Below are 56,149 nucleotides of genomic sequence, written 5' to 3' on the forward strand. Positions count from 1 at the left end.
GTTCCGCCGGCTGCGCGGGGGTGATCTTTCTCACAGCGTCGTTCATGGTTTGCGCGATCTCCCTTTGCCTTTGTCCTTAAACCTCGGGTTTGGCTTTCTGGGGCATGGCAGTCAATGATATTGTTGCAACACTCTATGGCAGGCTGACGTCCGCTCTACGAAGCTTGATCACATCTTCAGTTGTCCCCAGCAATCCACAGGCGGGTGGGGGACAAGGCGCCGGGTTCTTCCGGCAAGGTGATTCGCTGCCATGAGTTTATCGCATGGCAGACCCGGCGTGAAAGAAACTTGAAAATCGTCAGTCTTACGAATAAATAGGCAGAAAATAAGTAGTGTGCTAATTATAAGGCTTGCTGACATGTCTCGCGAGACCGACAAGGAACAGCTTCTCGATGAAGTCTCCGCTTTCACCCGGAAACTGCGCGCGTTTTTCGACGCGCGGGTGGGGGAGAGCGGGCTGACGCTTGCGCGGGCGCGAGCGCTTTTTGCGCTCTCGCGGCGTGGACCGCTGACGCAGACCGAGCTTGCCGAGGAAATGGAAATCGAAACGCCGACGCTGGTGCGGGTGCTTGACGGCATGGAGAAACAGAACCTCATCGAGCGCCGTTCCGACGAAAACGACCGTCGCGCCAAACGCATACACATGACGCTGGAGGGCGAGAAGACCTCCGAAACGGTGCAGGCGATGGCAAAGTCGCTGCGCTCCGAGATTGCCGCCGACATTTCCTCGCAGGAACTGGCAATGGCGCTTGATGTCATGCGCCGGCTTTCCGCCAACCTGCAAAATCTTGCGGCCGGGAGGGTGCAATCGTGAGCACCCTCGTACCGCAAACCGCTGACAAGGCCGCGTCCCAGGATACCGAAGGAACCGCCAAATCCGCTGACCTTCCGGAAGAGGCCGTGACGCCGATGAGCGCTTCGGCTACGGGCGAAACCGTGCAGGAGCCTGCCGCTGCCGCCGCGCCGCAGCCGGTTGAGCGGCCGCTCTGGCTGCGGCTGTGCTTCATCTTCGCCGGCCTGTCGTTCTTTATCACTCAAGGCCTGGGCATGAACCTCGTCATGGCCAATATCTACCAGCTGCAGGGCGAGTTTTCCGCCACGGTGGCTGAGGTCGCGTGGCTTTCCGCGGCCTATATGGCGCCTTACGCCACGTTTTCCATCGCGCTGTTCAAGGTCCGGGCGCAATATGGCCTGCGACCCTTTGCCGAAGTCTCGATTATCGTGTTTGTCGTTGCTTCCTGCCTCAACCTGTTCGTGACCGACCTGCATTCGGCAATCGTCATCCGTTTTGTGAGCGGCATGGCCGCCGCGCCGATCTCGTCGCTCGGCTTTCTCTATATTCTGGAGGCCTTCCCGCCTGCGCGGAAATTCTCGCTCGGTTTCAGCATAGCGCTGACCGGCACGTTGCTGTCGGCGCCGCTCGCGCGCATCGTCTCGCCATCCCTCTTGGAAATCGACGGTTGGAATGCGCTCTATTCCATGGAAGTGGGATTCGCGCTGATCGCTTTCGCCATGATCTATGTGCTGAAAGTCACGCCGCCGCCGCGCGCGAAAGTCATCGAGCGCATGGATATTCTGAGCTATCTTCTGTTTGCGGGCGGTCTCGGTTGCCTTGCGGTCATGCTGACCCTCGGCCGGTTCTACTGGTGGTTCGAAACATGGTGGCTGGGCGTCCTTCTGGCGACGTCGATCGCACTTCTGACGCTGATGGCCTTCATCGAATTGCCACGCAAGAATCCGCTGCTCGACCTGCGCTGGATTTTCTCGAAAACCAACCTGCACATCATTGCGGTCCTGCTTGTCTACCGTGCGGTTTCCTCCGAGCAATCCTCAACGGCGGTCAGCTTTTACCAGCAGCTTGGCCTGTTAAACGAACAGACGACGACGCTTTATGCGCTGGTGCTTTTGGCGACCGTTCTCGGTGGTGCGGCCTGCGCCTGGCTGATGCTGACGAAATACGTCGATACCGCCCATGTGATTGCGCTGGCGCTGATCGCCGCCGGTTCGTTCATGGATAGCCAGTCCAACAATCTGACACGGCCGGGTGAGATGTATCTCAGCCAGATGATGATCGCCTTTGGTGCGGCCATGTTCCTGCCACCCGTCATGGCCAAGGGTTTCGCCGCAGCCCTTGCCCGGGGTGCGCCCTATCTGGTGAATTTCATTACCATCTTCCTGTTCACGCAGATCACGGGTTCGATGCTGATGACCGGCCTGCTCGGCAGTTTCGTGACGCTGCGGGAGAAATTCCACTCCAATATTCTGGTGGAAAATATCCTGCTCACCAATCCCGTGGTCGCCCAGCGTGTCTCGCAGCTTTCCGGTGCCTACAGCCATGTCATCACTGATCCGGCATTGCTGAAGGCAGAGGGGCTGTCGCTGCTTGGCCAGCAGGTCAGCAGGGAAGCCTATGTGCTTGCTTATAATGACACGTTCCTGCTGATTTCAGTCGTTTCCGCGCTGGCGCTGGCCGCGCTTTTGATCCACCTTGCATGGCTGCGCATCCGTCCTTTCCTTTTCCGGGAAGACATCGATGCCGCACCGGCACCACAGTCTTGACCATTCCAAGAGTGACAAAATGCTGAAGAAGTTTTTTACCCCCGTTTCCATTCTCGTGCTGCTCGGCGGTCTCGCCGGCGTGGCGCTGGTGCTTTACGCCTGGCGGCTGCCGCCGTTCCTTTCCACCGTCGAAATGACCGACAACGCCTTCGTGCGGGGTTATGTCACGACGATGAGCCCGCAGGTGAGCGGTTATGTCGTGGACGTGCCGGTGAAGGATTATCAGGAAGTCAGCCAGGGCGCGCTGCTCGCGAAGATCGATGACCGCATCTACCGCCAGAAGCAGGCGCAGGCGGAAGCAACGCTCGATACCCACAAGGCCGCACTCGACAATTCCCGCCAGCAGGAAAATGCCGCCAACGCCAATATCCGTTCCAGTGAAGCGGCGGTCGACAGCGCCGAGGCGTCGCTCAAACAGGCTCAACTCGCCTCCGACCGACAGGATAATCTGATCAAGAGCGGCGTCGGAACCTCCAGCCTGCAGGAGGAAGCCCATGCCGCGCTTGAAAAGGCGCGGGCCTCGCTCTCGCAGGCCAAGGCGGCGCTTGAGGTTTCCCGGCAGGATCTGCAGACCATCATCGTCAACCGTAGCTCGCTGCAGGCGGCCGTCGCCAATGCTGAGGCCGCCGTCGAGCTCGCCCGGATCGATCTCGCCAATACCGAAATCCACGCTCCCGTGGATGGCAGGCTCGGCGAAGTCGGCGTGCGCACCGGCCAATATGTCACCGCCGGAACACAATTGATGGCCGTCGTGCCGCACGATGTCTGGGTCATCGCCAATTTCAAGGAAACCCAGCTTGCCGGCATGCAGGTGGGCCAGCCCGTAACGATCTCCGTGGATGCCCTGCATCGCCGCAAGCTGACCGGCCATGTGGAGCGGTTTTCGCCCGCAACGGGTTCGGAATTCGCCGTCATCAAGCCTGACAATGCGACGGGTAATTTCGTGAAGATCGCCCAGCGCCTCGGCGTACGGATCGCGATCGATGCTGATCAGCCGCTGGCGGCGGAGCTTTCGCCGGGCATGTCGGTGGTGGTGCATGTGGATAAGAGCAAAGCGCCTGAGGGGGCGGAGACGGCGGCGAAGTAGTTGGGCACGGTTGGAGTGCGTGGTTCACCCCCTCTGTCCTGCCGGGCATCTCCCCCTCAAGGGGGGAGATTGGCAAGAAGCTCTACCACCACTTCATTCTCAAACGTTGAGGTGATCGAGGGCTAGCGGCGATTCGATCTCCCCCTTGAGGGGGAGATGCCCGGCAGGGCAGAGGGGGGTATTCCTCCGCGAATTCAACCCAACAAAAAACCCCGGATGTCGCCATCCGGGGTTTTCTTATGGCCGCAAGGCCAAACTATTATTCGTCGTCGCCGTCGCGGTCAGCTTCCGGATCGAAGAAGTCTTCCGGACGCAGTGCGTCTTCGTCAACGCCATAGATGGCGTCAGCGGAGGTGAGGCTTTCGCCCTTGGCCTGACGCTCTGCTTCTTCAGCCGAACGGGCAACGTTCAGCTCAACCTGCAGCTCGACTTCTGCATGCAGGTGCAGGGTGACGTTGTGCAGACCGATGGTCTTGATCGGCGTGTTCAGTTCAACCTGGTTGCGGCCGATGTTGAAGCCTTCGGCAGCCAGGATTTCAACGACGTCGCGAGCAGCAACAGAGCCGTAGAGCTGGCCGGTTTCGCCAGCCGAACGGACGACGATGAAGGACTTGCCTTCGAGTGCTTCGGCAACCTTCTGGGCTTCCGACTTGCGCTCGAGGTTACGGGCTTCGAGCGTTGCGCGCTCGGTTTCGAAACGTGCCTTGTTGGTGGCGTTGGCGCGCAGCGCCTTGCCCTGCGGCAGCAGGAAGTTACGGGCATAGCCGTCGCGAACCTTGACGGTTTCGCCCATCTGGCCGAGCTTGTTGATGCGTTCGAGAAGAATGACGTCCATCTTCTTGATCCTTTCTATGGTTTGGTTTCGTTCGAATTGTCGGTTTTCCGCGCCGGTGTAAGAGAGATCGTGCTGCGCACGTCGCTCAGGCCGAACACGAGAATGATGAACAGCGGAAAGACAAAGACCGCCGAGAGATATGCGAGAATGAGAACCGGCAGCCGCCAGTCCTTGCCGCGGGCGCGCTTGTGCAACGAGGCGTAACCCGCCATCAGGAAGCCCGCACCGAAGGTGCCGCAGATAACTGCGCCGACCATGGCCGCAACGCCGCCGAGGAAGATGGCGACGATGCCGGCGAGGAAGATGAAGATGGCGTTGCGGTGCATGCGCAGCGCCGAAGCGATGTCCTCGCGCGGGCGCAGACCCTTGCCGAAGGTGCCGACCACTCGCGTCGCGAAATAATAGGCGGCAAACAGCAGGATGACCCAGAGACCGCCCTGAACGATCGGCAGCATCAGCACCAACAGGGTCTTTGTCTGCGCCAGCGCCTCGACATTGGGCTCGAACAGGGGTTCGCGGCTCTGAACCGAGGTCATCATCACATCGACCATGCGCGCGACGAGATCGGGACCGTAACCGATCATCCAGCCGAGAATGACGACGGCGACGGAAACCAGAATGCACAGATGCAGGACGATGCCGGAAAGCGGATACCAGGCAAGCAGATCATCCGGGCCGCCGAGTTCGGAGGCCGGGCGCGCCAGATTGGCGAGATGCGAAAGCCAGCCGGCTGGGATCAGCGTGAAGATTGCGATGGTCAGCGCAAAAAGCGGCGACATGACCAGCGCGCCGATGAGCGCCGTGGTGATGATCGCGATAATGGCGGCGCGGTTGCCCCAGCCCATGCCGGCGATGAAGATCGGCATGGCGGAACCGGCATAAAGCAGGAAGGACAGAGACGACTGCGCCGTTGCGCCAAGCGTCAGAAACGCGGCGCATATGCCGGCGAGAACGCCGGAGATCAGCACTGTCTGGTTCAACTTCTGCACTTCGCTGTCCTGCTGAAACTTAAGCAGTTAGAGGATCGCTCCTGAGAGCCTCATCCCCAACATGGGTTTTTTAGAGTATCGATCCGCGCCCAACGCGGAAGGACTATAATTTTCGACCCGCTGATCAAGAGTCAGCTGATCGAGAAAAGCGAGGCCGCGATAAACCGCAGCCTCGCTTCAATTCATTACGCTACAACGTAGGGCAGCAGGCCGAGGAAGCGGGCGCGCTTGATCGCCTGGGCGAGTTCGCGCTGCTTCTTCTGGGAAACGGCCGTGATGCGGGACGGAACGATCTTGCCGCGCTCGGAAATGTAGCGCTGCAGCAAACGAACGTCCTTGTAGTCGATCTTCGGAGCGTTGGCGCCGGAGAAGGGGCACGTCTTGCGACGGCGGTGGAACGGGCGGCGTGCCTGGGAAGAGGATGCGTCAGCCATTGGTCAAAACTCCTTCTTATGCACGGTCTTCGCGCGGACGGCGCGGACGGTCTTCACGGGGACCACGATCTTCACGCGGGCCACGGTCCGGACGGTCGCCATCGCGGCGCGGACGGTCGTCACGGTCGCGCTTCTGCATCATCGCGGACGGGCCTTCTTCGTGGGCTTCGACGGCGATGGTCATGTAGCGAAGAACGTCTTCGTTGATGCGCATCTGGCGCTCTACTTCATGGATGGCAGCCGCCGGAGCGTCGATGTCCATGAGAGCGTAGTGAGCCTTGCGGTTCTTCTTGATGCGGTAGGTGAGGGACTTCAGACCCCAGTTCTCGATGCGTCCGACTTTGCCGCCGAACGATTCGATAACGCCCTTGTACTGCTCGACAAGTGCGTCGACCTGCTGGGCAGAAATATCCTGCCGGGCAAGGAAGATGTGTTCGTAAAGAGCCATTTAAGCTTTGCCTTTCTTGCGTTTCGTCCTTCACCCGGCAACGGCGCTAAGCCTCAACGACTGCTCCTGAAAAGGCTTGAAGGCCTTAAAGCAAGAAAAGCGTTGTTCGAGACGGTCGAGAGCGGAGACACGGGAGGCCGGAAAAACCTTATGGTTCCTGCTGTTCCGTTGCCGGAACCAGCCCTCCGTTCAGCCACCAGCCAATTGGACCGGGTGTTGTGAACAGCGCGCTTATACGGATTTTTCGCATTTTGGCAATGGTTTTGTCAGTGAAGCGCGTTTTTCTTCAAAACGACGAACCATTTATGCGTGGTATCGGCGATATGGCCGCTTTCGGTGAGCGGTATCGTTTTCTTCGTGACCGAGTCGAGAACGTTGAAACCAATGACGTCGATTTCTCCCGGTCGTCTGGCGACGACAATATCGGTATGCGACTTGTAAGTCCCGACTTTGTCATAGTAGCCCTGGGCCTGCTGGAAGCTCACTTTTTCGTAAGTATAGCCGACGATATCGCCCACATCCGGTGTCGCGCCGGGCTCTTTAAGGCGATACCCGTGATAAAGGGTGTTTGTCGCATTTTGCTGGCGCGCCTTTATGAAATGGCGGATCCACACGGAATGCGCTTGCGCGAAGGGGAACTCTTTCTTGCTGAACTGCGCGGCATGGAAGACATATGAAATTCCGACGGCAGACCAGAAATACTCGTCATTCATGATCTCGTCTTCAGTCGGCGCTCCGCCGCCTACAGCATTGTAGTTCTTGATGACGTGTTTCGCAAATACGGGGTCGTCATCCTTGTGCTGGATGTTCTTGGCGCCAGTAGAAAGGTTCCATGTGGACTTGCCCCAATGGTTCCACTCATTGCCAGCTATATTGAGAATGTCTGCGACCGTCTTCGCCATCCAATTCTCCCAAATTATAATATGTTTTTGTCGTTGAAAAATATCTATTTAATTCTAAATATTCATCTGAAGTTCACCGGCGTATATGAAAATATAAGCCGGTGAAAACAATAATACAGAATTTAATCAGTATTGAAAGACGGTTTGTTTGATTTTTGTTTGACGATAGTTCAGATCGCCATCGGATATTGCCGATGGATCGCGGCAATACCCGTCAGCACCTCTTCCGACAGCGCCACATCCGCCGCTGCAATATCCACCTTCAATTGCTCCATCGTCGTCGCGCCGATGATGACCGAGGCCATGAAGGGGCGTGTCAGGCAGAAGGCGATGGCGAGCTGGGCCGGGTCGATCCCATGCTCGGCGGCAAGCTCCAGATAGGCCTTGACCGGCGCTTCCTGCAGCGGCTGCAACCGGCCGCCGAGATCCCTGTTGATGGAAGCGCGTGATCCCGCCGGGCGCGCGCCGTTCTGGTATTTGCCGGTCAGCAGACCAGCCGCCAGCGGTGAATAGGCGAGCAGGCCGACATCTTCGTGATGGGCGACTTCCGCCATGTCGAGATCGAAGCTCCGGTACAGCAGATTATATTCGTTCTGAATGGTGGCGACGCGCGGCAGGCCGTTTGCTTCCGCAATGTCGATATATTTCTGCGTACCCCAGGCGCTTTCGTTGGAGAGGCCAATGGCGCGGATCTTGCCGGCCTTCACCAGTTCACCGAGCGTCTCCAGCTTTTCGGTGATTTCGGCAAGCGTGCGCTTCTTGTCCTGACCGGAGGCGTCGAAGCCCCAGGCGCCACGGAAATGATAGGTGCCGCGATTCGGCCAGTGAACCTGGTAGAGGTCGATATAGTCGGTCTTCAGCCGCTTGAGGCTGGTATCCACCGCCTCGCGGATGGCGGCGGCGTCGATATCACGGCCGCCGCGAATGTAATCGCGCCCGGAGCCGGCGACTTTAGTGGCGAGCACGACCTGATCGCGCCTGCCGGTCTTTTCGAACCAGCTGCCGATATACTCCTCGGTCCGGCCCTGTGTTTCGGCGGAAACGGGGGTGGTGGGATAAAGCTCGGCCGTATCGAAGAAATTGACGCCGTTTTCGATGGCGTAGTCCATCTGCTGATGGGCTTCTGCTTCGGTGTTCTGCGTGCCCCATGTCATGGTGCCGAGGCAGATTTCGGACACGGAGATACCCGTGCGTCCCAGTAGATTCTGTTTCATGGAGAGGTCCCGGTGCTTTGGCGAGTTTTGGAAGGTGGGGTGAAAGTAATGGGGATTTGCCGCAGTGCAAGAAAAAATATGATGAAAAGAAAGGGGAAAACAGGTCGGCAAAACCCCTGACAAAGGCCTGCCATAGGGCTTCAAGCCTTGACTTCGCTGGCGGGAATGTGAATGGAAGTCCGAAAGAATAAAGGCAAGGCCAGACAAGAAGGACGACATCCCATGGGTATTGCATTCACATTTCCCGGTCAGGGAAGCCAGGCCGTCGGCATGGGCAAGGAGCTGGCGGATACCTATCCGGAAGCACGCGCCGTGTTTCAGGAGGTCGATGAGGCGCTCGACCAGAAGCTCTCCGACATCATGTGGAATGGCCCGGAAGAGACGCTGACGCTGACGGCCAATGCCCAGCCGGCGCTGATGGCCGTGTCCATGGCGGTCATGCGTATTCTCGAAGCGCGCGGCTTCAAACTGTCCGATACGGTTTCTTATGTAGCCGGCCATTCGCTCGGCGAATATTCGGCGCTCTGTGCGGCCGGCACCTTCTCGATTGCCGATACCGCCCGTCTTCTGCGCATCCGCGGCAATGCCATGCAGGCCGCCGTGCCGGTCGGCGAGGGTGCGATGGCTGCGATCATCGGGCTGGAGCACGATGCGGTGTCCGCCATCTGCGAGGAAGCCGGAATCCTCGGCGTCTGCCAGATCGCCAATGACAATGGCGGCGGCCAGCTGGTTATCTCAGGCGGTAAGGCTGCCGTGGAAAAGGCGGCGGCGATCGCTTCCGAAAAAGGCGCAAAGCGCGCCATCATGCTGCCGGTCTCGGCCCCCTTCCATTCCGCGCTGATGGCGCCGGCGGCGGAAGCCATGCGCGAGGCGCTGGCCAAGGTCGAAAAACACAACCCGGTCGTGCCCGTTGTCGCCAATGTGCGCGCCGCACCCGTTTCCGACGCCAATGAGATCGCGGCTTTGCTGGTCGAGCAGGTGACCGGGCAGGTGCGCTGGCGCGAGACGGTTGAGTGGTTCGCCGCCAACAATGTCACGCAGCTGTACGAGATCGGTTCCGGCAAGGTGCTGACGGGCCTTGCCCGCCGCATCGACAAGACGGTGAACGGCGTTACCGTCAACGGCGCGGCCGATATCGACCAGCTTCTTGCCACTCTTATCGGCTGAGAACGGGCTGCGCCCCGCAACGGCTTTTATTTTACGACAATTCCGGATGCAAAACCGCTAAAAGGCTTTGCGGAATTGCTCTAAAGAAGGAACGGAACATGTTAGATCTGACAGGCCGCAAGGCTCTCGTAACCGGCGCGACCGGCGGCATCGGCGAAGAAATCGCCCGCCTTCTCCACAGCCAGGGCGCAACCGTCGGCCTGCACGGCACCCGCGTTGAAAAGCTTGAAGCGCTGGCGGCGGAACTTGGCGACCGCGTCAAGATTTTCCCGGCCAACCTTGCCGACCGCGCCGAGGTAAAGGCGCTCGGCGAAAAGGCCGAAGCTGAGCTCGAAGGCGTGGATATTCTCGTCAACAATGCCGGCATCACCAAGGACGGCCTGTTCGTGCGCATGAGCGACGAGGACTGGGACAACGTTATCGAGGTGAACCTGACGGCGATGTTCCGCCTGACGCGTGAGCTGACACATCCGATGATGCGCCGCCGTTTCGGCCGCATCATCAACATCACCTCCATCGTCGGCGTCACCGGCAATCCCGGCCAGGCCAACTACTGCGCCTCCAAGGCCGGCATGATCGGTTTTTCGAAGTCGCTGGCGCAGGAAATCGCGACCCGCAACGTCACCGTCAACTGCGTGGCGCCGGGCTTCATCGAAAGCGCCATGACCGGCAAGCTCAACGACAAGCAGAAAGACGCCATCATGGGCGCCATTCCCATGAAGCGCATGGGAACCGGTGCGGAAGTCGCTTCGGCCGTTCTTTACCTGGCTTCCAATGAGGCAGGTTACATGACCGGCCAGACCCTGCACGTCAACGGCGGCATGGCGATGATCTGACGGCGCATGAGGCCGTCATGAAAAGGATTGCGGCGCTGTTTAAGCACCTTCTTGGGTAGCTGGCGCCGCAAGGCCCCGCCGACTGGTTTTCGGCGAAATAGCCTGTCACACGCTGTGCTTAGCGCGTTTTCAGGCTTTTCGACCGATTGAAACCATGTTAAGCGGGCCAAGACTGTGAACAGTCGTCCCGGAGAGACAGGAAGCCGTTGCGATTTTGCGTGACGATGTCTAGCTTGGACCGGGTTGAACGGGTTTGCCAGCAGTGCCGGATTTGAACGGCGCATGAGGGCTTCTAACAGGGCAGGGTGCCGTAAGGCATTCCCTTCAAAATAAAGGTCGAGGAAACCGACATGAGCGATATCGCAGAACGCGTAAAGAAAATTGTAATTGATCATCTTGGCGTTGACGCCGACAAGGTTGTTGAAGGCGCCAGCTTCATTGACGATCTGGGCGCTGATTCGCTCGATACCGTTGAACTGGTCATGGCTTTCGAAGAAGAATTCGGCGTCGAAATTCCCGACGACGCAGCTGACTCGATCCTGACTGTCGGCGACGCCGTAAAGTTCATCGAGAAGGCCCAGGCCTGATCGACCTTCATGGGGAGGTGCAATATCCTCCCGTCCTTGGCCCGGCTCGTCCGGGCCAATGTTTTATAGGCGGACGGTACATGCCCCCGGGCGGGGCGTGTTCCGGGCGATGCATGAGATCACGGGCCGGAAACAGCGCCCGCAGCCATCATGCGGACATTTGAAATACTGCAACATCGAATGGACATCCCTGATGTCCGGCGTTGCATGAAGACCGATGATTTGGATAAGGGCGGAGCGTTGGCGATGAGGCGTGTCGTTATCACCGGTACCGGCATGGTATCTCCTCTTGGATGTGGGACGGAAGTGACCTGGGAGCGGCTTTTGGCCGGCCAGAACGGCGCCCGTCTCGTGACTGAATTCGAAGTCGAAGACTTGCCCGCAAAGATCGCCTGCCGCATTCCCGTCGGCGATGGTTCCAACGGCACCTTCAATGCCGATGACTGGATGGAACCCAAGGAACAGCGCAAGATCGATCCTTTCATCCTGTACGGCATGGCTGCCGCCGACATGGCGCTTGCCGACGCGGACTGGCACCCGGAAACGGACGAGGACCAGATCGCCACCGGCGTCATGATCGGCTCCGGCATCGGCGGCCTGGAAGGTATTGTCGAGGCGGGCTATACCCTGCGAGACAAGGGTCCGCGGCGCATTTCTCCATTCTTCATTCCCGGCCGTCTGATCAACCTCGTATCCGGCCAGGTTTCCATTCGCCACAAGCTGCGCGGACCGAACCATGCGGTGGTCACGGCCTGCTCGACCGGCGCGCACGCCATTGGCGATGCCGCCCGTCTGATCGCGTTCGGTGACGCCGATGTCATGGTTGCCGGTGGCGCTGAATCGCCGGTCTGCCGCATCGCGCTTGCCGGCTTCGCCGCCTGCAAGGCGCTTTCGACCCAGCATAATGACGATCCGCAGAAGGCCTCTCGCCCCTATGACCGTGACCGCGATGGTTTCGTCATGGGTGAAGGTGCGGGCATCGTCGTTCTGGAAGAGCTGGAGCACGCCAAGGCGCGCGGCGCGAAGATTTATGCCGAAGTCGTCGGTTACGGCCTTTCCGGTGATGCCTATCACATCACCGCTCCGTCCGAGGATGGTGAAGGCGCCTATCGCTGCATGTCGATGGCGCTGAAGCGCGCCGGCCTGACGCCGGATGATATCGATTACATCAACGCCCATGGTACTTCCACCATGGCGGATACGATCGAGCTTGGCGCGGTCGAGCGCCTGGTCGGCGAATCGGCCGCGAAGATTTCGATGTCTTCCACCAAGTCGGCCACCGGCCATCTTCTTGGTGCGGCGGGCGCTATCGAGGCGATCTTCGCCACGCTTGCGATCCGCGACAACATCGTTCCGCCGACGCTGAACCTCGACAATCCCGATGTCGAGACGAAGATCGACCTGGTGCCGCACAAGGCGCGCAAGCGGCAGGTCAACGTGGCGCTTTCGAACTCCTTCGGTTTCGGCGGCACCAACGCCTCCCTCGTGCTGCGTCGTTACGAGGCATAATTGCGGCGGCGGCTCTGCCGCCGCGCTGGCGCCCTCCCACCGGGTGCTGACAAAGGCCGTTCTTTCCTTTGAAGAACGCATTGCGGCTTGCGAAAGCCATTCCGGTTTTCGCGCCGATATTGTAGTCGTTTATGAAGCGTTTGCCGGTTCGGGGTGATTTCCGGCCGCAGGCTGCTTCCTCCATCGGCTTTGTCCGAAACGATGTTCGTGAAGCGGAAAGATATGCTTCACGATATCTCCATGTGGTGCAGGAAGACATTCCGAACCTGTTTTTGCCGCATTACCTGCGCAAAAAGCGCTGACAACGCCGAACTGAAAAGGACCGACGGTGAGCGACACGAACCAGAACAGCCAGGGACCATACGGACAGAACGGCGCGGGCGAAGGCAATCGCGGCCCGATCATTCCGAAATCCCCGACGGAAGCCTTGCGGCCGGAAAAAGTACCCGCGCCGCCCAAGCGCTCCCGCAAGGCCCATGGCCAGCTTGTAATCTTTCTGAATTTTCTGATGACGCTTGCAGTCGCTGTCTGTGTGCTGGCCATTGCCGCTTTCTATTACATGATCAATGCGTTCCAGGAGCCCGGTCCGCTTCAGACGAACACCCATTTCACCGTGCGTAATGGCGCCGGCATCATCGAGATCGCCAATAATCTCGAGCGTAACGACGTCGTCTCCAACGCCCGTGTCTTCCGCCTGATGACCGGCAGCTACCTGCAAAAGGACCAGACGCTGAAGGCTGGCGAATACGAGATCAAGGCCGGCGCTTCGATGAAGGACATCATGATGTTGCTGGAGTCCGGCAAGTCGATCCTTTATTCCGTGTCGCTGCCGGAAGGCCTGACCGTGAAGCAGATGTTCGCGCGCCTTGGAGCAGACGAAGTGCTGGACGGCGAATTGCCCTCGGCCCTGCCGCCGGAAGGCAGCCTGCGCCCCGATACCTATCGCTTTACCCGCGGCACCAAGCGCGAAGAAATCATCAACCAGATGAGTGCGGCGCAGGACAAGCTGATCGACATGATCTGGGAACGGCGCGATCCCGACCTGCCGATCAAGACCATCGAGGAATTTGTGACGCTTGCCTCGATCGTCGAGAAGGAAACCGGTAAGGATGACGAGCGCGCCCATGTCGCTTCCGTTTTCTACAACCGTCTGAAGAAGGGCATGCGTCTGCAATCCGACCCGACGATCATCTACGGTCTGTTCGGCGGCGATGGCAAACCGTCCGATCGCCCGATCTACCAGTCGGACCTGCAGAAGCAGACGCCGTTCAACACCTATGTCATCAAGGGCCTGCCGCCGTCTCCGATCGCCAATCCGGGCCGGGCGGCGCTTGAGGCCGTTGCCAATCCCTGGCGCACGGATGACCTTTATTTCGTTGCCGATGGCACCGGCGGCCACGTCTTTGCCAAGACGCTGGAAGAGCATAACGCCAATGTGCGCCGCTGGCGCAAGATCGAGGCTGAGAAGGCTGCTTCCGGCGCCAATCCCGATGTTGTCGTGGATGGCCAGCCGGGCGGGGCCGAGGCGGAAAAACCCGCCAACAACTGATAATCTCGACCGGGCCCTGTGATCCACTGGGCCCGGTTTTGTAAGGCATGACGGGGGGGCCTCCAAATATGACATTGCAATCGATGACCGGCTTTGCGCGCAGCGAAGGAACCTCCGGCCGTTACCGCTGGGCGTGGGAATTGCGGTCCGTGAACGGCAAGGGACTCGATGTGCGCCTGCGTCTGCCGACCGGTCTTGAAGCGCTGGAAACCGCCTTGCGGGAAGTCGCGGGCGAGCATCTTTCCCGCGGCAATATTCAGGTTGGCCTGACGCTCGCCATTGCGGAAAACCGGCTTGAGGCCGTGATCAACCGCGATGCGCTCGCGGCGGTTCTGGCGCTTAAGAAGGAGCTTGGTAATGTCGTTGAAGACAAGCCGCTGAGCTTCGATACGTTGCTTACACTGCGAGGTCTCGTCGATTTTCGCGAGGCGGAAGACGATGCGGAAGCGCAGGCCGCACGTAATAGCGATGTGCTGGCCGGTTTTGCGATTGCAGTCGAGAAACTGAAGGACATGCGTGAGCGGGAAGGGGCGTCGCTGTTCGCCATCCTGTCCGGCCATATCGACCGCATAGAGCAGCTTGTGGACATCATCGAGAATGATCCGTCCCGTCAGCCAGAACAGATCGCGGCAAGACTTGCCCAGCAGATCGCGCTTATCGGCGATGGCCTGCACGGGCTCGACCGCGACCGTCTACATGCCGAGGCGGCGCTGATTGCCACCAAGGCGGATCTGCGCGAAGAGATCGACCGGTTGCACGCCCATGTCCAGGCTTCCCGGGAACTGCTGGCCAATGGCGGCCCTGTGGGCCGCAAGCTCGATTTTCTTGCACAGGAATTTAACCGCGAGTCGAATACAATCTGTTCCAAATCGAATGCGAGTGCGGTAACCGCAGCAGGCATAGAGCTGAAAGTGGTGATCGACCAGTTTCGCGAACAGGTCCAAAATCTGGAGTAGACCCCATGGTCCCGGTGAATAATTCTCCCGTCACGATTGCCCGTCGAGGGCTGATGCTGGTGATTTCTTCGCCATCAGGCGCGGGCAAATCCACGATTGCCCGCAACCTGCTCGACAAGGATAAGAATATCGGCCTGTCCGTCAGCGTCACGACCCGCCCGCGCCGCCAGAGCGAGATTGACGGCATCCACTACCATTTCATTTCCAAGCGCGATTTCGAGCGTCTGCGGGACAGCGACGCGCTGCTGGAATGGGCCGAAGTTCACGGCAATTTCTACGGCACGCCGCGCGGGCCGGTGGAAGATGCCATGGCTGCCGGTCGCGACATGCTGTTCGACATCGACTGGCAGGGCGCCGAACAGCTGCAGGACAAGATGAAGGCGGACGTCGTCTCGATCTTCATCCTGCCGCCGACCATGACCGAACTTCAATCGCGCCTGCACCGCCGCGCCGAAGACACCGAAGAGGTGATCAAGACCCGGCTCCTCAATTCCCGTGCCGAAATCGAGCACTGGCGCGATTATGACTATGTGATCCTCAATGACGACCTGCAGGCCGCCTTCGAGGCCGTCGAAGCAATCGTGAAGGCCGAACGCGTCCGCCGCGACCGCCGCCACGGCATGTTCGATTTCGTGCGGGCGTTGCTTGAGGAAGAGCCGGAACTCTGATCTACGCGATAAATCCGCGCGCAAGCCATTGGCGGGACAGTCGCTCATCATCGGCGTCTTCAGCCCAGCCATGACCAGTGTCGACCATCTCCAGAACGACCTCCGCTCCGGCTGACGCTAATTGGCTGGCCAAATGTGGCGCATCGGAGGGGTGACGCCGGTCGTCGCGGGCGCCGGCCAGTAGCAGTGCCGGATATCCTGCAAGGCTCGGAAGAGGCTGGTCCTTTCTTGGAGATAACGGGCGAAGCAGGATGGCGGCTTTCGACAGACGCCTGTCCTGGCATACCGTTTCAGCCGCCATGATCGCGCCGTTCGAATATCCGACGAGAATGGGCTTTTGCCCCGTTTGCAGAGCCACAAAGGTGAGGAACCCGCAAAGCTTGGCAGCCTGATGTCTCAGATCATCGATATCGAGTTGTCTGTCGGGTTTCCTGCGAAAAAATGCGAAGCCATTCTCCCAGGAAACAGCGCCCCTCAGCGCGTATAAGACACCCTTGGGAAAGACGGTGCGGCCAAACGAAATGAGGTCATCTTCCGTTCGTCCCGATCCATGCAGCAGGACAATTGTGCAGTCGGGCGTTCCGGCGGGAATGTCGATCTTGTAGTGAAAACCGGCACTCTCCACGCACTTGTTCCTCTATTCGCAGATGTCCACGATTCCGTGCCCTAACGTTTGGAGCGGCGCATTAGATGGCGAATTTACAGGCAGTTCGCCAACGTCACGAACTCTTCCACCGACAGCGTTTCTGCTCGCCGCGTGGGGTCGATACCGGCTTTTTCCAACAGCGTTTCGCCGCCGAGGCTTTTCACGCTCTGTCGCAGCATCTTGCGGCGCTGGCCGAAAGCGGCTTCGGTGACCTTTTCAAGCTTGGCAACATCGCAGGGCAATGGCTTGTCCTTCGGCAGCAGGTGCACGACGGTGGAGGTCACTTTTGGCGGCGGGCTGAAGGCCTGTGGCGGGACGTCGAAGGCCATTTCCGCGACCGTGCGCCAGCCGGCGAGAACGCCCAGACGCCCGTAATGATTGTCGCCTTCTTCAGCCACGATGCGCTGGCCGACTTCCTTCTGGAACATCAGCGTCATGGAAAGCCAGAAGGGTGGCCATTGTTTCGGCAAAAGCCAGTTGACCAGCAATTGCGTGCCGACATTGTAGGGCAGGTTGGCGATGATGCGCACCGGTTCGCCGAAGGGAACCAGAGCCTCGAAATCGGTCTGGAGGGCGTCGCCCTCGATGACCTCGAGCCGTCCGGGATAGTGCGCCTCGATTTCCGCCAGCGCCGGCAGGCAGCGGCTGTCGCGTTCGACGGCGATGACCTTTTTCGCCCCGAGCGAGAGAATGGCGCGGGTGAGGCCGCCGGGACCGGGACCGACCTCGATCACCGTCACGCCGTCGAGCGGCCCTGCCGTTCTGGCAATCTTCTGGGTGAGGTTGAGGTCGAACAGGAAGTTCTGACCGAGCGATTTCTTCGCGTCGAGCCCGTGGCGCTGGATGACATCGCGCAGTGGCGGCAGTCCGTCGATGGCCGCCATTATGCGCCAACCCGGCTGCGGGCGGAAATCTCCGCCGCCATCTTCAGCGCCGCGACAAGGCTCGCCTCATTGGCAATGCCCTGGCCTGCAATGCCGAAGGCGGTGCCATGGTCCGGCGAGGTGCGGATGAAGGGCAGCCCAAGCGTGACATTGACGGAATCGTCAAAGCCGAGCGCCTTGGCCGGGATCAGCGCCTGATCGTGATACATGCACACCGCCACGTCATAACGCTTGCGGGCGGCATCGTGGAACATGGTGTCGGCGGGCAGGGGACCGAAGGCATCGATCCCGTCCTTCCGCAACCGCATGGTCGCCGGATGAACGATATCGCGATCCTCGGTGCCGAGTGCGCCATCTTCGCCCGCATGCGGATTGAGGCCGGCAACCGCCAGACGTGGCGCCTCGATGCCGAATTTCTGCCTGAGATCGGCATCGATGATCCGGCAGGTCGTGACGATCAGCTCTTCCGTCAGGGCGGCCGGCACGTCTTTTACGGGGATGTGGATCGTTACCGGGACGACACGGACCTTGGGTCCGGCAATCATCATGACAGGCGTTACTTGCTCGCCGGTCTGACGCAGGGCTAGGTCGGCCAGAAATTCCGTATGACCGGGGAAGCCAAAGCCCGCCTCGTAAAGCACCGATTTCGCGATCGGATTGGTGACGACGGCTGCAGCCTTGCCCTCGGCCGTCAGGGAAACGGCGGTCTCGATGGCCTTGATTGTCGCGTGCGCCGCTCCGGCATGCGGCTGGCCGGCCTGCACTTCGAAGCCGACAGGAAGCGGGAGGATGGGGAAAGCGCGTTCGAACAGGCCGACGGCATTCTCCACATCGCAGGTCTCGATATTGACCGGAATGCCGATCAGCGCTGCGCGGCTCGCCACCACATCGGGGTCGCCGATGAAGATGAAGGGCGGCACGCCGCTCTCCCGGCGCTTTGCCCAGGCGGTGATGGCGATGTCGGGGCCGATACCGGCTGGATCTCCCTGTGTCAGGGCAAGCGGCAGGGATGCATATGTCACGGAAAGACCCGGCTGTTGTATCAATATCAGGTGTTGACGATCTGCGCCTTCTTGCGCAGCTCATCCATATATTTCTTTTCGTTCGGGTTTTCGCCTTCCTTGGCCTTCATCAGGTCTTCGGACTTGAACACCATTTCCGCCGCATAGTCGTCGGAAACCTGACGCTGCTTGCAGATGGCCAGATATTCGACGCCCTTTTCGGTCACGCGCGTTCCGGTGGTGCCGCCTTCCTTGGTCTTTTCCACCAAAGCCTTCCAGTCTTCCGGCAGTTCAGGCGCCAGAATGCGGCCGAGGTCCTTGATCGCCACGTCGCGCATGGTCGCGGCGAAGCTCATGGCCTGGTCGCAGCCGGGGTAACGCTTGCGCGAGGCTTCAGCCTCAGCCTTGCGCTTGCCGGTGATGGCGTTGCGTTTCGATTCCGGGATAACGAAGATGACCTGCTGCAGGAAATATTCCGTTGTGACGGGCTTATCGCCGCGTTCCTTCAGGCGGGTCACGAGATCCTGCGTCGACATCTTGCCGCGGGCGCCGTAACGGGCGTTGACAAGACGCGGCCAGCTCATCTGAACGGCGATGAAGGACTTGAAATGGTCGGCGCCGACACCCGCCTGCGACAGCACCTTCGTCAGTTGCTGCGGGGACATCTTGTTGTTGCCGGCAAAGCGTGCGAAGGCCGCATCGACATCCTCGGTGCTGACCGACATTTTCACGCGGCCGATTTCCTCGCGCTTCAGGGCCTCATCGACAAGCTGCTCGCGCGCTTTTTCATTGAGGTTACCGGATTGGCGCTGCAGCTTCAGGAAGGCGACGCGCTTGGCGATATCGTCATTGGTGATGGGTGTCTTGTTGACGACAATCTTGACGGTGTTGTCGGCGAAGGCCTGGCCGGCATAGGGCACAATGGCCATGGGAACGGCGAATATCGCAAAGGCGAAAGCCGCGCCACGCAAAGCCGTCTTTCCGAAATTCATCATATCCTTCTCCCTTTCGTCGGGCAGGGTCCTGTTGCCCCGTCCCGCCAATCTGTTCTGCCTGATGAGGGGATTATTGCACTCTCCCGCTTTTCAGACCTGCACCTGTGCATCCGCACCGCGAATTTGCCACGTATATATCATCGCGATCCGCAAGACGGCAATGTGTCGGTTTGTTGAAAGAAAACCCGATAGGTTCCATGCGCGGCCGACATTGGCGTGTTGTTGCGGCGAAACCGTGGCTTTACTGGCCAAATGGTAAAAAGGCAGGCCACGATGCTGCGTAACCTGCCTCTAAACTCAGTAGTTGTTTGGCTTCCAGCCGATATCCATGTCGTTCCAGTCATCGTTTGCTGAACCGATGCTGATATCGCCAAGCGTCCGGAAGGCCAGACGGGCATTGATCGACCAGTCATTGGCGGCCTGGCGGCTGGAATTGATATTGCCTTCGTCGGAATAGCTGACCGTCAAGATCGTGCATTCATCCTGATAGGCAATGCCGATGCGGCGCTCGGCGGCAAACTTCCCGTTCAGATCGTAATTGATCGAACCGAACAGCGACCAGTTGTCGTCCATGCGCAGCGAACCGGAAGCCTGGATGATATCGCGGTCTTCATTATAGCCGTATTTCGGCTGCGCCTTGACCTGCGTATAGCTGAGCTTGCCGGTGAGGCGGCGGTCCGAATAGCTGATGCCGGTTTCCGACCGGTTGATGTCGAGATCGTCCTTGTCGAGACGCAGGCTCGACGACAGCGAAAGACCGATCGGCGCATCGAAAGCGGCCATGGCGACGTAATCCGAGCGGTCGGATTCGAGGCCGGAATTGGCGCCTGCATTGACGAGATCGTAGGAGGCGAATGAATTGTCGCCCGCCAGATGGAAAGACTGGCCGGCGATGGCGCGAACGCCGTAGCCGTTGTCGAAGGTGCCGTTATAGCGGAAGCCGATGTTGGCGCGCGTGCCGCCTTCGATCCGGTCGAAGCCGGAGAATTTGTCGCGTTCGAACAGATTGGTCGCGTCGAATACGAATGCCTGTGCGTCCTCGTTCGGAAGGCGGCCGGCATATTGTTCGTTCGGGCGCACGAAAATCTGTGCAATGGGCTCAATCACGTGGCTGCTGTTGAGCGCCGTGAACAGCCAGGGATAACGCACTTCCAGGCCGCCGGTGACCATGCCGCGGAAAGCCGCGCCGTCATTCATCATGCCCTCATAGGCATAGGAGGTGCCGCCCGAAGTGAAGGCCGCGGGAGACATGTCCGTCCAGAGCGCGTCACCGCGTGCAGCGAGGATCGGCGTAATCTGCAGGCCGCTGTCCATCGTGAAGGTGCGCTTCCACTCGGCTTCGGTGGAAAGGCGTGTATAGTCGCCCTCAAGCCCGCTGAAGCGCGGATAACCGCCAAGCGCGTAGGCATCCTGCTTCAGGCGCGTGATGCTCGTCAGGTTGGTGGTCAGCGAAAGCTCGCCGCCATAAATCGGATCCGGCACGAAATAACGATAGTCGACAACCGGATGGACGATGGCCTGCTTGCGTTCCTTGGATTCGGTATTGTCCGTGTCCTGAACGTTGAAATAATAACCGCGGGCTTCGAAGCTGTTACGCTCACCCGTACCGTTCAGATAAATCTGGTTGGTCTGGACGTCGTTTTTATAACCCTTCAGCCCATAGGTGCGCGAAAAGTTATTGTCGGTCTGCACCATGGCGTCCCAGCCGAACGCCCAGCGCGGATTGATCGAGAAATCACCCTTGCTCGCGATCATGCCACGATTGTCGTTGAGGGCGTCGCTTGTGCCAGCCGTGAAGGTATCGGACTTCTGCTGGCTGATGCCGGCGATCGTGACCGTATGCATGCCGGTTTCGAAGCGCTGGCGCAGCTCCGCCTGCAGCAGCAGACCCTGTGTGGTATAATAGGTCGGCGTGACGGTCACGTCCGAGGTGTCGGACAGAACGTGGAAATAGGGGACGCCGATGCCGAAACCGAGATTGTCGGTAATGCTCATCTGGGGGAACAGGAAGCCCGATTTGCGCTTTACCGTATTGTCCGGAACCGTGAGGAAAGGCAGATAGGCGATCGAATGGCCGAAAAGCTGCAGACGGGCCTTTTCCAGCCGGATCGTATGGGTCTTACCGTCCTGAACGACGCGTTCCGCCTTGACCTGCCACAGAGGCGCCTTTTCGGGCCGCTCGGCGCAGGGCAGACACGCGGTGTAGACGCCGTTGTTGAGGACCATCAGGTCGCCTTCGAGACGCTCGGCGCTTTCACCCGCGATACGGGTATTGTCCGTGGTCTCGACGCGCAGGGCATTAACGAAGCCCTGACCGAAATCGTCGGTGACGTCCATCTCGTCGGCATAGATCTTGTTGCCGCCCGGCTCGATCAGCTCGATGTTGCCATGGGCAATCACGCGGCCGGTCTGCTGGTTATATTCCACTTGCTGGGCCACCATGCGGTAGCCCGAATATTTCATGCGAACGACGCCCTTCGCGATGACGCGCTGGGAATCGCGATTATAGGTCAGTTCATTTGCTGTAAGCAGGAGTTTCGAATCGTCTTGGCTTGCCGACGCAAGCAAACCATCCTGGCCGAAAGCGACCGGGCTGGATGCCAAATACGCGCACACAGCGGCACCTGTCAGAAGGGCCGTCCAAAGCCGCCTGATATTCCCGCGGTCATATACCGCCACTTAGCCGTCCTCCTGATGAAGCAGAATGGTTGCCCCCAAAGCCAACGCCACGATGACTGGAACCCAGACCGCGACGGTGGGAGGGACAACACCACCACTCCCGAATGCCCTTACGAGCACGGTTACTACATAAAGCACGAAGCCGGAAACGATTCCACCCAGAATCACGGAGCGCGACTGGGCGAAGCGGCTGAACTTTAATGAAACGGTCGCGGCGATCAAGGTCATCGCAACCAGAAGCAGGGGCGTCGATAGCAGGAAATGATACTGCGTCTCAAGCGCCTTTGAAGATAGTCCAAAGGACTTTGCAACTTCGATCTTGTGAGAAAGGTCAAAGAAAGCAACGGTTTCCGTCTGCGTCATGCGCTCCTGGACGAATTCCCGTCTCAGATTGGTACTGATCCGCGTGCTCTCTTGCCGAACTGGCACATGTCCTGCGCGCGTTTCTGAAACGCCGTTAAGAAGCCAGTAACCATCTTCCAATTTAGCCGACTTCGCATCCTGCCGGGAGACGATGTTTCCGTCCTTGTCGAGGTGGATCAGAACCACATCGAGAAGCATGGTTCCGTTGTCCTCGAAGCTCTTGGCGCCGATGATCGTATCCTGGCCGCCGCTTGTCTGGCGCATCCACGGAATGATCTCCTGCTGACGGCCGCCGCCTGCCTCATTGCGCAGACCGGCTTCCATCGCCAGCGACTTGTTCTGGCCCCATGCCGCGATGGGGTTCAGAATGATGACGGACAGGATGCCGATGAAAACCGCGCCGAGCACGAAGGGAAGGATGAATTGCCAGGCGGAAATGCCGGCAGCGCGCGTCACCACCAGCTCGTAGCGCCGGTTGAGCGAGATCAGCGTCGTCATGCCGACGAAGAGGGCGATGAAGGGAATGGTCTGCTGCAGGATCAGCGGCAGGCGAAGCGCCGTCAGGCCAAGGGCGGCCGGAACGGAATAGCCGGGCAGGCCGGACATGCGTCGTGCCGTCTCGCTGAAATCGGCAAGGTAAATGATCGAGGATACGCCGAGCACGAACCAGATGGCGGTGATCAGATATCGTTTCAGGAAATACCGGGAGAGCGTGTTGAAAATCATGCGTTGCCGCTCCCAGAGCTTTTCGCCATCCGGCTGGAGAAGAGACGGCGCAGACGACCCATCGCATCGGCGATGACTTTCGGCATTTTAGGCTTGCGGCCGGTCAGCAGAATGAAGGCGGCAGCGGCGCCGCTAAGGCCCGGCACGGCATAGACCAGCGGAATGAAGGCCGCGCTCTGCTTGATCTGATTGGTGACATAAAAACCAAGCCACCGCAGTATGAAGGCCGTCACCAGTGCGGCGACCATCGGATGCATGCGGGCCTCGCGATGCGAACGGGCGTCAGCGGCGATGACCAGTGAAATCAGCGCGAAGGAAAAGGCAAACATCCAGTCCGACAGGCGTTTGTGCAACTCGCTGCGGAAATTCTCGGGTGAGCGCTTGTAGCTCGCATTGTTCTCGTCGGGCGAGAGAAGGAAACCGAGGCTGGCATCGCCGGGAGAGAGCGACGGCTCCGAATCCTGCTTTTCCGACATGGTCGAAAGGTCGAAGGCGTAGGACAGGAACTTGACGATAGAGACCTTGCCGTCGGGCGTCTTCTGCTGCACTTCGCCGTCACGCATGGTGAGCGAGGTGCCACTTTCGTCGATCATGCCTTCCTTGGCATAATAGATGAGATCGAAATTCGGATCGCGGCGGTCAGCGACGAACAGGCCCTTGAGGATACGGCCCTGCCGCTGCGCAATCTGCACATAGAGACCATCCTGAATGGTGCGGAAGGTCTTTTCCTCTATCACCGAGGACAGAAGGTCGGCATAGGCGGCGGCCACCATCTGCCGGGCGGAGCTGCGGGCCGGCGGCTCGATGAAATTGGTGATGGTGAAGGAAAGCGCGCTCAGAACGGCGGCCAGAATGAGAACCGGGCGATACATCACCGAACGCGGCGATCCGGCCGCATCGATGATGGCAAGCTCGGAATCATTGTTCATCGTCGTGAAGATCTGGGTGATGCCGATGACAAGCGCGAAAGGCAGCACGACGGGAATGAGCGTCGGCAGGATCATCGTCGCGAGCGCCATGAAGGAACCCATCGACTGGCCCGTATCGGTCACGAGATTGATTCTCTGGAGAACCTGGATGGTCCAGATGATGGCCAGCACCGGCAGCAGCGCGACCAGAAACATCTGCGTTGTCCGCCGCAGGATATAGTTCTCAAGAAGCTTCATACGGCCCTGTTCGACATTGTTTTTCCGTGCGATCGCTCGCCGGATTTCCGCTTATCTAATCGCATCGTTTGCAATTGGCTATTCCGGCATGCTCACAAATATGTTTTGCGCGACGATTTTTCCGCCGCCTGTGTCTTTTTGTGGAACAAGCTGTCGGTTTCATGACGTGATTTCGCATTCCACAAAAATGCCTTTCCTTTAACGACTGTAGGCCTTTAAAGAATGCGGGGTTGCGCCCGGGGCCGAAAAGGCCATGATCATGCGCATCGTGCAAGTCGTAGAAGAAGAGCAGGAAAACATGTCCGCTAAATTCGATATATCTTTCGCCAATTCCGCCTCGCTGGAAAATGCCCTGGCCGTTGTGCTGCAGGCCTCGGGTGAGGCGCAGGCCGTCGCCGGTGCTTCCGAGGCCGATCCGGGCGGCGTGATCGAGAGGGCGGCGAATATCTCGGGCTTTTCCGCAAAATCCATGACGACGCTCGACGTGATCGCGCCGCAGGGTTCCACCGCCGACCGGCTGCTCGTCATCGGCCTGGGCAAGCCGTCGAAGCTGGTCGCCCATGACTGGCTGCGCGCCGGCGGCACCGCCGCCGCCAATTTCAAGAAGGCGGACAAGGTCGTCATCTATCTGGACGCGCCGGGCGTAGAGGTTGGCGGGCAGGCGGCTGCGGATTTCGCGCTTGGCGTTCTGCTGCGCGCTTACAGCTTCGATGCTTACAAGACCAAGAAAAAGTCCGATGACGAAAAGACCCCGAAAAAGGTCGGTATCGTCATTGTCACGGCTGCGCATCAGGAAGCGGAAAAGGCCTTTGCCGTGTCCGAAGCGGTTGCGGGCGGCGTTACTCTGGCGCGTGATCTCGTCAACCTGCCGCCGAACGCTCTCGGCCCGGTCGAATTCGCCGAAAAGGCGGAGGAACTGCGCAAACTCGGCGTCGAGGTGGAAGTCCTCGGCGAGAAAGAGCTGAAGAAGCTTGGCATGAATGCGCTTCTCGGCGTGGCGCAGGGTTCGGCGCGCCCCCCGAGGCTTGCGGTGATGCAGTGGAACGGCGGCAACAAGAAGGACGAGCCGATTGCCTTTGTCGGCAAGGGCGTCGTTTTCGATACCGGCGGCATTTCGCTAAAGCCCGGCCTCAATATGGAGGATATGAAGGGCGACATGGGCGGCGCGGCGGCCGTCACCGGTCTGATGCATGTGCTCGCGGCCCGCAAGGCCAAGGCGAATGTGATCGGCGTCATAGGCCTTGTGGAAAACATGCCTGACGGTAACGCACAGCGCCCCGGCGATATCGTGACCTCCATGTCCGGCCAGACCATCGAGATCATCAATACCGATGCCGAAGGCCGGCTGGTTCTGGCCGATGCGCTCTGGTACACCAAGGATCGCTTCAACCCGAAATTCATGATCAATCTCGCCACGCTGACGGGCGCCATCACGGTTGCGCTCGGCAATCTGCAGGCCGGCCTTTTCTCCAATGACGACGAGCTTGCAGCGCGCCTTGCGCAGGCGGGTGACGTGACAGCCGAAAAACTGTGGCGCATGCCGCTCGGCAAGGATTACGACAAGATCATCGATTCCAAATTCGCCGACATGAAGAACAGTTCGGGGCGTCTGGCGGGTTCCGTCACCGCCGCACAGTTCCTCAAGCGTTTTGTGGGGGAAACATCCTGGGCGCATCTCGATATCGCCGGCACCGCAATGGGGTCGCCGCTGACCGAGATCAACCAGTCCTGGGGCTCTGGCTACGGCGTCAGGCTGCTGAACGAACTCGTTCGCGCCCATTACGAAGATTGAAACGAGTGGGGCGGCACGTCTGCGGATGACTGAAATTCTGTTCTACCATCTGACGGAATCGAAGCTGGAGGATGCGTTGCCGCCTTTGCTCGAGAAATCGCTGGAACGCGGCTGGAAGGTCGCGATCCAGACGGCGGGTGAGGAACGCCGTGATTTCCTCGACACACATCTGTGGACCTTTCGTGACGACAGCTTCCTGCCGCACGCCACCGACACTTCGCCCGCACCGCAAAGTCAGCCGATTCTCCTGACGGCGTCGGACGAAAATGCCAATGCGGCGAGTGTCCGCTTTATCGTTGATGGCGCAGAGCCGCCAGCGGTGGAAGCCTATGAGCGTATCGTGTTCATGTTCGACGGATACGATGCCTACCAGCTTGAAATGGCGCGAAATCACTGGAAAAGGCTGAAAACAGAGGGGCATTCTCTGACTTACTGGCAGCAGTCCCCTGAAGGCCGCTGGCAGAAGAAGGCCTGATCGCACAGCAGGTTTGTAACCCCACGATTGGTTCCATACGCAAACAGACCGGCAAAATTTCGCATGTGGCGTCAATTGCCGGTTTTTGCATTATGCGCGGAGAGGAAAGCCCCGAAACAGACGTCGGCTTTCTCGGCGCGGGTTGCTTGCTCCGGCCAGAGGCGGACGCCGCAGACGAAACAGCAGGGGGGCATGGCATGGGACAGGCAATTTCACGGCCGGACGGGGAAATGGAACGCCTGGTTGCGGTGCGCTCGATCATGTCTTTCAAGAATGCCGAAATGCCGGAACTGAAAGTGCTGTCGCAATTGGGACAGGACGTTTTCGGCGTGCCCCGGGCGGCCGTCCACATCGTTGACGAGGATTGGCTTCATATCGCGGAACAGGCGGGCATGGAGCTCTCGGAATGCCCGCGTGACATGTCGATCTGCAGCCGTGTCATCACCAGGCAGGATGTGGTGATCATTTCCGATCTGACAGAGCATCCGGATTTCCGTTTCATGCCCTATGTAAAGGGCGGCCCCGGATTGCGTTCCTATGCCGGTGCGCCGATCGAGCTGGAGCCCGGCCTCGTCATTGGCGCCTTTTGCCTGGTCGATACCGTGCCGCGAAAATTTTCCCGCACGGAAATGGATAGCTTGAGGCGTTTTGCTTTGCTGGCCGCCGCGCTTTTGCGGCTCCAGAAAGCCAATTTCACCATGAGTCTTGCCGAACGCGAGCTGCGCGACGCGGCGATGACCGATCCGCTGACCGGTTTTTATAATCGCAAGGCTCTGGAGGCGATTGTCGACAGCCAGCTCGGCGCGGCCCTCGGTGCAGATGAGGCCTTCGGTGTCCTCTATCTAGATCTTGATGGTTTCAAGACCATCAACGATACGTTCGGCCATCCGGCGGGAGATCGTGTTCTGATCGAGGCCGCCGGGCGCATCCGCAATGCGATCCGCAGTGAGGATATCGTGGTGCGCATGGGTGGTGACGAATTCGCGATTTTCATGCCCCGGCCGAGCGCCTCCGAGGTGCTGAACGGATTGGCGGACCAGTTGCTTGCCGCCTTCCGTAAGCCTTTCGACGTCGATGGGAACGAGGTGGGCGCCCGCCTCAGCATAGGCGGCGCACTGGCCCCGCAGGCGGGAGCAAATCGCGCGACGCTGCTGCAGAGCGTCGACGAAGCGCTGTATCAGGCCAAAAAATCAGGGCGCGACCGTTTCGTCAGTCGCACCCTCTAAGGCATTGCTTTCGGGAAGCGTTTCGGCTTCTCAGTCGTAGAAGGAATCCACGAATTTGTGTCGGCCGAGCAGGAAGGCGTCGGCCACGTGGGTCAGCGGCGCGAGATCAACGTCGGAGCGGCCTGCCTTGATGATCTCGGAGAAACGCTCGTAAAGGGCGGGATATTCCCGCTCCGGCTGGGCGAGTTTTTCCTCGCCGTTGATCGAAAGCTTCGCACCGCCTTCCGAAAGCACCATCCGTCCCGCTGCCGTCTCCGCAACGATATCCCAGCTCTGCTTGCCGGTCTGACGCCAGTCGAATTCGGCATGGACGGGCGTTTTCGTCACGTCGGAAAAATGCAGGTCGGCCGCGATCGGGGCGTCGCGGTTTTCCGGGAATTCAAGCGTCGCCTTGGTCAGGAACAGCGCGTGCGGCAGGATGTGGGTGATGATCGAAAGCGCATTGATGCCGGGGTCGAACACACCGAGACCGCCCGCCTGCCAGATCCAGGCCTGGTTGGGGTGCCAGTGGCGCACGTCCTCTTTCCAGATGACGTGAACGCTGTCGATTTTCGTCGAGGCCAGAAACGCCTTCGCCGCCTCGACCGCCGGCGCATACCGCGAATGCCAGCTTGCAAACAGCGACAGGCCCTTGGAATCCGCAAGCCGTACGAGATCCTGCACTTCCGAAAGAGTGGCGCCGGGTGGCTTTTCGAGGAAGACGTGCTTGCCGGCATTCAGCGCCGCATAGGCCGCCTCGTAGCGATATTGAGGCGGCATGCACAGCGATACCGCATCGATATCAGGCACAGCCTCCAGCATGGCCTCGATGGTGCCGTAGGAAGCGACGCCGTCCACGGCGCCATGACGGCTCGCGGTGCAGATCAATTCAAAATCCGGATTACCTGCGATGGCGGGAAGATGCTGGTCACGAACGATTTTGCCGACGCCGACGATGGCAAGCTTGGTGGCTGACATGAAGTGGAACCCGTTTGAGTGCTGCATGGAATAAAGTGTGATTTTTACAAGTTTTTAGCAGAAACGCCCGAAGGAGCAAGGTGATCGTTTCCGCCCGGTGCGTCTTTTTTCAGGCCGTAACTTCATAACAAGTTTTCGACGCGGCTATTCTTCTATTGCGTAATATTTGGGAATTAAAAATATTATTTTGAATTTTTAAGTGTTATTTTTGTCGATCGGCGATTTTAATGTTGATTTTTTCATGTATATTTCATGGTTATTGATAGCAATTTTATATTTCACTTGAATGTATTTTTGAATAACAGGTGTATGGTGGTTTTAATTAGAGATGACCGTTTGTCTGGCTTCGTTCAGAAAGTCAACGAAAGCAGCCGGCAATTCAATACATATGGATTGATTTTCGGCGTCACCCTCTACAATCTATACGTGTTTGTGGACATAAGTCTGGTGCCGGAGATCATCTGGCTGGATCTCACAGTCCGCCTGTTTATCATTACGCCGCTTCTGTTTCTTTATTTTCCCGCCCGCTATTATGCGATCAGCGTGCGGCCGGATGCGGTGGTGCATGAGGTGCTTCACGGGCTGGGCTGCATGATGGTCGTCGCCTCGATCATGTTCATCTATGCCAACGCGCAGACCTCATCGGCCAGCGAATATTACATGGGGATCGTCACCGTCGTCCTCTATATGAATACGATACATCGCAAACCGTTTCCGCTTGCGGTCATGGGCACGGTCGGTTGCATGGCGGTTTTCATCATCGGCATGGAATATGTCACCGTGACGAGCGAGGTGGCCAAGCTGCCCGCGATCATGTGTTCCGTCGGAATCAGCGCCGTTTCACTGTTTGCGGCCTATCGTATCGAGCAGGTGGAAAGACGGGACTATCTGGCGTCGCTGCGCGAGAAGACGTTGCTGCAGCGGATTCAAAACGCAAATCAAGAGCTTCAGCAGCTTTCCAATACGGACCAGCTCACCGGCATCCGCAATCGCCGCAGCTTTGACGAGGCGGCGAGCGAGGCTTCGGACGGCAACGGCAGGCCGCGGGCGCTCATCCTTCTCGATGTCGATTATTTCAAGAACTACAATGACTCAGAGGGCCATGTGGCCGGCGATGATTGCCTGCGCAGGATCGCCGGCAGGCTGCGCAGCGCCCTGCGCAGGGACGATGGCGACAGAAGTTTCGTCGCGCGTTATGGTGGCGAGGAATTTGTGGTTCTGCTCGATACTTGCGTTGTTTCCGCTGCACTCGCCATCGGTGAAAGACTGAGATTGGCTGTGATCGACGAGGCCATACCCCATCTCAACCGCCCCGACGGGCGGGAAATCGTCACCGTCAGCCTCGGCATCGCAGTTTCCGGTGACGGCAGGGAAATCATATACGAGATGGTCAACCGGGCCGATATGGCGCTTTACGAGGCGAAGCGCCAGGGCCGCGACCGGCTGGTGCTGGCCTCGGGGCATATGGGAGCGATTGCCGGCCCAGCGGAACTTTACGGCGTCGAAGCCGCAATGTCGGCATAGGACACTGAAGGCTGAGCGATGTGTGATAAGTTCTGTCCTGCGCGAAGCAGGATCTGTGAAGGCCATGTGCCGGAATTCCGGCCCCAAGAACACATGATAACCGGGGAATGCAGATGATGGAATTGATCGCCGCACAAGCGGCAGCATCCGCTGCCGAACTTCCATTCCTGCTGCTTCAGGCGGCCGCGGTCGTTGGCATGGTGTCCGTGTTGATCCTCCTGCGGCGAAACATCGCCCTCGAGGACCCACGCTATAAAATGTATTATGGCATCGTGTTCGGAATGACGGGCTTTCTGCTGACGCTGCTGGTTTCCGAATTCATCAAGCTGCCCTCCAAACCTTATATCCGCTCCGACCTGCTGTTTCTCGCCGGGGTGCTCGGCTCCTGGCAGGGCGGGCTGATCAGCCTCTTCCTCGTCGCGGCCGGGCGTTTTGTGTTCGGTGGTCCCGTGCTGTTTTTTGCGGCCCTGCAGGACATGGTCGTCATTTCGGCCTGCGGCATCATCATGTATGGCTGGATGCGCAAGCGCCGTCTCGCCGATCTTGGAATTCGGGATATTCTCACCGTCTTTGCGGTCAGGTTCATTGCCGTGCTGCTTGCCATCGCGGTCTCATTCGCGCTTGGTCTGGTCGATCAGGCGCTGTTTTTGAGTGCAGTCGGCCGCCGAACCCTCGGCGCGGTTGCCGTTGGCCTGCCGATGATCGTCTGCCTGTTCATCCTTCTGCGCAGCGAGGCGCGGGCAAGGGACGAGGCAAAGAAGCGCGACGTTGCGGCGCGGACCGATTCATTGACCGGCCTGCCCAACAGACGCGCCCTCAAAGACCACATAGAAACAACGATGCGGCAGGAGCCGGCCGTTCCGCACGCCCTCATTCTCATCGAAATCATCAATATTGCCGATGTCGCCGCCTGCGAGGGCGAGGACTGGAGCGATCTTTTCTGGCCCAGGCTGGCGCGGGAAATCTGCGATACCGAAGACGGTCTGCTGTGCAGTTCCAACACGCCGTGCAGCTTCATGTTCGGCGATATGACGCTTGCGGTCGTCATGCAGGGGATTTCGCTGGAGAAGTCGGAAAGTGCGAAGCTGATGATGCACCTGCATGACGGGTTGAGCACGTTTTGCCGCTCGGCGGAGGCGGGGCCGGTTCCGCATCTCAAAATCGGTGCGGCAAATCTGGACCGGCTTTCCCGGCAGAATGTCGCCTCCTTCCTCAGACACCTCAGCCTTGCGCTGAAGGGAAGCGATCATCCGGTGCAGATTTTCCCCTTCTCCTTTGCCGAGAAAGCAACACGGGACGAGGCGGTGCGGCAGATGCTGGTCAACTGGATCAAATCCGGCAGGCCGCCCATTTGTTATCAGCCGAAATTCGAAATGCGTGATCGCCGCATGATCGGCGCTGAAGCGCTGCTGCGCGCGGTCGATGCGCGCGGACAGGCGCTTTCGCCTTATTACGTGCTGGAAATTGCCGAACGCCATCGTCTGCTGGTGGAATTCGAATGGTCGACGATCGAAGCTGTTGTGCGCGACCTTCGTGACCTGCACGGCCTCGACGCGGATTTTCATCTGGCGGTGAATATCTCCGCGTCGTCTTTTGCGATTGCGCGTTTCGGAGAGCGGGTCGTGGCGCTGCTGCACGACATGGCGGTGCCGGCGCATCGCCTCTCGATCGAAGTGACGGAGATGAGCAGGATACCGACCACCGATGTCGTGCAGCAGAATTTCGATGCGCTGATCGCCGCAGGCGTCCGGCTGGCGCTCGATGATTTCGGCACCGGTTATGCCGCACTCACTTTGCTGGCGCGGTTCCCTTTCGAAGAGGTCAAGATCGATCACTGGATGACGTCGAGGCTCGACCAATCGCGGTTCAGGGACGCCATCGCGCTCGCTTTCGAGAGCGCCGAGCGCTACGGCGCAAAGCTGGTAACGGAAGGCATCGAAACGGAGGAGCAGAGCCGGCTTCTCATGCAGATGGGCATACGCTTCGGGCAGGGTTATCTTTATTCCCCCGCCGTGCCGCTCGCCCGGCTGCAGCCTCGCAGGGCCTGCGCCTGACGCGAGGAGACCGATCGGGGCCCTTGCTGCGGCCACTGGCCATCGAAGGGAATTCGGCGACTGCTGCATTGAATGTTTTCCCGGTCTGTGCTGAGAAACTTCTTTGATGAACGAATGTCATGATCCTTTTTAAAGGTCATGCGGGCGAGCCGATGCTTGAAAACAATGATGCATGGAACGACATGCCCGGAAAGCCGGCTCAGCACTTGCCGAATGAATCGGCCAAGGGCGAGGGTGGCGCCGGCCGCTCGCTTCGCGCGGCCGCCCATGCCGTATCAGGCGACCTGTCTACGGCGGACAATCCGCAGCCGCTGTCAGGATGGCCTTTTCTCAGGTTGTTTCTGGTCTGGGCACTGCTCATGGCGACCGTTATTTCCGCTTTGGCGGCTTATCAATATGTCAGCCTGCTCGGCGAACTGGGGCGAGAGAGCGACGCGTTGCAGGCCGAGGCATCCCGCCGCGCCGATCAGCATGATGCCCATGTGACGGCGCTTTCGGCGGTAGCGCAGGCGGAGCAGGGGGCGGATTACGGCCTGCTGCTTGATGTCGCAGCACCCATTCTGCAATTTTACCCGCGCATCGATGAGGTTCAGCTGGTTCCCCTCAACGAGGCGGGGCCTGTTATCGGCACCCGACCGCTGGAAAACGAGCTGGCAGCGGCGATCCGAAAGGCGGCATTGGTCTTTACCGGCCGGCCAGCCCTGGTAGCGAGCGATCTCAGGCCCGGCCATTACATGATCGTCAAGCGCAGCCCCAATAGCGAGACGGCCTCGAAAGCGCTGGTCCTTGCCGTCGATGCCGCGCGGCTTCTGGCGTCCGATGCCCCGTTCTGGTCTGCGAAACAGGCGGTGATCCGCCTCAAAATGCCTGACGGTACAGTCCTGTTCGGCCCGCCCTCAATGCCGGAAGCGCCGCAATATGTCCGGCAGTTGAGCAGCGCCACCCAGCCGCTCATGCTCGAAGTCGCCCTCTCCATCACCTGGCGCGATCTTTTGCCCGGCCGCGCCGTGCTGGCGGGCATGGCTGGGTCGAGCATCGTTTTCCTGCTTGGCACTGTCATGGCAAGACAGAGGACGCGCATGCGCGCCGCCGAAAGACGGGCCGAACTGAGCGGCATGGAGGCGCGGCTCACCCACGCTTCGCGGGTCAATGCACTCGGAGAAATGGCAAGCGGCCTTGCCCATGAGCTGACCCAGCCTCTGACGGCGATATTGGCGCAGGCGCAGGCCGGGCGGCGGCTGCTTGCCCGTCAGGATGTCACGGCTCTTTCCGGTGCTCTCGACGATATGATCGATCAGGCGCGATGCGCCGCCAATATGCTCGACCGGTTTCGCAACTGGTCGCTGCCGCACCGCCAGCCGGTGGCGGCGCATGATCTGCGCGCCGCTCTGCGCAATGTCGATGCGCTGCTTGCCGGAGAAGCGGCCCGGCACGAAGCCAGCATCGACATCGCCATGCCCGATACCCCGCTCTTGGTGCGGGTCGACCCCGTCGAAATAGAACAGGTCATGTTCAATCTGCTGCGCAACGCGCTTGATGCGCTCGCCGCCATCGAAGGCAGGCGCGCCATCACCGCCAGATTGAGCCGGAGCGATGATTTCGCCGTTCTCGACGTTGCCGATAACGGCCCCGGCGTCGCACCGGGCCTGCGCGACCGGCTGTTCACGCCTTTCGCCACCACGAAAACGAACGGCATGGGTCTGGGACTTGCCCTCAGCCAACGGCTGGTGGAGCGCGCCGACGGCGAAATCCTCTATGTCGAGAGTGAGAATGGTGCGCTTTTCCGGGTTGTCCTTCCGCTTGCAGCGGAGGCACAGACCCCATGACGCTGCCCGTTTATCTCGTGGATGATGATGACGCCGTACGCAAGGCGCTGATATTGCTCCTGTCCACCGTCGGCATCAAGGCGAAGGGCTTTGCCGATCCGGTGGTATTTCTCGGTCAGCTATCCGGGCTCGAACCGGGCTGCCTCATCTTCGATATCCGCATGCCCGCCATTACCGGATTGAAGCTGCAGGAGAAGCTGACGGAAGAGGGGATCGACTGGCCCGTCATCATCATTTCCGGTCACGGCAATATTGAAGCCTGCCGGCGGGCCTTTCACAATGGCGCGGTGGATTTTCTCTCCAAGCCCGTGGATGAGCAGGATCTCATCGACGCCATCCAGAAGGCGCACCGGATATTGGCCCGCACGCTCGATGCAAAAGCGCTGCAGGCGGAGACGATGGCGCTTTTATCGCTGCTGACCGCGCGGGAGCGGGAAATACTCGAACGCATCGCACTCGGTTTTACCACACGCCAGATCGCCGACGGGCTTGGCCTGTCGCCGCGCACGGTGGACAGCCATCGCGCCGCCATCGGCCTCAAGCTCGGCACCACCTCGCAGGCGGAAATGACGCGGCTCTGGCTGGAAGCCAGCGTGGATCGGTAGAACTACCGAGCAGCCGGCAAGTCTTACGGATTCGCGGCTGAGCGCCATCCGCTTAAGCTGCAGTCCTCATCAAGCAAGAGGACTTTCCATGATCCGCACCCTTCTCATCGTTTCCGCCCTGATCGTTCCTTCTGCCGCATTGGCGCAGACGCTGCCGACCGCGCCCTATCTGCCGCTCGAAATGGCGGAAAAGGCAGCCAAGGCAGCGCTTCAGGCCTGCTCCGCCAAGGGTAGCGCCGTCAGCGTTGCCATCGTCACTCGCGATGGCGCCACCAAGATGGTGCTGAAGGCGGATGGCTCCGGCCCGCACACGGTCTCCAGCGCAACCGGCAAGGCCTTCGCCGCCGCATCGCTCGGCCGTGATATTGGCGAGATCGCCGAATTCATCGCCTCCAAGCCGGCCAATGATGGCCTTCGCAACATGGATGAGCGCATGGTCATCCAGGCCGGCGGCCTGCCGATCAAGATCGACGACGCCCTGGTGGGCGGTATCGGTGTCGGCGGCGCGCCATCGGGCGCGATCGATGCCGAATGCGCGCGTGAAGGTCTCAACACGATCGGCGCGAAATAAACTGCGTCAATGCGATACGGCGGCTTCGCAAGAGGCCGCCGGCTCTGCACTGTCGCGTATCAACCCGCCATTGCATCCTCGTATTCGCTCGAAAGCATCAGCCATTGCTCCTCCGCGTCCGAAAGTCTGGCAGCGGCTTCGCCGCGCTCTTTCACTTTCTGCGCGGCCTTGGCGGGGGCCTTCTCGTATAGCGCCGGGTCTGCCAGTTCGGTGTCGAGCGACTGAATCACTTTCTCAAGCTTTGCCGTCAGGGACTCGATTTCGTTGATCTTTTTCTTGAGCGGCGCAAGCTGGGCGCGCTTTTCTGCGTTGGCCTTGCGTTGATCCGCTTTCGACGCCTGATCGGCAGCGGCCTCGGTCTTGTCTTCCTTCTTCCTGCCGGAGGAAACGACGAGATCGCGATATTCCTCCATGTCTCCTTCGAAGGTCTTGACCGTGCCGTCGGCCACCAGCCACAGCCGGTCCACCGTCGCCTCGATGAGGTGGCGGTCGTGCGAAATGAGGATGACCGCGCCGTTATAATCATTCAGCGCCTCGATCAGCGCCCGGCGGCTGTCGATATCGAGGTGGTTGGTCGGCTCGTCGAGGATCAGCAGGTTCGGCGCATGGAAGGCCGCAAGCCCCATCAGCAGGCGAGCCTTTTCGCCACCGGACAGATCCTTCGCCGCCGTCGCCATCTTTTCCGTCGCAAGCCCCATTTGCGCCACGCGGGAGCGCACCTGCGCTTCGGGGGCCAGCGGCATCAACTTGCGCACATGTTCGACCGGCGTTTCATCCGGCACGAGGTCATCGAGCTGGTGCTGCGCGAAGAAGCCGATCTTGAGGCCGGGCGCGACACGCAGATCGCCGGCCTGCGGCGCAAGACGACCGGAGATGAATTTCGCAAAGGTCGATTTACCGTTGCCGTTCGAGCCGAGCAGCGCGATGCGATCGTCGTTGTCGATCCGCAGATTGAGCTGTTTCAGGATGGATTTTCCAGGCTCGTAACCCACAGCACCGCCATTGATGCCGACGATGGGCGAGGCGGGCTGCTTTTCCGGCTCGGGGAAGGTGATCGGCTGGACGTGATCCTCGATCACGGCGGCCACTGTGCCCATGCGCTCCAGCGCCTTGATGCGGCTCTGCGCCTGCCGCGCTTTTGTCGCCTTGGCGCGGAAACGGTCGATGAAGCTTTGCAGATGTTTGCGGGCGGCGTCGTTCTTTACCTTCGCCTTCATCTGCAATTCGTCGGCCTCGGCCTTCTGCCGCTCGAACTGGTCGTAACCACCGCGATAGAAGGTCAGCTTCTTCTGGTCCAGATGCACGATGGAATTGACGGCATTGTTGAGAAGATCGCGATCATGGCTGATGATGATGACGGTATGCGGATAACGCCTGATGTAATCTTCCAGCCAGAGCGTGCCTTCGAGGTCGAGATAGTTGGTCGGCTCGTCGAGCAGCAAAAGGTCGGGTTCGGCAAATAGCACCGACGCAAGCGCCACGCGCATGCGCCAGCCGCCGGAGAAGGAGGAGGCGGGGCGAAGCTGCGCCTCGTGATCAAAACCGAGACCGGCAAGAATGCTTGACGCGCGCGCTTCGGCCGAATGGGCGTCGATGTCGACAAGCCGCATCTGGATTTCCGCGATACGATGCGGATCGGTTGCGGTTTCCGCCTCGGCGAGAAGCGCGCTGCGTTCCTTGTCGGCGGAAAGCACGATGGAAATCAGCGATTCCTCGGTGCCCGGCGCTTCCTGCGCGACCTGGCCGATGCGCGCCATCTTCGGGATCGTCACCGAACCGCTTTCAGCCGAAAAATCGCCGGTGATGACCCGGAACAGAGTGGATTTGCCGGCGCCGTTGCGGCCAACAAGGCCCGCCTTCACGCCGGCGGGAAGCGTCACGCTGGCATGGTCAAGAAGCAGACGCCCGGCGATGCGGGCGGAAAGATCGGTAATCGTAATCATGGCGCCGTTTTGGCCGAACTGTCTGGCCAAGGCAAGAGCGCCCGCGCCACACCATGAGAGAATGCTGTCTCAGGAGCCGAGTTGCGCCAGATAGCTGCTGCGGCTGTGCTGCGACACCTCCCTCGAATAGCCGACGACGCAGTTGCGGGCGCCGCAGCGGGCCGAGAGCAGGGCGAGTTCCGCATGGCCGAAAAACTCGGCCGGCGTGGCGGTGCCATCCACTTCCGCGACGCCGATCGAAACCGTCAGATGTTCGCCATCGCCGCCAGTGGTTGCGAAGCGCAATGCCTCCACGCTCTGCCGCAGCCGCTCGGCAATGGCCTCGGCCGTGTTTTGCGGCACGCCGGCAAACAGAAAGGCAAATTCATCGCCACCGATACGGGCGACGAAATCGTCCTTCTTGATGGTCTTGCGAAACAGGGCGGCGAGACGTCGCAACGCCTTGTTGCCTGCAGACGAGCCATATTTGCCGTTTATTTCACGGAAATGGTCGATATCCAGCAGCACCAGCGAAGTGGCTGAGGCAGCCCGGTCCTTCGCGAAAAGAGCGCCGAGCTTTTCAAGAAAGGCGGCACGGTTTGGCAATGCCGTCAGCGCATCGCGCAGGGAGGCGGCCTGAAGCTCCGCGCGGTTCCTTTCAACCTCGCGAATTTTCACCAGCCCCATGGCGATGAAATGCCGAAGGCTCGTCTGTTCCTCGCGAATATCGCCCAGCAACTCGACGAAACGCTCCATTGCGGGCGGCTCGCCATCCTCGTCCTGCTCAAGGCTGCTCATGAAGGTTTCAGTGCGGTGAAGGCTCGCATCCAGCCGCGCGGAAATCTGCGTCAACGTATCGAAAGCCTCGCTTGCCATCTGCTCCGCCTCGATCCGCGAAAAACCTGGCAGATTGTGCCGCTGGCCGATGAGATCGATTTCATGCTGCTGCGGCGCGTTGCCGAGCGCGAGAATATCGCGGCCCATGGCCGGGTTGTGTCCAGACAATATTTCATAGATCAATTCGTAGTTGCGCGGCAAAGGCGCAATGTTCATCTTGGCAATGAACTGCGTGATTTTGGTAACGACAAGTGCACTTCTTGCATGTTCGCGTTTTTTATCGCCCGCCGATGTCGTCACTGACAGCCCCAATACCAATGGATTATTATGAATAGACCGGCGATAACCGATTGTTGAACGGCGCAATTCTTACAAGCAACGGTTTAAAATAGAATAAACCCAGAAGGGAATTTTGCCGTCACGAAGCATGAATCCGCATTGGCGCGCCTTGATCGATAATATGACAAATCCTGATTTGATTTCGGGTGGCGACCGTTTTTATATCGCTTCATCGATGTTGCAGAAGAGGGGCAGCCCATGACGACTTCCAGAACGCTCTATTCGCTATGCGGAAGCGACACTTCCCGGCCATTTTCTCCCCATTGCTGGAAAACCGTGCTTTCGCTGGCGCATAAGGGGCTGGATTTCGAGGAAAGGCCTTTGCCTTTTACGGTGATCCCCACGGTGGAGGATGGTTTTTCGAAGACCGTGCCCATCCTGCGCGATGGTGACGAACTGGTGAGCGACAGTTTCGAAATTGCGCTTTATCTTGACGAGACTTACCCGGAGCGCCCCTCGCTGTTTAACGGCGAGGGTGGCAAGGCAATGGCCCGTTTCGTCGAAAGCTGGTCGCAGACGGTGCTTCACCCCGCCATCGTCCGCATTGCCGTACTCGATATCCACAATATGCTGGATGAGCCGGATCGCCATTATTTTCGCGATAGCCGCACAAAAGCGCTCGGCCGTCCGCTTGAGGATGTGGTGGCGAACCGCGAGGCGGAGATCGCAGCATTTCCGGCATTGCTCGCACCGATCCGGCGTATGCTGAGCTTCCAGCCTTTCATCGGCGGTACGTCGCCGCTCTTTGCGGATTACATCGTGTTCGGCGCGCTGCAATGGGCGAGGATCACCACCGGGCTGGATCTGTTTGCCGATAACGATCCGGTGCGGGACTGGTTCGAAGGCTGCCTCGATCTCTATGATGCGAGAGGCCGCAGTGTGACAGCGGCGTGAAATGTCTGCGCCGACAGTCGCAATCTCGTTGATCCCCCTTGTTTTCGGGCCTTTGGGCGGGTAAAGACCGCCCACTTTCTCTGAAGGAAAAGGAAACGGACACATGGCGATTGAACGCACATTTTCGATGATCAAGCCGGACGCAACCAAGCGTAACCTCACGGGCGCGATCACCAAGGTATTTGAAGACAACGGTCTGCGCATCGTCGCCTCCAAGCGCGTCTGGATGAGCAAGCGCGAAGCTGAAGGCTTCTACGCCGTTCACAAGGAGCGTCCCTTCTTCGGCGAACTCGTTGAAGGCATGACCTCCGGCCCGACCATCGTTCAGGTTCTGGAAGGCGAAAACGCCATCCTCAAGAACCGCGAAATCATGGGCGCCACCAACCCGGCCCAGGCCGCTGAAGGCACCATCCGCAAGAGCTTCGCGCTCTCCATCGGCGAAAATTCCGTTCACGGTTCCGACGCTCCGGAAACCGCTGCACAGGAAATCGCCTACTGGTTCGCCGAAACCGAAATCGTCGGCTGATTCAAAATCTCAACGGCTTGAATCGCTATTGCAGGCGATTGCGTGAAGCTGCTGAAATGACTCGAAGAAGCGGGGCCGAGAGGCTCCGTTTTTTTGTTTTGATAGGGGTAAAGGGTTAGGTCGCAGCCATTCCCACCTTCCTCATTCCTGTGCTTGTCACAGAAATCCAGCCGACGCGCGTCTGCGGGGCGGGGAGTCCTTTCAGCCCAAGGACTTGGGCTGACTGGATCCCTGTGACGAGCACAGGAATGAGGGATGGGACGCCTTCACGTCATTCATTCCGTCAGTCCCTACGACGCCGGACAATCCTGAACCGGCCGCATATCCGTCGTGCCATCCGGTTTGAACACCTCCGGATTGGGCGTATAAAGCGGGCCGACCACCAGCGGCTTGGCGGGCAGAAGTGACTGGTCGGTGTCGGAACGGATCGTGGTTTCGATGCTCTGGAGAATGTCGCCTTCCGGCCCTTTGATATGGATGGTGACCTTATAGGGCCGGTCCTGCTTCACGCATTCCACCGGTGGGCTCTGAACCGTGATCTTTTCGTCTTTCGGAAAAATCTTCTCGCGGCTGGTGAGGTCTGGACCACCGCGAGGGTTTTCGAACGTCGCCTCGATGGTGCTGCCGTCACGAATGGGGGCGATGCGCTGAAGGGTCACCAGATAGGTGGCGATGGCCACGCGGTAGTTAAACACAAACATCCGGCCGGAGATCTTCGCCACCTCACGCGGTTCGTCCCGCTGGCAGCCGGAAAGGGCGAGCATCCCTGCAATCGCCAGCAATGGAAGGGCGATTCCTTTCATGTCTGCGCCTCCTTTTTCCGGTGATAGTGCCGGCTGGCTTTCTGCCGGTTGCCGCACACAGCCATATCGCACCAGATGCGGCTTCTGTTCCTGCTGCGGTCGATAAACAGCCAGCCGCAATTGCCGCAGATGCGCAGCCGTTCCTGCGTCTCGTCCGCAAGTAGCGAGAGGGCGGAATGGGCGGTGGCATTGCCGAGGCTTTCGGCAAGCGGAAACGTCCGCAGCGCCGTGCCGCAGGCGAAGAGAAGCCCGGCCAGTTTGCCGTCGCCATCTTCGCTGCCGGTGATGGACGTGCGGAAATAATCGTCGACAGCCTCGCGAAGCTCTAGAAAAACCGGCCGCCTTTCCGCTTCGGGTGCGATGAGCGTGGGAAACCTGTGGCGCTCCGCACCGAGCCTTGTCGCCGCTTCGGCAAAGGCGGCGATCTGCGCGGGCGCAGCAAAACGATCGACTGATTTTGCCACGTCTGCGCGCAGGATCACGCTATTGGCGACATCCAGCGCCAATGCGCCGCCTGCGAAACGATGTTCTGTCCAGCGAAAGGTCATGCCATTATTATAACTGTCAAAATGGGTTTTAACAGTTATAATAATGGCGGGAGGACGCGCTTGCCCTATTTCCTGCAACAATTGTTGAATGCGGTGCCGGTTGCCTCGCTCTATGCGGTTCTGGCCTTCGGGTATGCCATCGCCTTTTCGGTCACCAGACGCGCCGATGTCACCTATGGCGCCATATTCGCCTTTGCCGGTCAGACCTGCCTGCTGTTTGCCGATTTCGGCTGGAACCGGCTGTGGCTGGTTCTGCCGGCAACACTTGCGCTCGGGGCAGGGGCGGGTGTGTTCGGTGGGCTATGGGCGGCGGGTTTTGTCGGCAGGGCGGTGATGCGGCCGCTGGCGAAAGCCTCTCCCAATGCGGTGACCGTCGCCTCCGTCGGCGTGCTGATCGCGCTGACCGAAAGCGCGAGGCTGGCCGCCGACACAAGGCAATTATGGCTGCCGCCGCTTCTATCTCAGCCGGTGCGCTTCTGGGCCGATGGTGGCTTTGCCGTGACCCTGACGCCGATGCAGATGCTGAACACGGCGGCCTTCTGCCTGCTCATTCTCGCGGGGTCGTTTTATCTCAGCCGTTCCGCTTTCGGCAGGCGTTGGAAGGCGGTGTCGGACGATGCTTTTGCCGCCGCTTTGTGCGGGGTGAATGCGGGCAGGATATTTCTGCTGTCCTATTGCGCGGCGGGTCTGGTCGCCGCCATCGCCGGTGTGCTGGCCACATTTTATTATGGCACCATGGATTTCGGGGCCGGTCTGGTCTTTGGGCTGAAGGTGGTGCTGATTTCGGCGGCGGGCGGTTATGCCAGCCCGCTCATCTGCGGCCTTGGGGCCGCCGCTGTCGGTTTTGCGGAAACTTTCTGGGTCGGTTACGGCCCGGCCGCCTGGCGCGATGCGGTGGTTCTGGCGATGCTGGTCGGCTGGCTGATTGTCATGCGCAGCAGGGTTGAAACGCCCTAGAGCATTTCCACGAAAAGTGGACGCCGGTTTTCCGTCCGGAAAGGCGAGAAAAGGACAAGCACTATCGCCACCTGTCCTTCGCCGCATCGTCGGTTGCCTTTGCTGCAACCCAGTCGCCCGTCGAGCCATCCCTGCCATGTTCCTTTTTCCAGAACGGGGCGGATGTCTTGAGATAGTCCATCACGAAATTGGCGCCATCAAAGGCCGCCTGTCGATGAGACGAGGCTGCAATGACGAGGACGATATTTTCGCCGGTGGCGATCTTGCCGTGGCGGTGGATGGCGGTGAGACCAAGCAGGCCGAAACGCTCCATGGCAAGTTTGGCAATGCGGGTTATTTCCGCTTCCGCCATGCCGGGATAATGCTCTAGCTCCAGCGCCGCGAGCGTGCCGCCATCATCCCGGCAGAGCCCGGTGAAGGCCACCACCGCGCCGATGCTCCTGTCACTTTCCGTCAGCCGGCGCGTTTCTTCCGCAACGTCGAAATCCTCTGCCTGGACGCGGACTGTCGGCTGCATCCGCTCATCCCCCCGTCATCGGCGGGAAAATGCCGATCTCGCGTGCGCCGGCGATGCTTTCGTCATGCTCGACATGTTCCTGATTGACGGCAACACGGATCACATTGGGAAATTCGAAGGCGGCTTCGTAATTTTCACCGCGTGCCGCAAGCCAGGCGATCAGCTCACCGGCCGTGGTGACGGAGGAGGGGATATCCAGCTCCTCTTCATCCGTGCCGATCTTCTCGCGAACCCAGGCGAAATAAACGATCCGCGTCATCATTCTTCGTCCACGATGTGCTTGAGGCCGGCTTTGAAGTAATCATAGCCGGTATACATGGTGAGCGCTGCGGCGAGCCAGAGAAGCGTAATTCCCATCTCGGTCGTGTAGGGCAGAACCTTGTCGCCCGCAGGACCCGCAAGCAGAAAGGCGATGGCCACCATCTGGATGGTGGTCTTCCATTTGGCGATGCGGGTAACGGGAACGCTGACTTTCAGCGCCGCCAGATATTCGCGCAGGCCCGAAACCAGAATTTCGCGGCAGAGAATGGTGATGGCGGCCCAGAGCGACCATCCGGCAATGGTGCCATCAGCCGCCATCAGGAGCAGCACGGAGGCGACCAGCAGCTTGTCGGCAATCGGATCCAGCATGCGGCCGATATTCGACGTCTGGTTCCAGATACGTGCCAGATAACCATCGAGGAAATCGGTCAGCGAGGCGATGATGAACAGCCATAGAGCCGTCCAGCGCGCGAAATCCGAGCTTTCCAGTTTCCCTTCGACGTAAAAGCACAGAACAATGACAGGAACCGCGAGGATGCGGCCATAGGTGAGAAGGTTGGGAATGCTGTATGCGCGCGAAGCCATGGGAAACCTGTCAGTCTAAGATCAGCTGCCTTGATGCCGCCGCTAGGGCATAGCGTCAACACGTCATTATGTTTTTTTAGCAGTTCGGCCTCACCGTTCTGCGTCAATCGCTGCCGCTCTCGTGGAAGTGATTGTAAATTTGCCGCGCCACCGTCTCGGAAATACCGCTGACAGCCATCAAATCGTTGAGACCGGCACGCGAAACGGCCTTGGCCGTGCCGAAATGCTGCAGCAGGGAGCGCTTGCGGCCCGGTCCGATTCCCGAAATTTCATCCAGCGGATTGCGCACCATTTCCTTCTTGCGCCGCGCCCGGTGCGAGCCGATGGCGAAACGGTGGGCTTCGTCGCGCATGCGCTGGATGAAATAAAGTACGGGATCACGCGGCGGCAGCGAGAAATCGCTGCGCCCGTCCGCGAAGAATCGTTCGCGGCCCGCCTCGCGGTCCACACCCTTGGCGACGCCGATGGCGGTGACACAGTCGCGAATGCCGAGCTCGTCGAGGATAGCGCGCACCGCCGTCATCTGACCCTGACCGCCGTCGATCAGGATCACATCCGGCCAGGCGGGGAAGGGCATGTCGGCCGCTTCCTCCGGTGTCGGGGTCCGTTCGCGGTCGGGCTTGCCTTCTTCCTTCAGGAGACGGGAGAAACGGCGGGTCATCACCTCGCGCATCATGCCGAAGTCATCGCCGGGGGTGATGTCGGTCGATTTGATGTTGAACTTGCGGTACTGGTTCTTCACGAAACCTTCCGGACCCGCCACCACCATGCCGCCCACGGCATTGGTGCCCATGATATGGGAGTTATCGTAAATCTCGATCCGTCGCGGCACATAGGAAAGGCCGAAGGTTTCCGCAAAACCCTTCAGCAGCCGTGCCTGAGACGAGGTTTCCGCCAGCTTGCGGCCATGCGCCTCGCGCGCATTGGCAAGCACATGGTCGGTAATGTCCTTTTTCTCGCCGCGTTGAGGCACGCTGATCGTGACCTTGTGTCCCGCCTTTTCACCGAGAGCGGCGGCCAGCAGCTCCTGCTCTTCCACCGTTTCGGAAAGCAGGATCTGTTTGGGCACGGGCTTGTCGTCGTAGAACTGCGCCAGAAACGCGTTGAGAATTTCCGAGCCGGGCAGGGAAGGATCGGCCTTCGGGAAATAGGCGCGGTTGCCCCAGTTCTGCCCGGTGCGGAAGAAGAATACCTGAATGCAGGAGATGCCGCCCTCATGGTGGATGGCGAAGACATCCGCTTCCTCGATGCCGGCCGGGTTGATGCCCTGATGGCTCTGGACATGGGAAAGTGCGGCCAGCCGGTCGCGATAGACGGCGGCGCGCTCGAAATCGAGATCTTCGGCCGCCTCGTTCATCTGCCGTGCAATCGCGGTCTTGACGCTCTGGCTCTTGCCGGACAGGAAATCCTTGGCTTCCTTGACGAGTTCCGCATACCCCTGATCGCTGACCTCATGCGTACAGGGGCCGGAACAGCGCTTGATCTGATAAAGAAGACAGGGGCGTGTGCGGGTCTCGAAAACGCTGTCGGTACAGGTGCGGATCAAAAAAGCGCGCTGCAGCGAATTGATCGTGCGCCCGACGGCGCCGGCCGATGCAAAGGGTCCGAAATAGTCGCCCTTGCGCGCCCGGGCGCCGCGGTGCTTGAAGATCGCCGGTGCGCGGTTGTCGGCGGTAATGAGAATATAGGGAAAGGACTTGTCGTCACGCAGAAGCACATTAAAGCGCGGCCGCAAGCGTTTGATCAGATTCGCTTCGAGCAGAAGCGCTTCCGTCTCCGTGCGGGTGGTGACGAACTCCATATGGGTGGTGAAACGCACCATCTGGGCGATGCGGTTGGAATGCACGCGGCCCTGCGCGTAATTGCCGACGCGCTTCTTCAATGAGCGCGCCTTGCCGACGTAAAGCACGTCGCCCGCATCGTTGAACATGCGATAGACACCCGGCGAGTTCGGCAGGTGTTTGACGAATTCACCGATCAGATCCATGCCCTTCAGGCCGGATTCGTTCTTCCAGCCTGCATTCCAATCCATGCCGGCAACGTCGCGCGGAGCCTCGGCCGCTTCCGGTGCGGCAAGGCTTGCATCGTCGTCTTCGTCGTCGGTTTCATCGAAGAGAATACCGCCATCAGGCAGCTTCTTTCCGTTCATTCATTAATCTCCGCCACGTCAGGGGTTTCCCAGCCAAGGTGCTGGCCGCCGTCGAGCGCGATCATTTGTCCGGTGACCGACGGCGTGTCGAAAAGAAAGCGAATCGTCCGCCCGAACTCGTCCGGTGCGGGACCTCGCTTTAATATAAGGCCGTCGATCTGCGCCTGAAAGTCCTCGGGCGCCTGTCTTTCGCTTTTGAAGGTCGGACCCGGCCCGATGGCATTGACCCGCACACGCGGTGCGAAGCTCTGCGCCATCGTCCGCGTGGCTGTCCACAGGGCGGATTTCGAAAGCGTGTAGGAATAAAACCGCGGCGTGAGCGCCAGCACGCGCTGGTCGATGATATTGACAATCAGCCCGGATTTGTCGGCAGGCAATTGTTCGACAAAGGCGGCGGCGATGAGGGAAGGGGCCCGGACATGCACGGCGAAATGCGCGTCGAAGATCACGGGATCGGGTTTATCCGCCGAGTCGTCCAGAAAAATCGACGCATTGTTGATAACGAGGCCGATAGGTCCCAGCGCCGAAGAAGCCTGTCCGATGAGCCCAGAGGTGGGTCCGGATTGTGTCAGGTCCGCTTGGACGGCAACGGCTTTGCCGCCTTTTTGCCTTATTTCGTTAGCGAATTCCTCGGCCTGCGCCATAGATTCATTGGCATGGACGGCGATCGCGAAGCCATGGGCGGCCAGATCGGTGGCGATTGCCCGCCCGAGCCGGCGGGCGGCCCCCGTTATCAAGACTGTCTTTGGTATATTTTCTTTCACGGCGGACCTGCATTTGCTCATCTCAGCCCTATTTGCTGGATATAAATGCAAATCGCAAGCTGTCCGTCAGCCCCAAAAGAATTGGGCGATTTTTTATTCACAATGCAATTTCGGTTTAATTTGAATATAACTAAGTTTAAAGGCGATCTATTGCTGATTAGGCTTCTGTTAGGGTTAATAAAACCCTTGTGGCAATTAGGCAACGTCTAATTCTAGTCACGTCTCTGCCCCAAACAATTCACATTTTGGCTCTTTGATCTCCGCATTCTCCCATCAAGTTCAGTTTCCAGAGGGGCGATTAACCCGACGATTTTATACCGCGTCTGAAAACAATGTTTTGAGTGCAGAGCGGTCCTGAAAGGAGAATAGCATGCGTATTTTCGTAGCAACCCTTATGGCTTCGACCATGGCAGCCGCCGGCTTTTCGGCTGCTCACGCCGCTGACGCCGTAAATGAAGTGCCGCAGGCACCGGTGTCCTACGACCAGCCCGCACCGGTCAAGGATTGGTCCGGCGCTTACCTCGGTGGTACGGTCAACTATGACTGGGGCCGTTTCAGCTCCAGCAATGACGGCCGTGACGCCAAGGGCTTCGGCGGCGGTCTCTACGGTGGTTACAACATGCAGAGCGGCCAGATCGTTTACGGTGCTGAAGCAGACGTAAACCTGGGCGACGAGAAGGGTTCTGCCGGCACGGTTGCCGGTAACGCCATCGAAGGCAAGCAGGGCGTCAACGGCTCGCTGCGTGGCCGCGTTGGTTACGACATGAACCCGTTCCTGCTCTACGGTACGGCCGGTCTTGCTGTCTCCGACAACAAGGTACGTGACGCGACCTCCAAGGACAGCGCCACCGCCCTCGGTTACACCGTTGGTGCCGGTGTAGAAGCCATGGTGACCGACAACATCACCGCCCGTCTGGAATATCGCTACAGCGACTACCAGAAGAAGGACTACGGTCTCGACTCCGGCGCGTTCTCGCGTGGTTTCGACGATCACTCCGTCAAGGCCGGTATCGGCGTCAAGTTCTGATCCTTTTCGGATCGGTTAAAGAAAAGCCGGGGTTTACGCCCCGGCTTTTTTGTTTCCGTGATTTGCCATGCTTAAACGCCCGGCCAAAAAAACCGGGCGTTTTGTTCGGCTGGCTCAGGCGGCCGCCTTCATTTCCGTGTAGGCTTCGAAACGCTTGCCGAAGGTTTCGGGCCAGGCGGCCAGCGCATCGCGCCCTTCGGCCCATTCACCGGCAAAACGCAGGTCGAGATAACCGATCATCGCTGCAAGGGCGAAATGGCCGCCATGCAGCTTCTTGCCGGTTTTCGGCAGGTTGGCGTTGAGATAGTCAAGTCCGCGGGCCACCTTGCTCCACTGCTTGTCGATCCACGGCTGGTGGATCTTGTCTTCCGGGCGGAAACGGCGCTCGTAAACGATGGCGAGCAGGCAATCCATGATGCCGTCGCACAGCGCTTCCAGAATTTCCACGTCCGTGCGCTTGCCGTTCTTCTTCGGGTAGAGCTTGCCGCCTGAAAGACGGTCGAGATAATGCATGATCGCCACGCTGTCATAGACCGAGCCGCCTCCATCCAGAAGCAGGACGGGAATCTTGCCGAGCGGATTGTTGTCCATCAGCGTTGCGGGCTCGGCATTGGTGTCGACGCGTACCGAGGTAATGTCGATGCCGAGATGGCGGGCGGCCATGCGCACCTTGGCGGAGTAGGGGGAGGCGGGCGAGTAAAGCAGTTCCATGGTCGGGTCCTGTGGGTTGTCGTCTGGGGACTGGAGTATTCAATAAAACTGGATAGCGGTTTTATGTCTGGAAAATGTGTAGAGACAGGAAATAGAGCGCACTCGACGCGCTCTAGCGAATGGGGATGATTTCTGCGGCGTTGGCGCGGCAGCCCTTGCGGTCAAGCTCGGGGCAATCGCGGAACGTCATGTCCCTGTTGAGGCAGATGCGCACTTCCTCAAGGCGCCTGTCGTCGCAGCTGATGGAGATACCGCGTTTCGACAGGCCCGGATTGGCGTCGGTGAAAGCGGTTTCTATGGCGTCGGCGGAAAGTGTGGAGGCCGCTGCGCCCGAGGCAATTGTTTCCGGCAGCCGGATGGCTTCGAAGGCGGCTCGCGTTGCCGAGAAATAATCCCTCTGCGACAGGCCGGAGCAGGAGCCATGCTTGCGCCACTGGTGGCCGATCAGGCCCATGGACGGCATGATATCGAACATGCTGCGGCCGATGGCGTCAGGAACACGGTCAGGCTCGCCGCTTTGGCAGAATTCGGGATAGCCGTTTTCGTTCTGCGGCCACAGCCCGTGCACGACGAAACCGTAACGCCTGTCGCTGCCGCATTGCTGGCGGTTACCCGAGCCTTCGGAACTGGCGCAGAAGGCCGGCGACCAGGACAGGGAAAGCACGTAGAAATCGAAACCCGTTCCGCGAGGCGCCGGATTATTGCCCGCATTTCTGCGCGGTCTTTCCGGCTGGGGGTGTCCTGCAGATTGCGTCGAGGCTTGCGTCTGCCGGTCGTTCGCCGGTCCCTTCGGGGCGGATTTTTCCTGCGCAAACCACAGCGCCGCAAGCGACAGAAGACCCAAGGCGATGAAACCTGCGTAACGTTTCATTCCGTGCACGTTCCCCGGAAACTGGACCAGTTCGTATCGCCGTCGGGCGATGATCCGGTCTTACATAAATTTGTGAACGAGGCAAACAGGCAAAAAGGTTGAAAGCTTCGCCGCATAACGAATAGAGTCGAACGAATCTTCCGCGAAAGACGGAAACAGGGCTGGGGTGAAGCTGGAGGAAATAGGCGGCATGACCGCATGAAATTCAAGAAATACATCTGGCCCGTCGTTGGTTTTGCGACGATCGGTTTTTCCGCCTGGTTGCTCTTTCACGAACTGCGTGGCCTGTCGCTTGATGATCTCTGGGACAGCCTGAAAGCCATTCGCGTGCGGGACTGGCTGTGCTCGGGCCTTGCGACCCTGCTGGCTTACGCCGCGCTTGCCGGTTACGACCGCATCGCGCTGCAGCATCTTGGCCGCAAGGTGAACTGGTTCTTCATCACGCTCACCTCTTTCACCACCTATGCGCTGTCCCACAATGTCGGGGCCTCGGTGTTTTCGGGGGCGGTGGTGCGATATCGGGCTTATACGTCCAAGGGGCTGAGTGTCGCGGAAGTGGGCGTTCTCGTCGGTCTCTGCTCCTTCACCTTTCTCATCGGCACGATCATGCTCATCGGCCTGGTGCTGCTTTACGAGCCTGACATCACCGAACGGTTTACCGGAATCCTGCCCGTCGAGGCCTCCAGGACCACAGGCGTCCTGCTGCTTGTCGTCGTCGGGCTTTATGTTCTCGGCAGCCTGCTCAAGCTGAAGCCCCTGAAAATCGGCTCTTTCGTGCTGCCTTACCCTGCGCCCAAGCTTGTTGCGCAACAACTCGTCATCGGCCCGATCGAGCTGATCGGCGCGGCTGGCATCATCTATTTCGCGCTGCCGGAGGCCGGAAATCCCGGTTATATGGTTATTCTCGGCATATTTCTGGTTTCCTTCTCGGCGGCGCTCATCTCGCATGCGCCGGGCGGGCTGGGGGTGCTGGAGCTGGTCTTCGTCACCGGCCTGCCGGATATGAACCCCGCCGATGTCATCGCCGCGCTGCTGGTCTTTCGCCTGTTCTACCTCATCATCCCCTTCATCATGGCGCTGTTCGTGATCCTGTTCTTCGAACGGTCACAGCTTGCGGCGGCGCAGAAAAGGGAAGGGCTGAGGTAACCCTCAGCTTTCTTCCGGCTTTTCCTCGCCGCGCAGCCAGAAGGCGCGCTGCGAGGCGAACCTGTCCTGCGCCAGCGTTGTCTTCAGGTAAGGCAGCAGCGTGTGCAACTCATCCTTCAGCGTATAGGGCGGGTTGACGATGATGAGGCCGGAGCCGCTCAGGCCGTCCAGCCGGTCGCTTCTGACTGACAGTTCCGCGCACAGCATCTTCGGAATGTCGAAGGATTGCAGCCGCTCATGGAAGTCCTTGATCGGTGCGCCCTTCTTCAGGGGATACCACAGGCAATAGGTGCCGGTTGAAAAACGCCGATAGGCCTTGTTCAGGCCATCGGCCAGACGCTGATATTCATTCTCAAGCTCGAATGGCGGATCAACGAGGATGAGGCCGCGCTTTTCCTTGGGCGGCAGATGCGCGCCGAGCGACAGCCATCCATCCAGCTCAGTCACCCGTACCTGATAATCCCCCTCGAAGAGCCGTGCCAGAGCGCGGCTGTCATCCGGGTGCAGTTCCATTGCCGAAAGCCGGTCCTGCGGGCGAAACAGCATGCGTGCGAGTTTCGGTGAACCCGGATAAAATTTCACGCCGCCTTCCGGGTTGAGTTCCTTCACGGCGTCAAGATAGGGCTCCAGCAATTCGGCGATGGGGGCGGGCAGATCACCCTCCATCAGCTTGCCGATGCCGGTCTGCCATTCGCCCGTCTTCTGCGCCTCTTCCGAGGTCAGGTCGTAAAGACCGATGCCGGCATGGGTGTCCAGCACCCGAAAAGCCTTGTCCTTGTTCTGCAGGTAGCGCACGAGGCGGGCGAGAACGGCATGTTTGAGGACATCCGCGAAATTGCCGGCGTGATAGATGTGGCGGTAGTTCATGGATATGTCTCGCTTGCGGCTTGTCGGGGTGAATGGTCAGGATGAATATTCTTGATGGAAGTCACTTCGGCCTTTTTGCCGCATCGTTGATGCAATATACAAAAGACATGAACGTTGCGACCCCGATTTCCGCGGAAAAAGCCGCCCCGAAGCCCGAAGTCCGTATTGGACACACGGTCTGCCCGCATGACTGTCCGAGCGCCTGCGCGCTGGAGGTCGACATCAATGCCGATGGCCGGATCGGCCGCGTGCGCGGGGCCAATGCCAATACTTACACCGCCGGCGTGATCTGCGCCAAGGTGGCGCGTTATTCCGAGCGCATTTATCATCCCGGACGATTGCTGACCCCGAAGCGCCGCAAGGGCGTAAAGGGTGCGGGCGACTGGCAGGAAATTTCCTGGGAAGCGGCGCTGGACGAGGTGGCGGACGCTTTCCTCAAGGCTGAAGCGCGGCACGGCGCCGAAGCCATCTGGCCCTATTTCTACGCCGGCACCATGGGGCAGGTGCAGCGCGATTCCATCGAGCGGCTGCGCCACGCCAAGAAATATTCCGGCTTCTTCGGATCGATCTGCACCAACATGGCCTGGACCGGCTACGTGATGGGCACCGGCGCACTGCGTGGCCCTGATCCACGCGAGATCGCCAAGGCCGATGTCGTCGTCATCTGGGGCACCAATGCTGTCGCCACGCAGGTCAATGTCATGACCCATGCGGTGAAAGCCCGCAAGGAGCGTGGCGCGAAGATCGTCGTGGTCGATATCTACGACAATCCGACCATGAAACAGGCGGATATGCGCCTCGTCGTCCGTCCCGGCACGGATGCGGCGCTCGCCTGCGCCGTGATGCACATCGCCTTCCGAGACGGTTATGCCGATCGTGATTATATGGCGCGCTTCGCAGATGATCCGGCCGGGCTTGAAGCGCATCTGAAGACGAAGACGCCGCAATGGGCATCGGAGATCACCGGTCTTTCGGTGGAGGAAATCGAGGATTTCGCCCGGCTGGTCGGCGCCACGAAGAAGACCTTCTTCCGGCTCGGATATGGTTTTGCCCGCCAGCGCAACGGCGCGGTCGCCATGCATGCGGCCCTCTCCATCGCCACGGTTCTCGGCTCCTGGCAATATGAGGGCGGTGGCGCTTTCCACAACAATGGCGATATCTTCCGGCTCAACAAGTCGGAGCTGATGGGCAGTTCTTACGCCGACCCCGAGGTGCGCCAGCTCGACCAATCGCAGATCGGACGTGTGCTGACGGGGGACGCGGAAGCGCTGCGCCACGGCGGCCCTGTGACGGCGCTGCTGATCCAGAACACCAATCCCGTCAATGTCGCGCCTGAGCAGCGGCTGGTGAAACAGGGGTTCCTGCGCGACGATCTCTTCGTCGCCGTGCATGAGCAGTTCATGACCGAAACGGCTGAGGTGGCCGATATCGTGCTGCCGGCGACCATGTTCCTAGAACATGACGACATCTACCGTGCCGGCGGCCAGAACCACATTCTGCTTGGTCCGAAACTGGTGGAGCCGCCGGAAACGGTGCGCACCAATCTCTTCGTCATCGAAGAACTGGCGAAACGTCTCGGTGTCGACCATATGCCGGGCTTCGGCATTTCGGCCCGTGATCATGTCGACCGTATGCTCAAAGTCAGCGGCTGGGGTGATTTCGACACGCTCGCGGAAGAAAAATGGATCGATGCGCAGCCCCCCTTCGAGGTGGCGCATTATCTCGAAGGTTTCGGTTACGGTGACGGCAAATTCCGTTTCAGCCCCGAATGGGCGACCGGACCGTCTCCGAACAAGCCGCCGAAAAACATCGGCGTGATGGGGCCGGTCTCGCAATTTCCGAAATTCCCGGATCAGGTCGATGTCATCGAAACCGTGGATGGCCTCCATCCGTTCCGGTTGGCGACATCGCCGGCGCGAAATTTCCTGAATTCCACCTTCGCGGAAACGAAGACTTCCGTGCAGAAGGAAGGCCGCCCGGAATTGATGATCTGTCCCGAAGATGCCGCCGGTAACGGTATCGCCGATGGCGACATCGTCCGCATCGGCAATGACCGCGGCGAAGTGCGGCTCCACGCGAAAATCGTGGAGGGGGCAAGGCCGGGTGTGCTGATTGCCGAAGGGCTGTGGCCCAACAAGGCGCATCTGGACGGCGAGGGCATCAATGTGCTGACCGGCGCCGATGCCGTTGCGCCTTATGGCGGCGCGGCATTCCACGACAACAAGGTATGGCTCCACCGCGACGATGAAAGCCGCGAGGCTTGATATTGCGCCGCAACACGGGCAGGCTGAACTCCCACGACAGGCAAGGACATATCCGGTGACACAGACGCAGGCGAAAAACGTTCCGGCCGACACGGATGCGGGCAGAATCCGGTTGGTGGAAAAAGAAACCGTCTGGAAGGGCTTCGTGCACATGCAGAAGCTCATTTTCGACCAGCGCATGCCGGATGGTGAAACGATCCGCATCATCAGGGAAGTTCACGACCACGGCAGCGCGGCCGCCATTCTCCTTTACGACCCGAAGCGCGACAGCGTGGTGCTGGTGCGCCAGTTCCGCCCCGCCGCTTTCGTGAACGGCGATCCAAGCTTCATGATCGAAGTGCCGGCAGGGCTTCTCGATGATGACGATGCGGCGCATGCCATCCGCCGCGAGGCGATGGAAGAATCCGGCTACGCGGTCGAAAAGGTCGATTATCTGTTTGATATGTATGCCAGCCCCGGCACGCTGACGGAAAAGGTCAGCCTCTTCGTTGCCCGCATCGATCTCGACGTACAGGCCGGCAGCGGCGGCGGGCTGGAGGACGAAGGCGAGGATCTGGAGGTTCTGACCTACGGACTGGACGAGGCCTTCGCGATGATCGCATCGGGTGAAATTACCGATTCCAAGACGATCATTCTCCTGCAATGGGCGATGTTAAATCGCGCCCGGCTTTGACCAAATCCTAGAAGAACTCGACGTTTTCCAGCTTTGCGGCAGCCGCGAGCTTCCTGTCCTGAGTTGCCAAAGGCGCGTTGCGCGAAATCGCGAGCGACAGATAGGCGGCGTCATAAGCGGAAAGGGCGTGTTTCTGCGCTAGGCGAATGATCGACACATGATCGGCGCTTGATGAAAGCGTAATCGGCAGGCTGGCAAAACGCATTAGAATTGCAAAGATGTCATCCGCTGAAATACGCTTTCGGCGTTCGGCCGAAAGTAGTATGTTGCGCAGCTCGTGCGATAGAAGATCGGGTGCGAAAGCGTCCTGTGTTTCCAGCCGCGCAAGAGCCTCTTCGGCAACTGCGCCGTCCTCGTCAGGCAGGAACCACGCCGCTACAACCGAGGCGTCCACAACGACGGCCATTACCTGCGGCCTTCCTCTTTCCACGTTCTGATTTCATCTGCCATTGTCTTGGTTCTTTGCGACCGCTCTGCGCGTATCGCGGCGATGAGCCTTTGGCGGGATTGGGTATCTATCGCCTTGACGAGGCGCGCCACAGGCTCATTTCCACGCGCAATAACGACCTCTTCTCCCGCCTCGACCTTGGCCAGAAGCTCCGAAAGGTGTGTTTTTGCTTCACCGACTTTGATCGTAATCGTCATGGCAGCCATGGCCTCGCTCATATCCCTTATCATATTAAGAGCGCCACGGAAGTTGGTCAAGTGGTTGGCCAAGTGCGTCGGATCGATCTCTTTTCGACGGTCGCCCTCGAAATCAGAAGCGCCCTTTGACGCCCATCCCCACGAAAATCGACTGCAAGTCACCGCCGCCAGCATTCTTTTCCGATGACAGGTTGCCTGCGCCCGCACCGCTATAGTGGGTGTCTCCGCGTCCGAGGCTGGTATAGTCATACGCGCCATCGAGATAGATCGAGGCGTTCTCGGTCAGATCATAGGCGACGCCCGCCTTTACCCCGAACATGCCGGCAACGTCGAATTTGTCGGTGAAGCGCATGTCGCGCAGCCAGTGATCGTCCGTCGCCTTGCCGTAGACCATGGCGCCACCTTCGAGGCCCAGATTGAGCGACCAGTTGCCGAACCTCTGGCCGCCCGTCAGGTTACCGTAGAAGACAGGGATTTGCTGGCGATAGGTGATTCCCTTGAGGCCATCCTTGAATTTGCCCGAGAGATCACGGGGGGAGAAAACGCTGTAAACGGCGTTGCCGCCATAGGCTGACCATTGCACATCCGTGTAGCGAAAGCCGACGCCGGCGCTCAGATATTGCTGCGGATCGTCCAGCAACATGCGATTGAGTTCGAGGTTTCCCGAAAAATAATGGTCGAGCCGCGTATCGTCATGCTGGGAACGGTGGCTCCAATTGTCCTTGGAGCTGTCTCTGGAAAAAGGCCATACCCAGTCATAGTCGGTCATGTAGCCATCGCCTTCAAAGCCGACGCGGCCTTCCGCCTTGACGCGCCAGCCGGGCGCAAGTTCAAGCCCGAGCGAGCCGCGCAATGCCACGGCGTTTTTGGTTTCCCATTCGAGTTCGCTCAGCTTGCGGCCACCGATATGGACGGTTTCGGTCGCTCGAAGATTGAGGACGCCGGCATCCACCGAGGCCGTAATGCCGCTTTGCTCAGCCGCAACAGGCAGGCTGGCGCCCGCCAGCAGAACAACCGAAAGCGGCAGGGAAAATCTCGAAAATGGCATAATCGCTCCTGAATGGCCGGAGAGCCCGAAATAAGGGCCGCTGCGAGCATTAAAGGTGATTATGGTAAATAATCGGTTTATTTTTCCAAAAATACCATTTCAAGTATTTTTGTACTTTAGGAATAACTCTATCAGGAAGCGGAAATGAGGTTGGAATACTCAGCTTTACTTTCGCTGTCCGTGAAGGCGGCCTTACCGTCTTCCATTCGCACCTTGCCTTCGGCAAGCCGCTTCAGGGTCAGCGGATAGAGCTGGTGCTCGACGGTCAGTATCCGTGCCGCGAGTGTGTCGGCCGTATCGCCGGAAATGACCGGCACCGCGCCCTGCGCGATGGTCGGGCCTTCATCCATGCCTTCGGTGACGAAATGCACGGTGCAGCCGGAAATCTTCATGCCGCTGTCGATAGCGCGCTGATGAGTGTGCAGGCCGGGGAAGAGGGGCAGAAGGGAAGGGTGGATATTGATGATGCGGCCTTCATAGGGGGCAATGAAATCCCCAGATATCAGCCGCATGTAACCCGCAAGGCAGATGATATCAGGCGCAATCTCGCCAAGTGCGGCCAGAA

General features: G+C 59.5%; 56 protein-coding genes (2 of these 56 only partly in view). 25 read left to right on the forward strand and 31 right to left on the reverse strand.

Features of this window, described 5'->3' with window-relative positions:
* Window positions 1–46, reverse strand: partial view of a replicative DNA helicase gene (locus tag WDZ78_RS12645; RefSeq protein WP_003502052.1) — the beginning only. 1,451 nt of this gene lie to the left of the window's left edge; 46 of the gene's 1,497 nt are visible here — the first part of the coding sequence; it begins with the start codon at window positions 44–46; its stop codon lies beyond the left edge, outside the window.
* A gap of 312 nt (window positions 47–358) precedes the next feature.
* On the opposite strand from WDZ78_RS12645, the gene WDZ78_RS12650 reads away from it, so the two are divergent.
* The 3 genes from WDZ78_RS12650 to WDZ78_RS12660 are packed head-to-tail and all read left to right on the forward strand — an operon-like array spanning window position 359 to window position 3,646.
* On the forward strand, window positions 359–814 hold the full coding sequence (locus WDZ78_RS12650; RefSeq protein ID WP_020009502.1) for a MarR family winged helix-turn-helix transcriptional regulator: 456 nt from the start codon (window positions 359–361) through the stop codon (window positions 812–814).
* On the forward strand, window positions 811–2,559 hold the full coding sequence (locus tag WDZ78_RS12655; RefSeq protein WP_020009501.1) for an MFS transporter: 1,749 nt from the start codon (window positions 811–813) through the stop codon (window positions 2,557–2,559). The genes WDZ78_RS12650 and WDZ78_RS12655 overlap by 4 nt, the downstream gene beginning before the upstream one ends.
* 19 nt (window positions 2,560–2,578) lie before the next feature.
* The gene (locus WDZ78_RS12660) at window positions 2,579–3,646 is read left to right on the forward strand and encodes an HlyD family secretion protein (RefSeq protein ID WP_026363465.1); all 1,068 of its coding nucleotides are present in this window, start codon (window positions 2,579–2,581) and stop codon (window positions 3,644–3,646) included.
* Between the two features lie 259 nt (window positions 3,647–3,905).
* Here WDZ78_RS12660 and rplI read toward each other — a convergent pair whose 3' ends face one another.
* From rplI to WDZ78_RS12690, 6 genes are all read right to left on the reverse strand, one after another.
* Entirely contained in the window at window positions 3,906–4,481 is a 576-nt protein-coding gene (rplI, locus tag WDZ78_RS12665; RefSeq protein ID WP_003502059.1) for a 50S ribosomal protein L9, read from the reverse strand.
* A 14-nt stretch (window positions 4,482–4,495) separates the two neighbouring features.
* Complete coding sequence (locus WDZ78_RS12670) at window positions 4,496–5,470, reverse strand: membrane protein (protein ID WP_020009499.1); 975 nt, start codon at window positions 5,468–5,470, stop codon at window positions 4,496–4,498.
* A 185-nt stretch (window positions 5,471–5,655) separates the two neighbouring features.
* Entirely contained in the window at window positions 5,656–5,904 is a 249-nt protein-coding gene (gene rpsR, locus WDZ78_RS12675) for a 30S ribosomal protein S18 (protein ID WP_003502063.1), read from the reverse strand.
* Window positions 5,905–5,920: 16 nt separating this feature from the next.
* The gene (gene rpsF, locus WDZ78_RS12680; protein ID WP_004441041.1) at window positions 5,921–6,352 is read right to left on the reverse strand and encodes a 30S ribosomal protein S6; all 432 of its coding nucleotides are present in this window, start codon (window positions 6,350–6,352) and stop codon (window positions 5,921–5,923) included.
* Window positions 6,353–6,618: 266 nt separating this feature from the next.
* A complete protein-coding gene (locus tag WDZ78_RS12685; RefSeq protein ID WP_425673195.1) occupies window positions 6,619–7,254 on the reverse strand; it encodes a DUF2272 domain-containing protein in 636 nt (211 codons plus the stop codon).
* Between the two features lie 170 nt (window positions 7,255–7,424).
* The gene (locus tag WDZ78_RS12690) at window positions 7,425–8,468 is read right to left on the reverse strand and encodes an aldo/keto reductase (protein WP_425673196.1); all 1,044 of its coding nucleotides are present in this window, start codon (window positions 8,466–8,468) and stop codon (window positions 7,425–7,427) included.
* Window positions 8,469–8,690: 222 nt separating this feature from the next.
* On the opposite strand from WDZ78_RS12690, the gene fabD reads away from it, so the two are divergent.
* The 7 genes from fabD to gmk all read left to right on the forward strand — a co-directional run bounded on the left by fabD (window position 8,691) and on the right by gmk (window position 15,740).
* A complete protein-coding gene (gene fabD, locus WDZ78_RS12695) occupies window positions 8,691–9,635 on the forward strand; it encodes an ACP S-malonyltransferase (protein WP_425673197.1) in 945 nt (314 codons plus the stop codon).
* 98 nt (window positions 9,636–9,733) lie between these two features.
* Window positions 9,734–10,471, forward strand: a complete 738-nt coding sequence (gene fabG / locus WDZ78_RS12700) for a 3-oxoacyl-[acyl-carrier-protein] reductase (RefSeq protein ID WP_003502072.1) — start codon at window positions 9,734–9,736, stop codon at window positions 10,469–10,471.
* A 350-nt stretch (window positions 10,472–10,821) separates the two neighbouring features.
* Window positions 10,822–11,058, forward strand: coding sequence for an acyl carrier protein (locus WDZ78_RS12705; protein ID WP_003502080.1), 237 nt, complete (start codon window positions 10,822–10,824; stop codon window positions 11,056–11,058).
* Window positions 11,059–11,304: 246 nt separating this feature from the next.
* Window positions 11,305–12,567 carry a beta-ketoacyl-ACP synthase II gene (gene fabF, locus WDZ78_RS12710; protein WP_026363464.1) on the forward strand — a complete coding sequence of 421 codons (1,263 nt, stop codon included), beginning with the start codon at window positions 11,305–11,307 and terminating at the stop codon, window positions 12,565–12,567.
* A 328-nt stretch (window positions 12,568–12,895) separates the two neighbouring features.
* Entirely contained in the window at window positions 12,896–14,116 is a 1,221-nt protein-coding gene (mltG, locus tag WDZ78_RS12715; protein ID WP_003502086.1) for an endolytic transglycosylase MltG, read from the forward strand.
* 68 nt (window positions 14,117–14,184) lie between these two features.
* Window positions 14,185–15,072, forward strand: coding sequence for a YicC/YloC family endoribonuclease (locus WDZ78_RS12720; protein WP_425673198.1), 888 nt, complete (start codon window positions 14,185–14,187; stop codon window positions 15,070–15,072).
* Between the two features lie 5 nt (window positions 15,073–15,077).
* The gene (gene gmk / locus WDZ78_RS12725; RefSeq protein ID WP_026363462.1) at window positions 15,078–15,740 is read left to right on the forward strand and encodes a guanylate kinase; all 663 of its coding nucleotides are present in this window, start codon (window positions 15,078–15,080) and stop codon (window positions 15,738–15,740) included.
* 1 nt (window position 15,741) lies between these two features.
* Here gmk and WDZ78_RS12730 read toward each other — a convergent pair whose 3' ends face one another.
* From WDZ78_RS12730 to WDZ78_RS12760, 7 genes are all read right to left on the reverse strand, one after another.
* A complete protein-coding gene (locus WDZ78_RS12730) occupies window positions 15,742–16,365 on the reverse strand; it encodes an alpha/beta hydrolase (RefSeq protein WP_425673199.1) in 624 nt (207 codons plus the stop codon).
* Window positions 16,366–16,439: 74 nt separating this feature from the next.
* Complete coding sequence (gene rsmA, locus WDZ78_RS12735) at window positions 16,440–17,270, reverse strand: 16S rRNA (adenine(1518)-N(6)/adenine(1519)-N(6))-dimethyltransferase RsmA (RefSeq protein WP_425673200.1); 831 nt, start codon at window positions 17,268–17,270, stop codon at window positions 16,440–16,442.
* Window positions 17,270–18,292, reverse strand: coding sequence for a 4-hydroxythreonine-4-phosphate dehydrogenase PdxA (gene pdxA / locus WDZ78_RS12740; protein ID WP_425673201.1), 1,023 nt, complete (start codon window positions 18,290–18,292; stop codon window positions 17,270–17,272). Before pdxA ends, rsmA begins: the two co-directional genes overlap by 1 nt.
* Before the next feature lie 26 nt (window positions 18,293–18,318).
* Window positions 18,319–19,266 (reverse strand): peptidylprolyl isomerase, encoded by a 948-nt coding sequence (locus WDZ78_RS12745; RefSeq protein WP_026363460.1) that lies wholly within the window; start codon window positions 19,264–19,266, stop codon window positions 18,319–18,321.
* A 297-nt stretch (window positions 19,267–19,563) separates the two neighbouring features.
* A complete protein-coding gene (locus WDZ78_RS12750) occupies window positions 19,564–21,945 on the reverse strand; it encodes an LPS-assembly protein LptD (protein WP_425673202.1) in 2,382 nt (793 codons plus the stop codon).
* Window positions 21,946–23,034, reverse strand: a complete 1,089-nt coding sequence (lptG, locus tag WDZ78_RS12755; RefSeq protein ID WP_020009486.1) for an LPS export ABC transporter permease LptG — start codon at window positions 23,032–23,034, stop codon at window positions 21,946–21,948. It abuts the gene before it with no gap.
* Entirely contained in the window at window positions 23,031–24,200 is a 1,170-nt protein-coding gene (locus WDZ78_RS12760) for an LptF/LptG family permease (RefSeq protein ID WP_003502098.1), read from the reverse strand. The genes lptG and WDZ78_RS12760 overlap by 4 nt, the downstream gene beginning before the upstream one ends.
* 298 nt (window positions 24,201–24,498) lie before the next feature.
* Between WDZ78_RS12760 and WDZ78_RS12765 the strand changes: the two genes are divergently transcribed.
* The 3 genes from WDZ78_RS12765 to WDZ78_RS12775 all read left to right on the forward strand — a co-directional run bounded on the left by WDZ78_RS12765 (window position 24,499) and on the right by WDZ78_RS12775 (window position 27,693).
* A complete protein-coding gene (locus tag WDZ78_RS12765; protein WP_026363459.1) occupies window positions 24,499–25,992 on the forward strand; it encodes a leucyl aminopeptidase in 1,494 nt (497 codons plus the stop codon).
* 25 nt (window positions 25,993–26,017) lie between these two features.
* Window positions 26,018–26,467 (forward strand): DNA polymerase III subunit chi, encoded by a 450-nt coding sequence (locus WDZ78_RS12770; protein ID WP_425673203.1) that lies wholly within the window; start codon window positions 26,018–26,020, stop codon window positions 26,465–26,467.
* Window positions 26,468–26,664: 197 nt separating this feature from the next.
* Complete coding sequence (locus WDZ78_RS12775) at window positions 26,665–27,693, forward strand: sensor domain-containing diguanylate cyclase (RefSeq protein ID WP_425673204.1); 1,029 nt, start codon at window positions 26,665–26,667, stop codon at window positions 27,691–27,693.
* Between the two features lie 30 nt (window positions 27,694–27,723).
* Here WDZ78_RS12775 and WDZ78_RS12780 read toward each other — a convergent pair whose 3' ends face one another.
* A complete protein-coding gene (locus WDZ78_RS12780) occupies window positions 27,724–28,650 on the reverse strand; it encodes a Gfo/Idh/MocA family protein (protein ID WP_020009481.1) in 927 nt (308 codons plus the stop codon).
* Between the two features lie 336 nt (window positions 28,651–28,986).
* On the opposite strand from WDZ78_RS12780, the gene WDZ78_RS12785 reads away from it, so the two are divergent.
* From WDZ78_RS12785 to WDZ78_RS12805, 5 genes are all read left to right on the forward strand, one after another.
* Window positions 28,987–30,174 (forward strand): GGDEF domain-containing protein, encoded by a 1,188-nt coding sequence (locus tag WDZ78_RS12785; protein WP_425673205.1) that lies wholly within the window; start codon window positions 28,987–28,989, stop codon window positions 30,172–30,174.
* Window positions 30,175–30,287: 113 nt separating this feature from the next.
* Entirely contained in the window at window positions 30,288–32,228 is a 1,941-nt protein-coding gene (locus WDZ78_RS12790) for an EAL domain-containing protein (RefSeq protein WP_425673206.1), read from the forward strand.
* Between the two features lie 119 nt (window positions 32,229–32,347).
* On the forward strand, window positions 32,348–34,054 hold the full coding sequence (locus tag WDZ78_RS12795; protein WP_425673207.1) for a sensor histidine kinase: 1,707 nt from the start codon (window positions 32,348–32,350) through the stop codon (window positions 34,052–34,054).
* Window positions 34,051–34,659 carry a response regulator transcription factor gene (locus WDZ78_RS12800; protein ID WP_020009477.1) on the forward strand — a complete coding sequence of 203 codons (609 nt, stop codon included), beginning with the start codon at window positions 34,051–34,053 and terminating at the stop codon, window positions 34,657–34,659. Before WDZ78_RS12795 ends, WDZ78_RS12800 begins: the two co-directional genes overlap by 4 nt.
* 88 nt (window positions 34,660–34,747) lie before the next feature.
* Window positions 34,748–35,230 (forward strand): GlcG/HbpS family heme-binding protein, encoded by a 483-nt coding sequence (locus tag WDZ78_RS12805; RefSeq protein WP_425673208.1) that lies wholly within the window; start codon window positions 34,748–34,750, stop codon window positions 35,228–35,230.
* Window positions 35,231–35,289: 59 nt separating this feature from the next.
* On the opposite strand, the gene WDZ78_RS12810 is transcribed toward WDZ78_RS12805, so the two are convergent.
* Complete coding sequence (locus WDZ78_RS12810; protein WP_425673209.1) at window positions 35,290–37,173, reverse strand: ABC-F family ATP-binding cassette domain-containing protein; 1,884 nt, start codon at window positions 37,171–37,173, stop codon at window positions 35,290–35,292.
* Between the two features lie 69 nt (window positions 37,174–37,242).
* Window positions 37,243–38,289, reverse strand: a complete 1,047-nt coding sequence (locus WDZ78_RS12815) for a GGDEF domain-containing protein (protein WP_425673210.1) — start codon at window positions 38,287–38,289, stop codon at window positions 37,243–37,245.
* 237 nt (window positions 38,290–38,526) lie between these two features.
* Between WDZ78_RS12815 and WDZ78_RS12820 the strand changes: the two genes are divergently transcribed.
* Together WDZ78_RS12820 and ndk are read left to right on the forward strand one after the other, a co-directional pair.
* Window positions 38,527–39,222 (forward strand): glutathione S-transferase family protein, encoded by a 696-nt coding sequence (locus tag WDZ78_RS12820; RefSeq protein WP_026363455.1) that lies wholly within the window; start codon window positions 38,527–38,529, stop codon window positions 39,220–39,222.
* A gap of 103 nt (window positions 39,223–39,325) precedes the next feature.
* On the forward strand, window positions 39,326–39,748 hold the full coding sequence (gene ndk / locus WDZ78_RS12825) for a nucleoside-diphosphate kinase (protein ID WP_003502118.1): 423 nt from the start codon (window positions 39,326–39,328) through the stop codon (window positions 39,746–39,748).
* 290 nt (window positions 39,749–40,038) lie between these two features.
* Here ndk and WDZ78_RS12830 read toward each other — a convergent pair whose 3' ends face one another.
* Both WDZ78_RS12830 and WDZ78_RS12835 read right to left on the reverse strand, forming a co-directional pair.
* Entirely contained in the window at window positions 40,039–40,551 is a 513-nt protein-coding gene (locus tag WDZ78_RS12830; RefSeq protein ID WP_003502119.1) for a hypothetical protein, read from the reverse strand.
* The gene (locus WDZ78_RS12835; protein WP_020009473.1) at window positions 40,548–41,099 is read right to left on the reverse strand and encodes a CGNR zinc finger domain-containing protein; all 552 of its coding nucleotides are present in this window, start codon (window positions 41,097–41,099) and stop codon (window positions 40,548–40,550) included. The genes WDZ78_RS12830 and WDZ78_RS12835 overlap by 4 nt, the downstream gene beginning before the upstream one ends.
* 60 nt (window positions 41,100–41,159) lie before the next feature.
* Here WDZ78_RS12835 and WDZ78_RS12840 point away from each other — a divergent pair, with 60 nt between their 5' ends.
* A complete protein-coding gene (locus WDZ78_RS12840; protein ID WP_425673211.1) occupies window positions 41,160–42,056 on the forward strand; it encodes a branched-chain amino acid ABC transporter permease in 897 nt (298 codons plus the stop codon).
* Window positions 42,057–42,117: 61 nt separating this feature from the next.
* Here WDZ78_RS12840 and WDZ78_RS12845 read toward each other — a convergent pair whose 3' ends face one another.
* The 5 genes from WDZ78_RS12845 to WDZ78_RS12865 all read right to left on the reverse strand — a co-directional run bounded on the left by WDZ78_RS12845 (window position 42,118) and on the right by WDZ78_RS12865 (window position 46,353).
* Window positions 42,118–42,573, reverse strand: a complete 456-nt coding sequence (locus WDZ78_RS12845; protein WP_020009471.1) for a molybdenum cofactor biosynthesis protein MoaE — start codon at window positions 42,571–42,573, stop codon at window positions 42,118–42,120.
* A gap of 4 nt (window positions 42,574–42,577) precedes the next feature.
* Window positions 42,578–42,832: a molybdopterin converting factor subunit 1 gene (gene moaD, locus WDZ78_RS12850; protein ID WP_425673293.1), complete on the reverse strand. Its 255-nt coding sequence runs from the start codon at window positions 42,830–42,832 to the stop codon at window positions 42,578–42,580.
* On the reverse strand, window positions 42,832–43,419 hold the full coding sequence (pgsA, locus tag WDZ78_RS12855; RefSeq protein ID WP_004441114.1) for a CDP-diacylglycerol--glycerol-3-phosphate 3-phosphatidyltransferase: 588 nt from the start codon (window positions 43,417–43,419) through the stop codon (window positions 42,832–42,834). The genes moaD and pgsA overlap by 1 nt, the downstream gene beginning before the upstream one ends.
* Before the next feature lie 103 nt (window positions 43,420–43,522).
* Complete coding sequence (uvrC, locus tag WDZ78_RS12860) at window positions 43,523–45,568, reverse strand: excinuclease ABC subunit UvrC (protein WP_020009469.1); 2,046 nt, start codon at window positions 45,566–45,568, stop codon at window positions 43,523–43,525.
* A complete protein-coding gene (locus WDZ78_RS12865; RefSeq protein WP_425673295.1) occupies window positions 45,565–46,353 on the reverse strand; it encodes an SDR family oxidoreductase in 789 nt (262 codons plus the stop codon). Before WDZ78_RS12865 ends, uvrC begins: the two co-directional genes overlap by 4 nt.
* Window positions 46,354–46,702: 349 nt before the next feature.
* On the opposite strand from WDZ78_RS12865, the gene WDZ78_RS12870 reads away from it, so the two are divergent.
* A complete protein-coding gene (locus tag WDZ78_RS12870) occupies window positions 46,703–47,359 on the forward strand; it encodes an outer membrane protein (RefSeq protein WP_003502127.1) in 657 nt (218 codons plus the stop codon).
* 114 nt (window positions 47,360–47,473) lie between these two features.
* Here WDZ78_RS12870 and WDZ78_RS12875 read toward each other — a convergent pair whose 3' ends face one another.
* Together WDZ78_RS12875 and WDZ78_RS12880 are read right to left on the reverse strand one after the other, a co-directional pair.
* Window positions 47,474–48,070 carry a glutathione S-transferase gene (locus tag WDZ78_RS12875; RefSeq protein WP_003502128.1) on the reverse strand — a complete coding sequence of 199 codons (597 nt, stop codon included), beginning with the start codon at window positions 48,068–48,070 and terminating at the stop codon, window positions 47,474–47,476.
* Between the two features lie 112 nt (window positions 48,071–48,182).
* Entirely contained in the window at window positions 48,183–48,941 is a 759-nt protein-coding gene (locus WDZ78_RS12880) for a ribonuclease T2 family protein (RefSeq protein WP_425673213.1), read from the reverse strand.
* 198 nt (window positions 48,942–49,139) lie between these two features.
* On the opposite strand from WDZ78_RS12880, the gene WDZ78_RS12885 reads away from it, so the two are divergent.
* A complete protein-coding gene (locus WDZ78_RS12885; RefSeq protein WP_020009465.1) occupies window positions 49,140–50,087 on the forward strand; it encodes a lysylphosphatidylglycerol synthase domain-containing protein in 948 nt (315 codons plus the stop codon).
* A 3-nt stretch (window positions 50,088–50,090) separates the two neighbouring features.
* Here the strand turns inward: WDZ78_RS12885 and WDZ78_RS12890 are convergent, their stop codons facing one another.
* Complete coding sequence (locus WDZ78_RS12890; RefSeq protein WP_003502135.1) at window positions 50,091–50,954, reverse strand: 23S rRNA (adenine(2030)-N(6))-methyltransferase RlmJ; 864 nt, start codon at window positions 50,952–50,954, stop codon at window positions 50,091–50,093.
* Window positions 50,955–50,995: 41 nt separating this feature from the next.
* On the opposite strand from WDZ78_RS12890, the gene WDZ78_RS12895 reads away from it, so the two are divergent.
* Window positions 50,996–53,218 carry a molybdopterin-containing oxidoreductase family protein gene (locus WDZ78_RS12895; RefSeq protein WP_425673214.1) on the forward strand — a complete coding sequence of 741 codons (2,223 nt, stop codon included), beginning with the start codon at window positions 50,996–50,998 and terminating at the stop codon, window positions 53,216–53,218.
* A gap of 55 nt (window positions 53,219–53,273) precedes the next feature.
* Window positions 53,274–53,891: an NUDIX domain-containing protein gene (locus tag WDZ78_RS12900; RefSeq protein WP_425673215.1), complete on the forward strand. Its 618-nt coding sequence runs from the start codon at window positions 53,274–53,276 to the stop codon at window positions 53,889–53,891.
* 7 nt (window positions 53,892–53,898) lie between these two features.
* Here the strand turns inward: WDZ78_RS12900 and WDZ78_RS12905 are convergent, their stop codons facing one another.
* The 4 genes from WDZ78_RS12905 to purN all read right to left on the reverse strand — a co-directional run.
* Window positions 53,899–54,297 carry a type II toxin-antitoxin system VapC family toxin gene (locus tag WDZ78_RS12905; protein WP_020809926.1) on the reverse strand — a complete coding sequence of 133 codons (399 nt, stop codon included), beginning with the start codon at window positions 54,295–54,297 and terminating at the stop codon, window positions 53,899–53,901.
* Complete coding sequence (locus WDZ78_RS12910; protein ID WP_425673297.1) at window positions 54,297–54,536, reverse strand: type II toxin-antitoxin system Phd/YefM family antitoxin; 240 nt, start codon at window positions 54,534–54,536, stop codon at window positions 54,297–54,299. Before WDZ78_RS12910 ends, WDZ78_RS12905 begins: the two co-directional genes overlap by 1 nt.
* A gap of 112 nt (window positions 54,537–54,648) precedes the next feature.
* On the reverse strand, window positions 54,649–55,584 hold the full coding sequence (locus WDZ78_RS12915; protein ID WP_060724049.1) for an omptin family outer membrane protease: 936 nt from the start codon (window positions 55,582–55,584) through the stop codon (window positions 54,649–54,651).
* A 131-nt stretch (window positions 55,585–55,715) separates the two neighbouring features.
* A protein-coding gene (purN, locus tag WDZ78_RS12920) for a phosphoribosylglycinamide formyltransferase (RefSeq protein ID WP_425673217.1) crosses the window boundary here: on the reverse strand, window positions 55,716–56,149 show its 3' portion. Its footprint extends 241 nt past the window's final position; 434 of the gene's 675 nt are visible here — the last part of the coding sequence; the start codon falls outside the window, past its right edge; it ends in the stop codon at window positions 55,716–55,718.

The sequence above is a fragment of the Agrobacterium sp. M50-1 genome (assembly GCF_049843495.1).
GTDB lineage: Bacteria > Pseudomonadota > Alphaproteobacteria > Rhizobiales > Rhizobiaceae > Agrobacterium > Agrobacterium radiobacter.

Bases quoted from the DNA above. Each gene is read 5' to 3' on its own strand.
- WDZ78_RS12650 (WP_020009502.1), top strand. From the start codon at position 359: ATGTCTCGCGAGACCGACAAGGAACAGCTTCTCGATGAAGTCTCCGCT.
- WDZ78_RS12660 (WP_026363465.1), top strand. From the start codon at position 2,579: ATGCTGAAGAAGTTTTTTACCCCCGTTTCCATTCTCGTGCTGCTCGGC.
- rplI (WP_003502059.1), bottom strand. From the start codon at position 4,481: ATGGACGTCATTCTTCTCGAACGCATCAACAAGCTCGGCCAGATGGGC.
- rpsR (WP_003502063.1), bottom strand. From the start codon at position 5,904: ATGGCTGACGCATCCTCTTCCCAGGCACGCCGCCCGTTCCACCGCCGT.
- rpsF (WP_004441041.1), bottom strand. From the start codon at position 6,352: ATGGCTCTTTACGAACACATCTTCCTTGCCCGGCAGGATATTTCTGCC.
- WDZ78_RS12685 (WP_425673195.1), bottom strand. From the start codon at position 7,254: ATGGCGAAGACGGTCGCAGACATTCTCAATATAGCTGGCAATGAGTGG.
- WDZ78_RS12690 (WP_425673196.1), bottom strand. From the start codon at position 8,468: ATGAAACAGAATCTACTGGGACGCACGGGTATCTCCGTGTCCGAAATC.
- fabD (WP_425673197.1), top strand. From the start codon at position 8,691: ATGGGTATTGCATTCACATTTCCCGGTCAGGGAAGCCAGGCCGTCGGC.
- fabG (WP_003502072.1), top strand. From the start codon at position 9,734: ATGTTAGATCTGACAGGCCGCAAGGCTCTCGTAACCGGCGCGACCGGC.
- WDZ78_RS12705 (WP_003502080.1), top strand. From the start codon at position 10,822: ATGAGCGATATCGCAGAACGCGTAAAGAAAATTGTAATTGATCATCTT.
- fabF (WP_026363464.1), top strand. From the start codon at position 11,305: ATGAGGCGTGTCGTTATCACCGGTACCGGCATGGTATCTCCTCTTGGA.
- WDZ78_RS12720 (WP_425673198.1), top strand. From the start codon at position 14,185: ATGACATTGCAATCGATGACCGGCTTTGCGCGCAGCGAAGGAACCTCC.
- gmk (WP_026363462.1), top strand. From the start codon at position 15,078: ATGGTCCCGGTGAATAATTCTCCCGTCACGATTGCCCGTCGAGGGCTG.
- rsmA (WP_425673200.1), bottom strand. From the start codon at position 17,270: ATGGCGGCCATCGACGGACTGCCGCCACTGCGCGATGTCATCCAGCGC.
- WDZ78_RS12745 (WP_026363460.1), bottom strand. From the start codon at position 19,266: ATGATGAATTTCGGAAAGACGGCTTTGCGTGGCGCGGCTTTCGCCTTT.
- lptG (WP_020009486.1), bottom strand. From the start codon at position 23,034: ATGATTTTCAACACGCTCTCCCGGTATTTCCTGAAACGATATCTGATC.
- WDZ78_RS12760 (WP_003502098.1), bottom strand. From the start codon at position 24,200: ATGAAGCTTCTTGAGAACTATATCCTGCGGCGGACAACGCAGATGTTT.
- WDZ78_RS12765 (WP_026363459.1), top strand. From the start codon at position 24,499: ATGTCCGCTAAATTCGATATATCTTTCGCCAATTCCGCCTCGCTGGAA.
- WDZ78_RS12770 (WP_425673203.1), top strand. From the start codon at position 26,018: ATGACTGAAATTCTGTTCTACCATCTGACGGAATCGAAGCTGGAGGAT.
- WDZ78_RS12775 (WP_425673204.1), top strand. From the start codon at position 26,665: ATGGGACAGGCAATTTCACGGCCGGACGGGGAAATGGAACGCCTGGTT.
- WDZ78_RS12780 (WP_020009481.1), bottom strand. From the start codon at position 28,650: ATGTCAGCCACCAAGCTTGCCATCGTCGGCGTCGGCAAAATCGTTCGT.
- WDZ78_RS12790 (WP_425673206.1), top strand. From the start codon at position 30,288: ATGATGGAATTGATCGCCGCACAAGCGGCAGCATCCGCTGCCGAACTT.
- WDZ78_RS12795 (WP_425673207.1), top strand. From the start codon at position 32,348: ATGATCCTTTTTAAAGGTCATGCGGGCGAGCCGATGCTTGAAAACAAT.
- WDZ78_RS12800 (WP_020009477.1), top strand. From the start codon at position 34,051: ATGACGCTGCCCGTTTATCTCGTGGATGATGATGACGCCGTACGCAAG.
- WDZ78_RS12805 (WP_425673208.1), top strand. From the start codon at position 34,748: ATGATCCGCACCCTTCTCATCGTTTCCGCCCTGATCGTTCCTTCTGCC.
- WDZ78_RS12810 (WP_425673209.1), bottom strand. From the start codon at position 37,173: ATGATTACGATTACCGATCTTTCCGCCCGCATCGCCGGGCGTCTGCTT.
- WDZ78_RS12820 (WP_026363455.1), top strand. From the start codon at position 38,527: ATGACGACTTCCAGAACGCTCTATTCGCTATGCGGAAGCGACACTTCC.
- ndk (WP_003502118.1), top strand. From the start codon at position 39,326: ATGGCGATTGAACGCACATTTTCGATGATCAAGCCGGACGCAACCAAG.
- WDZ78_RS12830 (WP_003502119.1), bottom strand. From the start codon at position 40,551: ATGAAAGGAATCGCCCTTCCATTGCTGGCGATTGCAGGGATGCTCGCC.
- WDZ78_RS12835 (WP_020009473.1), bottom strand. From the start codon at position 41,099: ATGACCTTTCGCTGGACAGAACATCGTTTCGCAGGCGGCGCATTGGCG.
- WDZ78_RS12845 (WP_020009471.1), bottom strand. From the start codon at position 42,573: ATGCAGCCGACAGTCCGCGTCCAGGCAGAGGATTTCGACGTTGCGGAA.
- moaD (WP_425673293.1), bottom strand. From the start codon at position 42,832: ATGACGCGGATCGTTTATTTCGCCTGGGTTCGCGAGAAGATCGGCACG.
- pgsA (WP_004441114.1), bottom strand. From the start codon at position 43,419: ATGGCTTCGCGCGCATACAGCATTCCCAACCTTCTCACCTATGGCCGC.
- uvrC (WP_020009469.1), bottom strand. From the start codon at position 45,568: ATGAACGGAAAGAAGCTGCCTGATGGCGGTATTCTCTTCGATGAAACC.
- WDZ78_RS12865 (WP_425673295.1), bottom strand. From the start codon at position 46,353: ATGAGCAAATGCAGGTCCGCCGTGAAAGAAAATATACCAAAGACAGTC.
- WDZ78_RS12870 (WP_003502127.1), top strand. From the start codon at position 46,703: ATGCGTATTTTCGTAGCAACCCTTATGGCTTCGACCATGGCAGCCGCC.
- WDZ78_RS12875 (WP_003502128.1), bottom strand. From the start codon at position 48,070: ATGGAACTGCTTTACTCGCCCGCCTCCCCCTACTCCGCCAAGGTGCGC.
- WDZ78_RS12880 (WP_425673213.1), bottom strand. From the start codon at position 48,941: ATGAAACGTTACGCAGGTTTCATCGCCTTGGGTCTTCTGTCGCTTGCG.
- WDZ78_RS12885 (WP_020009465.1), top strand. From the start codon at position 49,140: ATGAAATTCAAGAAATACATCTGGCCCGTCGTTGGTTTTGCGACGATC.
- WDZ78_RS12890 (WP_003502135.1), bottom strand. From the start codon at position 50,954: ATGAACTACCGCCACATCTATCACGCCGGCAATTTCGCGGATGTCCTC.
- WDZ78_RS12895 (WP_425673214.1), top strand. From the start codon at position 50,996: ATGAATATTCTTGATGGAAGTCACTTCGGCCTTTTTGCCGCATCGTTG.
- WDZ78_RS12905 (WP_020809926.1), bottom strand. From the start codon at position 54,297: ATGGCCGTCGTTGTGGACGCCTCGGTTGTAGCGGCGTGGTTCCTGCCT.
- WDZ78_RS12910 (WP_425673297.1), bottom strand. From the start codon at position 54,536: ATGACGATTACGATCAAAGTCGGTGAAGCAAAAACACACCTTTCGGAG.
- WDZ78_RS12915 (WP_060724049.1), bottom strand. From the start codon at position 55,584: ATGCCATTTTCGAGATTTTCCCTGCCGCTTTCGGTTGTTCTGCTGGCG.